Here is a 57671-nt window from a genome sequence, read left to right on the forward strand (position 1 = left end):
GAGAGATAGTACCGAACCAATTGAAGGATGATGTCTGACGGAAAGTGGCGGCCTGAAAAATTGATAGTCATTGTGCGAGAAGTAGTGAGTGGTGACGGAGAACATAACTTACTACTCCTGCTTGCGATAGAACCGAATAAAACACTCCAATTAGCCAAAGCTGAATGCGACACGTTTCATGGAGCCATTTAAGGCATAATCCGTGTGCTTCACACTACAAGTCAGTGTAGCAACTAATCACTTTACATCTAATCTTTTAAACATATACCACTATAAAAAAACCAAATGCAACTACTAAGAGTTATTTCTGGAATGAGATGAGTTTTTAAAGAGCAAGTATTTATCATGGGTTACATAATGTAGCCCTTATCGTCAACTATATTTGTGTGTGAGTAACACTAGAATCATCGCTATCTAGTTATTAAGTACTTGTGATGTATTAAAACGACTGAAGAACGACTAATTAAAGCATTAAATGATTGTCCATTAAGCAATTCTGAAATTGCCAGGCGTTGTAATGTTGCAGGTTCTACCGTTGGGAAGTGGTAAAGAAAATCAACTTCGTGATACTCAATTACGTGTAATTCGTTTAGTTCGATCTACTCCTTCAGAGCAAGATAATTTACTTATAGCTATTGAAAAGCTGTTATCTAGTTGAAAGATATAATTATTAATTAGGCGAAGCCATATATTATGGGTAAGTGAGTTAAGTACGTAGCTACTTATCCACATTCTTTTTATAAGATCTTTTTAAGGTTTTTAAGCCTGAAATTAAGTTGAGGAATCAGTGGCTTACAAACAACTCTCGATACTGTTTGAGCTTTAGCGTATAGGTACTTATTGACTCAAGCTACTGCTGAAGTTGAAAAGCTCGGAAATTGATAATTTTTAACGGACCTTTAAAAGGAATTTCAAAATCATTAATAGGAGCCGTGAAACTCCCTTTCCCCTTTAAGCTCTTGGTTTACCGGATAGGGCTTTTCCCTTGGGGAAAACCGTTCCCTTGAAAAAGCTTTAACCCTTTGGCGCAGCTTTCCTTTTGTGTCACGCGATCTGTATCTTAAAATGAAGTAATATCCTAGATGATAAGGTTAAGATGATATGCCGTTCCCACCACCGACACATGGCCATATCGAAAATTCAATAGGAACGTCGTTAGATGAGTACTTACAGCCCAACAACTCAATTCGAGTCATAATCGCCTGTAATGATGTAGCTGATAAAAACATAACCAAAGGTGACGTTGTTACTATTGATATGGGTAAAGGCGCTTTTAGTGGCTGTGTAGCGCTACTAGAGTATGAGGGGGATGTCTTTCTCGGACAATTATTTTGGCATAACAGAAAGTGGTTTGTTAAGAGTGGTGAGCGTCAAGGCGTTGCGCCAGAAGAAATGATTTGTATCGGTATCGCCAGGAACGTGATTAAAAATCAATTGATTGATGATAATTGAGGTACGCAGAATATATCGTGACTTGTGGTACAATGTTTGCGGGTGCTTGAGGGTCTTTACCTTGAGCATGTAAACCGTAAAAGGTAGAGAAACGAAAGCCCCGTTAATTTTTCAATCAACGAGGCCAACATCTTGATTAGACACCATGATAGTAGCCTCTTACTTAATAGATTGCCAGTACTATTCAAAGTCGTACTGGTGCGGAGGCAAGTGTATGCAGAAAAAATCATTAACTGTCACAGGACTACTGGTAGTGTGTATTACTATCGTTGTTCTTGTAGCGCTGGTTAGAGATACGCTATGTAGCGTGAACTACCAAGATGGTAAACAGGTACTTTTTGTCACACTCGCCTACGAATCGAAACAGTAAGAAGCTTGATGATGGAGGCTTTTATGCCTCCATCATTCTGATTGTTTAGTTAATTCCTCAATGCACCCACATTTTTCTTCGCAACCATGAGCAATACTCAGCAGTGAATAATCGCCAATACTATAAAATATTATCAACCTTGATTGAAAATGCCCTTCTTCACCTCTACGGGCAAATAGCACAAACTGAACGTTTTGTACCAGTGATCAAACGTAATGAAATCCTAGTGCGTTTTCTTAAGCTACGATCTAAGCAGCATCGATACCAGGCATTGAAAACTGAATTTAAACGCATGCTAATTGTAGGTCGCAATAAAAACGGAAACTTAGAGGTTAAGTTATTAGACTTAAATCAATTAGCGAAAAAATTTAGTCCTGATACGAATGATACTCAACGCCTGTTTGATTTATTAAAATTATTGCAAGATGAACATGGGTTTGATTCCAAGCTATACGATGAAAAATCCATATCAGAGCCTGAAATTATTTATGTGCTTAACGATCACATTGAGCATTGTTTTGATGAGCATGGAAATCAAACTGCCCCAGTGTCTCTATTATTAGATTCAAAAAAAGCCCCCTCTCTTATCAATATCATTGTTGATACAGGGTTATTTAACGCTGAAATGAAAGAGTTTAATACTGGTACTTTTCAAGGACATATTATTATCCACCCTGTTGCAGATATTATTAAACAATGACTCAATCTATTATTTTTTCATCAAAAAAATCACCTAATGAATTTAACACTGAACTAGAAATGAACCCTAAAACCATCGCAGAGCAGGTTAAGGCTTCCCTCAAAAATTATTTAAGTCGTATTAATGGCCCTGATGTTGAAGGTATGCATGCTTTTCTATGGAATGACATTGAACATGAATTACTGGATCTCGTTCTACAACATACCCGTGGTAATCAATCAAAGGCTGCACGACTATTGGGTATAAACCGTGGGACATTACGGACCAAGTTAGAAATGCATAATCTTGCTTAAGGTTAGTTCTGATTCAAAGCAATGTCATCGATGCCGGTTATATTGTAAATCCTCATCATTTAAAGTGGACTCTGATTGGTGTTATTCCTGTGAAACAACACCTATTGGTGCAATACCAACAGGTAAAATATGGTCGAATGAAGATATTCATCAATATTTATTGAAGCAAGCAAGAAATACTATTTTTGCGTAAAACGCTTAAGCGATAAATTACCATTAACCATTATGTTGCTATATTAAACGTTATTCGAATGCTATTAGTAAACCTACTCTTTTCATATAGTAGGTAACGATGAGGGTGAAATGGATAATTTATCTTTGCAAAGCCTTTCGGGTAAAAATACACAAATTCCGTTTTATGTACACTACCCTTGGTATCCGAAACAGTTCAATCGCAAACTGATTTTGGGCAACAGAGTACTTAACTTCCCAAGTTGAATATGAACAAACTTAAACAACAGTTCTTAGAGGTTTCAGATGCTTTAGGGCTCGGAAACCCTGCCATTATTGGAAATGATTTCTGGGTAGTTGCACTAATGGTTGAGCCTGCCAGTGATAAAACAGGTTTTTGATACATCTCCCCTACCGACTTACTTAAATTAGCCTTTGTAATACAATATTTTCTATCGCTGAGACCAACTAACTTACCTTCAATCCTGCTATAAAACCTGTAAAGATCATTCGGGCGCCACACAAAATGAATCAGAGCGATTATTTAATGAAAGCTCTAAAGCACAGGCCAGTTTTCCTTGACCACTACAATGCTCTTGTGAGGTCTCGCTCTATCTTGATATTAAAGTACAACTTAATCCTACCAAAACCCTATCAAACCACACCAAATCCGCTTAAAGGCAGATTTGGTGTGTTATTATAGATATCAAATTCTTCGATGTTGGAACGGATATGACTGACCGCTGGCTCTCAGTTGAACAAATTGCTGCCTATCTAGGGGTAAGTAAAGACACTATCTATGCATGGCGCGAGAAAAAATGCTTACCTGCACATAGGGTCGGACGATTTTGGAAGTTTAAAACTGATGAAGTTGATGACTGGGTAAGAAGTGGAAGTGCTGCGGAGGGGGATGCGCATGACTAATACTAACGAAAAACTGCCACTGACTCTAAGGCCTGCATTGATTCATGAAAGTAGAGTAGTCGCTGAGCAGTACATCCGTTTTAAGGACTGGAGTCTAGTTCGTGAAGAAGTTTTGGCGAACAACTTATTACAAGCGCGTACAGAAAGTACATCTAAAACAGTATATGGCGAAGTCTCAAAGCGTTTGAAAAATTTATCTGATGAAGAGCTGGCGCTCATGACTAAATCCGATTCAGATGTAAAACACCTAGTTTGGTTAGCAATTTGTCGGCAATATTTGTTCACGTATCAATTTGCTATTGAAGTACTCTCTGAACACTTCAGTAAGAGTCAATTTCAGCTATATCCAGAAGACTATGACGCATTTTTCAATGCTAAAGCAGAGTGGCACAGTAACCTAGATAAAATTACTCAGCAGTCCAGGTATAAAGCTCAGCAAATCATGTTTAAGATGTTAGTTGAGTGTGGGTTAGTAGATGAGAATAAGGTGATGATAAATCAACAGCTCTCAGCGACCCTTGCTGGGTTTATTCAGCAAGCTAACGTTGACTATCTACGAATCTACCCTGGAGACTATAGCTAAAATGTCAGGTAAGTTTAACAGTGTTTTAACTAAGGCAAACCTCGAAGATGCGTACACACATTTAACCGATGTGATTTCAAGTGAGCCTTTTCTCAATATGGAGGGTTTAAATGGCGATATTCCCTTTCATATATGCCCATTTGACCCATCACTTCAAAATAATATCAATGTGTTGATCAAACAAGTGAAAAACTACTTGCGGGATGCTCAAGTAAGCGTTCTTGAGATCAATTTATACGATCTCGTCATTGATGTTTTAAAAGAAGAAGGTGATTGGGACTGGCTATTAAAGAATGAAGCCACAATGTCAAAAGACGAGTTAAAAGAAGAGCTTCAAGGTATTATAGACACCAAAACGATACTTATCCCAGCGATTGTTGAAAGAATGGTTGAGGCTGAATTTGATCTCTTAATGATTACAGGTATTAGTGAAGTTTTCCCATACATTAGATCCAGTAGCTTATTGGAAAATTTACAAATTAAGGCAAAAGACAAGCCAACACTGTTATTTTTCCCAGGCAAGTACAAGCATTCTGTTGAAAAAGGGTCGTCTTTAATCCTGTTTGGTACCTTAGAAGATGATAAATACTATCGTGCATTCAATATCCTAGATAGGGCAAGCTGAAGGAAGTATTAAAAAATGAATATGAAGTTAGAACAACTGTTCAATAAAAAAGTAGACCGCCCTATTGAAGGTGTTATTAAGGCCGACGATGATGTCGCTTTGTACGTTGAGCTAGATGAATACGTTATTACCGATGAAGTAGCTAAACGCCTTGATATCTTCCTGGATGCCTATCTGAATTATCAAGGTGCCAACGGTGTTTGGGTCTCTGGATTTTTTGGTTCGGGTAAATCTCACCTTTTAAAGATGCTTGCCCTTCTATTAGAAAATAACCCTATCGAGGACATTACTCCTTTAGAGATCTTTCTAGAGAAGCGTCCCCTCAATGAGGGAGGCATTTTTGCCAATGATCTTAAACGTGCAGTATCCATTCCATCAGATAGTATTCTGTTCAATATTGACCAAAAAGCTGACGTTATTAGTAAAACTGAGCTAGATGCTTTGATAGCTGTGTTTGTAAAAGTATTCGATGAGCATTGTGGTTTTTATGGTAAACAGGCTTACATTGCTCAGTTCGAACGAGAACTAAAAGATGACCACTTGTTAGATGAGTTCAAAAGCAAATTCAAATATATCAGTGGAATGGAATGGGAAAAAGGCCGAGCGCGTGCTAAGCGCATGGCTGATGCCGTAGATAAAGCGTACAACGAAGTCTCGGGGCAAAATGTTTCAGGTATCTTAGATAAATACCGAGCAGACTATCGTCTTTCAATTGAAGATTTTGCTGAACAAGTGCAAAGCTATATTGTAGAACAAGAAGAAGGTTTCAGACTGAACTTCTTTGTTGATGAGGTTGGTCAGTATGTAGCTGGCAATATCAAGCTGATGACAAACTTGCAAACAGTTGCTGAAAGCCTTGCGACAAAATGTAAAGGTCAAGCCTGGGTCATTGTGACAGCACAAGAAGACATGTCGTCTGTTCTTGGTGAAGTTAACCAGCAGAGTGAAAATGACTTTACAAAAATTCAGGCTCGCTTCAAAAATAGAATGAAACTCACCAGTCAAGATGTAGCTGAAGTGATTCAACGACGCTTGCTTGAAAAGAAAGACGAATTTATTCCAGTCCTGTCAGATTTGTACCACGAGCAAGAAAACAGCTTTAAGACGTTGTTTAATTTTGCTGACGGCTCTCAATCTTACAAAAACTTTAAAGACAGAGAACATTTCTTACAAAGCTACCCGTTTATCCCGTATCAATTTGGCTTGTTCCAATCTGCGATTCAAAATCTTTCGACATATGGCGCCTTTGAAGGTAAGCATAGTTCGGTTGGTGAGCGATCTATGTTGGGTGTGTTTCAACAAGTTGCAGTCGCAATAAAAGATCATAAGCTAGGTGAACTGGCAACATTTGATCTTATGTTTGAAGGTATTCGAACGGCATTGAAGACTGCGAATCAACAAGCAATATTGAGAGCAGAACTGAATTTAGACAATAAGTTTGCCGTTCGGTTATTGAAGGCATTGTTCTTGGTTAAGTATGTCAAAGAGTTTAAGCCAACGATCAGAAACTTGTGTGTGTTAATGCATGATAGCTTCTCGCGCAATCTACCTTCGCTTAAGTTAGAAGTTGAAGAGGCTCTAAACCTTCTTGAAAAGGAAACCTACATCCAGCGTAATGGTGACCTATTTGAGTACCTGACTGATGAAGAACAAGATGTTGAAAAAGCAATTAAAGATACAGAAATTGATTCTGATGTTATAGCAGCACAGCTTGATAAGCTTATCTACGACGGTGTACTAAAAAACCGCAAGATCCGTTGGGAAGAAAATAGTCAAGACTATCCTTTTAGCCGAAAGCTTGATGATAAGTTGTCAGGACGAGAAAATGAGTTGGCAATTAACGTTATTACCTCTTTTCATGATTATCGTGATGCATATGAAAAACACAAATCAGATACACTGTTTAACCACGAGTTAAGGCTCGTATTGCCGGAAAGTGCAAGGCTTGTGGGTGATTTAGTGCTTTATAAACAAACTGAAAAGTATGTTGCTCATGAAACTAAGGCCACTCAACAAGACAACATCAAGCGTATTCTAACTGAGAAAGGGCTTCAGAACGTTGAGCGTTATAATCAACTTAAAGCTCTAACATCTAAGCTGGTTGGTTCCGCGACTTATTTTGTTGCAGGCAAAGAGGTTGAGCTCTCTGGTGAAGACGGTCAAAGCAAGATGGTACGCGCGTTTGGTGAACTAATAAAATACACCTATCCAAACCTCAAGATGTTGCGTGATATTACATATCGCGAAAATGATATCGCAGACATTATCAAAAAAGCAGGTCAAGGGCTGTTGGGAGAAGATGCTCAATTGCCAGAACCTCAGCAGGAAATGTTCTCACATATTCAGAGCAACAGTCGAGGTGGTATCAGAACGACTGTTAAATCCTTATTAGAAAAGTTTGAAAGTAAACCTTATGGTTGGTCATTTGCTGCAATATTGTGTAACTTAGCGCACCTTTGTGCCAACGGTAAGGTTGAGGTACGTGAAGCGACTAACTTGTTAGACGATGCGAACCTATCTCGAACACTACGTAATATTAGCGTTCACAGCAATCTAATTCTTGACCCACAGGTAGAATTTACACCATCTCAAATTCGTGCTGTAAAAAACTTTTATAACGATTATTTTGAGATGGTTGCACATGCATCTGAACCAAAAGCGATAGCGAAAGAGTTGCAAGAGTCTTTTTCGACTCAGGCTACGGAGCTTGATAAACTGCAATCACAAGCAGATCAGTATCCATTTTTAAGGGTATTGTCAGATATTGTTATAAAGCTCAATGATTTCAAAACTAGACCTTATACGTGGTTTATGACAGAGCTGGCTAAACAAGAGGACACCTGGTTTGATTATAAAGACCAAACTATAGACCCTGTTGTTAAATTTATGAAAGGGGCGAAAAAAGCAATTTATGATGATGCCAAACAGGTCATTACTGAGCAGAAAGCCAACATTGAGTATGTAGAAGGTGATGAATATAAAAGTATTCAAGATGCATTAGTGAATGCAACCATCTATAAAGGCACTGTGATCCAACAGCTCAAAACTGACACTGAGATGTTAGTACGTAAAATTAATGCGCAAGTTAAAACTGAACAGAAGAGCGCGATTGAAAGCATTGAAATTTTACAAGATAAGCTAGTTAATTTTGAAGATTTTAAGTTACTGGACCTAGCGAGGCAAGAACAGCTTACATCTGAGTTTAGTCGTGTAATGACGAAGCTAAAACAACAATCATTGATTGCGATGTTACGTGATGAAGCAAGGCGCTTTGAGGAGCAAGCATATACTCAGTTAGTTCAAAAATTGATGGACTGGTCACAACCAAGCCCAGAACCTAAAGATAACAGCAAGCCAGATGCAGAACCTCAGAAGGGTTCAACTAGTGGGAAAACCAAAATCATTTCAGGTGTTCAAGAGTCAGTTAAATCGCAAGTAAAGAGTGTTTCTGCTAGACAGATCAAGGTTGAATACGCTAAGCCTTGGCTTTCAACAGCAAGTGATGTTGAAGAGTATGTTGAAGAGTACAAAAAAGCGCTACTACAAACCATTAATGATGGGAAGAATATTCAGTTATGATTACTGCATTATCACTAGAGAACTTTGCTGCATTTAAGAAGCTGGATTTGGAGTTTTCATCGGGTATTAACATTATTATTGGTGAAAACTCTGTTCGCCGAATCAGTGAAGGTACTGAATAAATGGATACATCCAGATTAAAAAAATTCGCCCAATTCGCGCGCAGAAGCTTGATTGAGCAAATCCAAAGCAAGTTAAGACTCGTGCTAGCAGAAGAAAGCTTAGCTCGTCGTGAGTCACCTAAAGCGATCAAAGAGTTAGAACAGAAAAAGCAAGGTCTTGGTGAAGATCAGCTTATTGAGCGAGTTGCTTATACTTGGTTTAATCGATTTTGTGCCCTTAGATTTATGGATGTCAACCAGTACAATCGTATTATGGTAATTTCACCAATCTCAGGGCAGTTTCAACCAGAAATTTTAGCAGAAGCTAAAGCGGGCCACCTAGATGATACAGTTTTCAATGATAAGGCTCGTGAGACGATACAAGGCTTATTGAGTGGCTCTACTCCTAGCCGAGATGGTCAGTCAGAAGCATATCGAATGATGATTGTAGCGGTTTGTAACGATTATCATCGTTTAATGCCTTACTTATTTGAGCGCATTGAAGATTACACAGAACTGTTGATGCCTGATGATTTACTCTCAGACAATTCTATATTGGCTTATACCCGTGAAGCGATGACACCTGAAAATTGTGAATCGGTTGAGTCAATTGGTTGGCTATATCAGTTCTATATTTCTGAGAAAAAAGATCAGGTTTTTGAAGGTTTAAAGAAAAACAAAAAGATCACACCTGAAAATATACCAGCAGCGACTCAGTTGTTTACACCACACTGGATAGTTAAGTACCTTGTCGAAAACTCACTCGGCCGCTTATGGATGCTTAATAACCCAAGCTCTAAAGTAATTGAGCAGATGGATTATTACATTAAGCCTGTCGAAGAAGAGAAAGACTTTTTGAAAATCTCTAGCCCAGAGGAAATCAAAGTCTGTGATCCTGCATGTGGCTCTGGACATATGCTAACCTATGCATATGACTTGCTTTATACCATCTATTTAGATGCAGGCTATGACTCTACAGAGATCCCTGAAAAAATCTTAATCAATAACCTGTTTGGTATTGAAATTGATCAGCGTGCTGCTGAATTGGCTGCTTTCGCCCTAAGTATGAAAGCTATAAAGGGTAATCCTCAGGATGATAGTAATAATCGACGTCGTTTTTTCCGTAATCCAATAAAACCTAATATATGTCGTTTGGAAAGAGTAATAATTGATGATGATGCGCTAGAAGAATACGTAGACTTTGTTGGGCATGATCTATTCACGCCGGAATTAAGAAAGACATTAACTGAATTTGAAGAAGCCGATAACTTCGGTTCATTAATTCAGCCAACGCTAAAAAATGCAGAAGAAGTACTTGCGGCCATTGAAGCTAAGGATACCCAAGTAGACATTTTCTTGGCTGATACGCACAAATCTATATTAAGAGTGTTAGAACAAGTAAAGTACTTAAACCCTATTTATCATGCGGTTATAGCCAATCCTCCTTATTTAGGGAGTAAAGGAATGAACTTAAGAATGAGTAAATGGGCAAAAGAACATTATCCGAACAGTAAATCAGATTTATTTGCTATGTTTATGGAGAGAAACTTAAAGTTTCTATTACGCTCAGGCTTTTCAAGCATGATTAATATGCAAAGCTGGATGTTCTTATCATCTTATGAAAAGTTAAGAGACAGCATCCTCAAAAAAGTTGACATTACCTCTATGCTTCACCTAGGTAGTAGAGCATTTGACAGTATAGGTGGGGAAGTAGTTTCAACGACAGCATTTACTCTAGTCAACAATAAGGTAGATGATTATAAAGCGAAGTATATCCGTTTGTTAGATGGAAATTCTGAAGCTGAAAAGAAATCAGAGCTTTCTAAGGCGGTTAATGGTACTGACAGTAGTTTAGTTTTTACACGTGCATTAAAAGATTTTAGAAAAATTCCGGGTTTTCCTATAGCTTATTGGGTTAGTGAAAATGCTATTAGAGCATTTTCAAGCAAAATGCTTAAGTCTATTGTTGAAGTCAAGGGAGGTATGTCGACCTCTAACAACAATAGGTTTTTAAGGTATTGGCATGAGGTTGATAAAGATAATATAGGACTAGGCTTAACTTCTGAATCAGCAAATAATAGTTGCTTTAAATGGTTTCCATACAATAAAGGTGGTGATTTCCGTAAATGGTATGGTAATTTTGAGTATATTGTGAATTGGGAAAATGATGGTGCTGAAATAAAACATGCTGTAGTTAATAATCCATCAGATCCCAATACAACTCATTGGTCTAGACGTATATTTAATACTGAATATTTTTTTAGTTCGGGTATTACGTGGGGAGATATAAATACCACTACGTTATCAGCTAGGGCGCTACCACAAGGGAGTATTTCTGATTCTGTCGGAATAAGCGCTTACAATATTAAATCTGATGAAGAACGAAAGTTTGTTTTAAGCCTTCTGAATTCTAAGGTTTTAAAGGTTTTCACTGATTTTCTATGCCCTACTATTCACTTCAATTCTGGTCCAATGGGAAAGCTACCTATTTTGTCAGAGGGAGTATTCCCTTTTGATATCGACAAATTAGTTGATGTGTCGAAAGATGACTGGGATGAGCATGAAGAATCTTGGGACTTTAAAGGAAGTATATTAATCAAAAACTTTAATTATGGAGAAACTCTTAAAGATACCTTTGATAAAACTCAACGTATATGGAACGAAAGAGTTGAATTTGTTCAGTCATTTGAGTATCAAATTAATGATTATTTGATTGATATTTATGGATTGAAAGAACAGTTGTCTCCAGACATAGAAGTTAAACAAATAACATTATTGTGTAATAGTCACTATCTTTTTAATAACCTAAGTGACAAAGTTGAAAGAGATAAGGCATTACTGAAAAATACTATATTAGAGTTTATTTCTTATTTTGTTGGCTGTATTTTTTCTCGTTACTCCATCGACAAAAAAGGATTGATAATGGTTAACAAAAATGATTTGTTAGCAGATTATTTAGCCAGCGTTCCTAAACCGACTATCGAGCCAGATGAAGATAATGTTATCCCAATTATCAACTTTGATGGGGATTGGTTTGAAGATGATATTACTGAACGATTTAAATCCTTCTTGAAAGTAACATTCGGTGAAGAGCACTTCGCTGAAAATTTGGTATTCATTGAGAAGGCTATTGGTAAGGATCTTAAGAAGTACTTTGTTAAAGATTTCTACACCGATCATATTAAGCAATACAAAAAACGCCCTATCTATTGGATGTTCTCTAGCCCTAAAGGGTCATTCAATGCATTGATCTATATGCATCGCTACCATAATGATACGGTGAGTGTGGTACTGAATAACTACTTGCGCGAGTTCCGTACTAAACTACAGGCTCGAAAAGAAAGTTATGAGCAAGTTGAAATCAGTGCATCAGCTAGCCAGAAAGATAAAACGCAAGCGATAAAAGCTATCGCGAAGATAAATAAGGTACTAGATGAAATCAATGATTATGAGCATGATGTGCTTTACCCATTGGCGGGTGAAAAAGTCGAGATAGACTTAGATGATGGTGTGAAGCATAACTACCCGCTATTTGGCAAAGCACTTAAAAAAGTACCTGGTTTATCGTAAGGCATTTCATGACAACGAGAATTACAGTAGCGCTTAAACGTTTATTCGAAAAAAACAGAATCGTTTTTTGGTATGACGACAAGCAAGAGCTACGTGAAGACTTTGAAAGCTTACAGCTAGAAAATGTCGACAAAATAGAAATTCGCAATAACGAATTTTCTATCAAACATAGGCTTTTGCGTGAACAGCCTAAAACGCAGTTTCTGCTGTACAAAGAAGACAAGCAACCAGAACCGCTCAAGAACTGGTTATACGATATAGAGCTTGCGAATACTGTATTCAAAACAGATCAAGCTGCTATATGGCTTAGTGAGTTGGAGCTGCCTGGTGAGTTTTCCGAGTTGGTTGAGAAGCACGCTAAGTTCTTTGAGCCTCAAGGCAACGTAGAAGATGCCCGCTCTCTAGCAGAGTTAAGAAAGCAAACTCTAAAGAGTTTGCTTGATTCTGATGACACGATTAGCCAAGTTAGGTTAAAAATGTTGGCTATAGCCGCTGGGGTAAAGCAAAAAGGCGATGCTCGTTTAGATGTGCTTTTAGAGCTATTGATGGCTGAACAAGCCGCTGGTAATACATACTCATTTATCGAGCGCTGTAATCTTAATGAGTTTTTGTGGCAACAGGTGGCTATTCAATATGGCTACCGAAGTGACAGTCCATCAGTTATGGACTTCGTTTTTGAATTGTTTAAGTTTAGCTATCTTGCAGAGCTTACAACAGGCTTGCAAGGAATTAGTTTAGACTCTGATGCTTCACAGAAACAAAATATGACAAACAGCTCCCTGGTGTTTTTTAAACGCTGGAAGGACAGTCGTACGCATCAGGGCACTTTTGAGGTCCTTTCCAAAAAGTGCACTTCAGATTTGAATATCGAAAGTGATTTACAACTACGCACGTTAAATGAAATTTTGGATCTAGATTATTTCGAGCTGATAGATGTAAAAGTCATTCATGATCTTGTTAATGGTGTTGCTCAACGCACATATTCTCAAGGAGAAGTTGCGCTTTGGTGCCGTCAAAGAAGACAAGGACATTGGTATAAGAAATATGAGCTTCTCTACGAGGCCGTAGATGTAGCCAGCCAGTTTTTTGCATTGTTAGATGCGACTCAATTCGAAATGTCCGACGCATCACAAGCTGTTCAGCGGTATACAAGCCAGTGGTTTAAACTTGATCAACTCTATCGTCAGTATATTTATGCGCTTAAAGTATCTTCGCAACATTCTTTGCTAGGTTCGTTAACCACGCAAATTGAAAATTTGTACGTCAATAATTATGTACAGCCACTTACAAACGCATGGCAGCAGCATGTTGATGCTATGAATACATGGCAGGTTCCAGATATTGAACCACAGAAACATTTTTTCAAAAAGTATGTAGACGGCCAGTATTTAGCTAAAAAGAAAAAGGTTTGCGTCATTATTTCAGATGCATTCCGTTATGAAGCTGGTGAGGAAATGGTTAGCCGTATCAGGCAAGAAGATCGCTTTGAAGCGACGATTAACCATGCCTTATCCTCTATGCCAAGCTATACCCAACTTGGGATGGCTTCTCTACTGCCACAATCCAAAGAGTATCCATTACAGTTAGCTGACAACAAAACTGGCACTGTTTTGATGGGGGAACTTTCCACACAAGGTACAGGTAACCGAGATAAAATATTAAAAACTATTCTTGGTGGGCGAGCTAGTGCGGTTAAAGCTAAAGATCTAATTGAGAATACTCAAGCTAATAATCGAGAGATAATTAAGGCTAATGACGTTCTGTACATTTATCACAACCGTATTGATCATACGGGTGACAAAATGCAGTCAGAAGGTGAGGCATTTGAAGCCACAGAGAAGACTTTTGATGATCTCATTAAGCTTGTAAAGAAGCTCACTAATGCCAATGCAAGCAATGTTCTGATTACAGCGGATCATGGATTTATATATCAAAACAGTGTGTTAGATGAAAGTGACTACCTCATAAAAGATGTTGAGGGTGAGATTCTTTATAACGATAGACGTTTTGTTTTAGGTAAAGGTTTAACTTGTGGTAAGTCACTAAAATCTTTCAGTGGAGGTGAGCTTGGTGTAGTTGGTGATGTGCATGCTGTTGTGCCGAAAGGCATTCAGCGTTTACGTTTAAGTGGCTCCGGTAGCCGCTTCGTGCATGGTGGAGCCTCTCTTCAAGAAGTGATTGTCCCAATTATTAGTATCAATAAGAAACGTTCCAGTGATATCCGAATGGTTGATGTTGATGTGCTTAGAAGTGGATCAACTGTTATCACTAGTGGGCAAATCTCAGTTACCTTGTATCAGGTAGACGCTGTAACTGAAAAAACACAATATAGAGCACTACGGCTGGGTATTTATACTGAATCGGGCACTCTTATTTCAGATAGTCACACGGTTGATTTGGATCTGACTTCAGACAATTCTAGAGAACGTGAAATGAAGCTGCGTTTCTTGCTAAATCAAGAGGCTGATTCGGCTAATAACCAAGAAGTTATCTTAAAACTAGAAGAGACGGTAGCTGGCACAAATCAATTCAAATCCTATAAAGAGCTACGATATACAATTCGTCGTTCTTTTACGTCAGACTTTGATTTTTAGGTCGATTAATACACATATTCAAGCTGACATGGACGTTGGTAAACAAAGCACTAGGGCGAGTATATGAGTGAACTTAACCAGAAAATTTGTGACGAATTTGCGGGATTAGTTGTAAGAAAAGATCTAGTCAAGACCGTAAAAGGCAATGCCATCGTCCCGTCTTACGTGTTGGAATACTTACTGGGGCAATACTGCGCCACGAACGATGAAGCGAGTATAGAATCGGGTATCCAAACGGTTAAAGAAATTTTAGCTAAACACTATGTTCACCGAAATGAAGCTGGATTAGTTCGCTCTACTATTCGAGAAAAAGGCCGTTATAAGATCATTGATAAGGTCAGTGTTTCTTTAAATGACAAAAAAGATGTGTATGAGGCAGAGTTTTCAAACCTTGGTATTAAAAAGGTTTTGATCGATTCAGGGACAGTGAAGAAACATCCTAAGCTATTGGTGGGTGGCGTCTGGGTAATCGCTGACATTGAGTACGATCATACTGATGATAAAGATACCAGTCCCTGGTTGTTGAGTACCATCAAGCCAATACAGATGTCGCACTTCGATTATGACGGTTACATTGATTCTCGCAGTAAGTTTAATCTTGATGAGTGGATTGATGTATTAGTACAAAGCATAGGCTTTAATCCGGAGTTTTTTGGTCGTAGAAGCAAGCTGATGCAACTAGTGCGTTTGATTCCGTTCTGTGAGCGAAATTATAATTTAATCGAGCTAGGCCCTAAGGGAACTGGTAAATCGCATATCTACTCCGAGTTTTCACCTCACGGTATCTTGATTTCTGGTGGCGAAGTAACGGTACCTAAATTATTTGTGAATAATTCCAGTGGCAAGTTAGGGTTAGTTGGCTATTGGGATACAGTAGCGTTTGACGAATTTGCAGGTAAGCAGAAGCGAGTCGATAAAGCCCTTGTAGATATTATGAAAAACTACATGGCTAACAAATCATTTTCTCGGGGTGTTGAAACGCTCGGGGCTGATGCATCGATGGCTTTTGTTGGTAATACCGAACACAGTTTACCTTACATGTTAAAGCATTCGGATTTGTTTGATGCGTTACCAGAGAAGTTTTATGATTCAGCATTTTTAGATCGACTCCACTTTTATATTCCGGGTTGGGAAGTGGATATTATTCGTGGCGAAATGTTCTCTGATGGCTACGGTTTCGTAGTTGACTATCTCGCTGAGGTGCTACGCCACCTAAGGAATCAAGATTATTCGGATCAATACCAAGAGTATTTCCAATTATCTTCTCAAATATCTACCCGTGATAGGGATGCGGTTCATAAGACGTTTAGTGGATTAATGAAGATCTTGTTTCCTCAAGGTGGGGCAACTGAAACTGAAATAGAAGAGATCTTGAAGTTTGCAATGGAAGGTCGAAAACGGGTTAAAGACCAGCTGTTTAGAATTGATAGTACCTATGCGGATGTTAACTTTGCCTATAGCAACAACGCGGGTAAAGAAGCTCCAGTTCAAACTCTCGAGGAATTACAATATCCTAACTATTTTAACAAAACAGTTGGAGAAGTAACTGATATTGGAATGCCTGATCTTGATATTGACTTGGTGCATTCATCTTCAGAGAGCGAGAAGTCAAAGTCAGATAATGTTGGTGAGTATAGAGATGAAGAGCTTAAAGAGCAGCACCTTACGGTCGCAGAAAACCAACAAGGAGTGAGTTATGACAGCTTATTTGGTCCATACTTCAAAGGTGCAAAGCACATAACTATTATAGATCCATATATCCGGTTGTTCTATCAAGCAAAGAATTTGATGGAGCTATTAGAAACCATTATCAAACAAAAATCAGAGGAAGAAGAAGTTGTTGTTAGTTTGATAACGGTTGAAGATGACTTCAAAGGCGAGCAGCAACGTGAATACTTTGAAAAAATCCAGGCTTCTATGTTTGCTGTTGGTATTAAGTTTTCCTACTCATTTGAGATTTCTGATAGTCAACATGCCAGATATGTCGTGATAGATACAGGGTGGAAAGTATCCTTGGACCGTGGGTTGGATATTTTTCAGCAGTATGATGTCAATGATGCTTTTAGCCTGACCAATCGTTTACAGAAACATCGAGCATGTAAGGCATTTGAAGTTACATTTATTAAAACTGATACGTAGGTTATTGGGGTTTGAAGTCCAACGGTACAATTTCGTACGTTAAGTTTTTTCGTCCAATAATTCAATCTATTAGAGAGTGAGCGGTGTTCTACACGTTGAGGCTAACGTTCCAAGGTAAAAGAGGCTCAATATCATCGGGATTTGCACACAAATGCTCTAAACCGTGGACGATATAATCATAAGGAACCAAGCCGTTAGCCTTCGCGGTTTCTATGTGGCTGTAAAGCACCGCACTTGATGGTAAGAAATTTGAATATTTTTTACCAATTAACGTCGGCTGGCGCAAACTGACTCTTTTTCACCACTCACTCACATTCAATTAACTCGAAAACAGGTTTACTCAATCTGAGCCAGTGCCTGTTTAATTAACGTTGAATGCTCAATTAAAACGGATAATTGCTTGTCGAGAGTCATATGATTATTTCGTATTAGAATGATATCAAGCGCTAGCCTTAATACGTCATGCTCTGTAGGTGCAAACTTAAAGGTATTATTTATGTGGTGTATTTCTTTGGCTGCTAGTTCCGTTGCCATACAGTGGCTAAGCATTGCATTAATGGCAATGATATCGTGGTTCATTAACATAATGATAATCCAATGATTAATAAGAAATAATGGTTGTTAAAACCAGATGGTTGAATGAGTTATTTATCTTTTTTACCTTGTATATTTTGGTTACCATAAGTGGCTCTGTTTAGACATTTTGGAAGGGGTATCTCAACAAGGCAAATACAGATTCCTGCGATGATATTCAATATTCTCAACGTCTCACCCTTCGACAAAATCCCTATGGCGCCGATTTTAATATTAAATGATGCTCATATCAATTTTTTTATGAATCGTAGGGGGGAGGGTCACAAGCTGAACGGTAGAATTAATCAATGTTTAGGATGGAAATCTGACGAACGTGTCGAGACTACGTTTGTTTATGTTGGACAGTGGTCGATGATTACTACCCCCCCCCTGCTCCTTATCCCTGGTAGCCTAATTGCATTTGATGAGTAGTCACCGTGTAGCTAAACTCTGCGAGAAAATAAATTTATTTTATGTGCCGCTTCCATGCGGCTTTATTTTTCCTGTTTCTACACGTCATGTAGATGATTTTCTATGAGTACTTAGTACATCGCACTATCACGCTCGGTGATAACCATCGGCGATGTTGAACTTATTAACTAAAATATCAGAAAAGATTACGGCTCTTAAATATCAGAGCCGCAGGTGTAAAAATTTACAATTGGCTAGGTTGTTGATATACATTAACTTATATTATGCATCTATGTAAGTTAACAAACGTTAACAAAAAAATGTAAAAAGGACTTATAACAGAAATGAACAAACAGAGAAGAGAAAACTTACTGTTGCTAGGTAATGTTGCTGATATGTACGACTTAGTCATATATGTTGCCTTAGCAAAATACATAAGTGAGTTGTTTTTTGCAGAATATAGTACAGATAATTCACTCATAATAGCGACATCAATATTTTTTATTTCTTATATTGCTCGTGTTTTAGGGGGAGTGTTATTTGGTTATATTAGTGATCGTCATGGAAGAAAAAAATCGTTATATCTAAGCGCCTTGTTGATAGGTAGTTCTACGATAGCGATTGCAGTGTTACCTACGTATCAAACAATAGGAATTCTGGCGCCAATTGTATTTATCCTACTAAGAATATTCCAAGGATTAGCGTTTGGTGGTGAAATTCCTGTCATGATCACGTATATCTTAGAAAACAGTACTAGAAAGTTTATTTCTAGTGCCAAAATAACAGCATCATCTACGGCTGGTGCAGTGTTAGCAACCATTACAAATATTTGGTTGAGTAATACATTTACGCATACTGAAATTTTAGAATTCTATTGGCGAGTGCCTTTTTTATTTTCATTTTTATCAATAGCAATAGCGCTAATTATTAGAATTAAAGCTCATGAATCTGAAGAGTATTTAAAGAAAAAAGAAAATACAGATGTTAAAGAAAAAACATTTTCTTTAGGGACTATTGTAAAGATTGCTTTTTCCATTGCAGCGGGTGCTTGTACCTTTTATGTTATAAACACCTCTATATCATTCATAAGTGATGCTCATAATGTTGACCTCAATACCATCCAACTTATATGTTCGTTCTTTCTATTAATGATGATCTTGATCGCAGGGGTCGTATCTCAACGTCTTGAAAACAGTAGAATATCAGTATTTAAAGTTGGTTTAATTGGATTAGTATTCTTATCAGTACCGTTATTCTTTTTGATCAGTCAGAATGAAATTATTACTTCGATACTGGCAATAATCACGTTCATCGTTATTACCTCTATGATACAGGCTAATGTTCCTTTGTTGGCTTTAGAGCTTACGAAGTTTACGGGGCGAACCTTAAACCTATCGATTGGTTATAATCTAGGTATTGTTAGTTTTGGTGGTTCTGCTCCGTATATTATTCATAAACTATCTACCGTGAGTTTTACTTCAATTGGACTTTATGTATCTGTTGTCTCGTTATTAAGTCTTGTAACTCTTTTACTTGTCTTGCCAAAATTCGGTTACACCAGAAATTCCGTACGCACCGAATTGTTGCGCAACTGATAAATCATGAATACTTTGACCGCCGAGCGCGAACGTAGGCATGTTTGCTAGGGCGGATAATTCAGAAAATCTTTGCCATCCAATAGGCTTAGCCTCTGGGTGGCAACTTGCTATATTAACAGGAGATATTGTAATAAAATCACACCCTACTCTGTTTGCAATAGAAATTTCTTCTTCATTGTGACAAGACGCAGCAATATACTTTGCGCCACGCTTTCTCAAGTCTTTAATTAATTCCATATCTTTAGCATCTTGTGAGGTGAGATGGATCCCTTGAAATGGATGTAGAACCGTTCCGTCATAAGACGATGAATTAAGTAAAACGATCCCACCTATCTTAGAACCTAATACCTCTTTTAAAGTCGTTAAGGTATGCGTTTTTGCGCGAACTTGGCTCAATGCTCCTGCTCTTTTGCTTGAAACCATCTTAGCTATTACGTCTAAGTTTTCTTCGTTGCCTGTTATGGCATACTTTCGTGGTAAAATCATGAAATTATATTCCTCGTGTAATAACTGATAAGTTCGCTTTTAGTTTTTAATGCAAGTTTATTTTTTATGCGGTGTACATAAACTTTTGCAGAGTCTGCTGATAGACCAACAGTATTATTTTTATATAAATACCCCTTTGCAATATCAGCGAGTAAGCCAAACTCACAAGGCGTGAGTGCCTCTTTGTGAGTGATGTCAAATTTAGAAGGTTGTGGTTTAGGATTGATAATATATACATTTCCTTCTTCTATATCACTTTGCATATCGCATTCAACCATAGAGCTTAAGTTGATTAAATCACATTGATTCGATAAATAAAAGTTTACTGCTGAGGGCATTTTATTACTTACGTAAAATAAGTGATAATCGGTGTAGTGGCTTTGTTTATTAACAATATTTAATGGTCTGCTATAACCAAAATTATCTTGAAGGTGGTGTAATTGTTGTTCATATTTCACCCGATATTTTTGTGGAAGAGAACTTAGATGTGAAGGAATGTAGAACGATTTTTTATTAAAGTCACCAATATACAAATCAGGCGTATATATATCTGAAAGATAACGTTTTTCTAACATTGATTCTTCAAGTGCTTTTTCATTCGACCAAATTTCTAGACGTTTTCCTGTTCTGTACACTCGACTAAACGAATAAGCGCAAATTGACAAATCAGAGAGAGTTGATAATATTTTTTTTCTCATTGGGTTATACCTGTGACAATTTCTGGCGGATAACCTTCATTCAATGTGAGTTTTGTTGTTAATTCATTGATTATGTTATGAAGGTGGAAATGGTCCTGAAAATGTACTTTCATGGTGTGAGGATTTCCATAATGACCGACATAGTGTGTCCTCGGTATTGTAAATAACGTATTTGCTTCGCCTTCTCTTTTGGATCTTTGGGAATATCGTCCCCGAATTTTTTAGTTTTTAATTCTGAAGCTAACTCAAACCAATCGACATCGAGCTCTTCTAATGCTTGCTCAATCGCAAGTGGATCCAAGCTTTTGTGTCTAAGTTCTTGCTTAATGCGACTTATACCATGATGTTTGGCCAGGTTCTTGCGGATTTCTTTCTCAACCAACCGGCTATCATCTAAGTAATGGTGCGATAGCAAGCGATCCATCGCTTCCTCGACAATATCAGCATCAGAGCAATGCTGCTTTAAGAGACGACGAATTTCACCGGACGCGTAATCACGTTTGGCTAATAATGCAACTGCTTGATCATACAATTCTTGTTCTGTCATTAGACGTTTTCAACCTGTTTCATACAGTGAATAATAACGAATACTACGCCAACTGAAAGTAAGCGTGCGGGGAACTACACGTTGAGTTTCACATTCCAGGGTAAAATAGGCTCAATATCATCGGGATTTCTACATAAATGATCTAAACAATGCGCAATGTAATCATAAGGAACTAAGCCGTTAGCCTTCGCGGTTTCTATGATGCTATAAAGCATCGCACTTGATCGTGCACCTGACGTTGACGCCGAAAATAACCAATTCTTTCGACCTATAACAAAGGGTTTTACCGCGCGCTCTGCTCGATTATTATCTATAGATAATAATCCATCGTCGATATAACGAATCAATTTTTCCCACTGATTCAACGTGTAGCTGATAGCTTCACCCAACTTTGTTTTGGGCGAAACGCGAGTCGCTGCATTATCCAGCCATTCTCGAAATTCTTTAAGCAAAGGTCGAGCATCTTCCTGCCTGACAGCATACTTTTTCTGAGCGGACTCACCAGTGAGCAACGCTTCAATGCGATAAAGCTTTTGAATGTGACTGACCGCTAAGTCTGCCCTTCCTTTTTTACCTTTGACCTGAATACGCTGTGCATCAATAAACCGCCGTCGGGCATGAGCCCAGCACCCAACGAGAACAGTATGGGTTTGCTCATACCCTTTATACCCATCCGTATGTAAGTAGCCTGAATAACCTTGTAAAAAGTTGACAGGGTGATAGCCATGCCGACTTGGCTGATAATCATACAGCACGATACCCGGAAGGGTATCTGTGCCTGGTGTATCACTACCTGAACAATAGACCCACATATAACACGTCGATTTTTCAACATCCAACACCTTCACCGTGGTTTCATCGCAATGTAAAGCGGGTTGCTCCAACATTATGCGGCGTAACTCGTCATACAGCGGTGAAAAGAGAGCCGCACACTTTATTAACCAATCTGCCATCGTGCGTCGGCCGATGGCTATACCCCATTGTTGAAATAAGGTTTCCTGACGATAAAGAGGAAGACTGTATTGAAATTTGGCAGTAATGATTTGTGCTAATAGGCTTGAGGTCGCAATCCCTTTAGGGATTGGCGACGCTGGCACAGGGGCTTGCTTTATGGAAACGGAGGTTCCTTGAGTGTCGCAGTGACGACAGGAATATTTAGGGCGGACATGTTGGGTGACTTCGACTTTCGCAGGAATAAATTCTAGCTTCTCACTGATATCTCTGCCCATTTCATGTAACTCATGACCACAGCAATCACAGGTTTTATCTTCAATATCGTGAATAATGATAGTGCGAGGTAAATCATCGGGTAAGCGCTGGCGGATTGGCTTTTTACGTGTATAGCTGATGGTTTGCTCATCTTCTTCCGCACTTTCTGTCACCATTTCCTCTTCAATCTCATTAAAAAGGTCAAGCTGAGCGGGTTGTGATTCACTACTTTTACCAAAACGATTATGTTGGGCCAGCCGAAACTGCTCAAGTAACTGATGGTATCTGTTTTTATCGTCCTGATGACGGGCTTCAAGCTGAAGCACAAGTGCTTTCAGCTCATCGATAGTGTTTGGGAGGCGTATCGTATCATCATTCATGGCCATGATTATAAGGTCGGAATATGAACAAGCGATTGTTTTTATTCTGCTTTGCGTAGAATATCACTCGTCTTTATAACGTTGTTTGATAATGTACAGATTTATGCCCCATGACATCAAAACCTTGCAGTAGCAACGTCAGTTGCTGCTCTGATAATGGTAACGTGTCACGATTAATATGCCGTGGCCATTTAAACCTGTCTTCATCGAGTCGTTTATACCAAAGAGCAAACCCCGTTCTATCCCAGTATAATATTTTCAGTTTGTCGCGGGATTTATTACAGAAAATGAACAGTGCATCATCAAATGGTGATAATTGCATTTCCTGCTCGACAATAACAACAAGACCATTAATGGCCTTGCGAAAATCAACAAAATCACGATGGAGGTAAACTGATTTGATATCAGAAAAAGCATTCATGACTGATAGCCCTTTAATAGCAACCCAAGCCAATGGGGCTCAGTATTAGCAGGCAGTGTTAACTGTAATTGCCCAATAGAAAGTTGGATAGGTGATAGCGCTGATTCAGTGCTTGGTCGTTGTCGCGGTGTTTGTGCTTCTACTTTCACGAAAGTAGAAGCCTTATTTTCTTTATTCCAGGGTGCTTTATGCGCACTGAATGTTTTTGGGTGAATATCATTGCGCCGACAAAACTCAGCGGCACTAAGACCGCTAGACTGATGTTCTTCAAATAAAGCCAGCCATTGCTCTGGTGTTCTTTTTTTACCTTTTGGCATCATTACGTTCTCGTTGAATGAAAGAGCGCAATATTACGAGTAATGAATTCTATTTGTTAGGTGTGGTTCACCGGACGCTTACAACTGAAACGTATTCACTACAGCCTTGTTAAAAGTCAGAATAAAAAAGGACAACGTGCAATGAGCACGTTGTCCCTTTTATATCATCAGTGTTATCGACTCGTATGCTCACCATCATAGATTCGTTTAACCAAGTCTATAAAACTTGGGGTGTCAGGGAGCTGAATCTCTACTGCTTTATCATTAATTTGCGCTTTAATATAAGCCCAGAATTGCAATGCAATATATTCAGGAAATGCATATAGCACGGTGATATCGTCAGGGCGGCTATTCTCCTTATAACGAACTTCATCATAGTAATACCAGGCCGTTGATAAACGAAATAACGCATAAACAAGCGTATCTTCACCATAACCGAATACATCGCCAATGCCATCTTCATCATCAGGGATATTTTCTAATACAGCTTGAGTTAAATAAAAGTGATACTGAGCAATTTCAGTGGCCACCATTTGCTTTGATTGTATCTCACATTGATTTTTCATTATTTATTCCTCATAAAAAGGAATAGCCCCACCAGGGAGGCTATTCCCTTGGGTGGAGGTTAATGATGTTTAAGCGGCCAATAGGGTTTTGGCTAATGCCACTTCCACACTGTCGCCATCTGAGTTTAGTGCGTCTAAGCCGTTATCCGGCATATCACCACTGGTTGACTGTGTGACCGCTATCTTCTTGGCCATCAGCTCTAGACAAGCCATTTGGGCGGTATTGTTGTAACCTAAAAAGGTCACGTCTACATCGTCTTGTTGACCAATACGCCAGCTACGGCGTGATGCCTGCATTAATGTATACACGTTGTAACCGGTTTGCATGAAGATAATGGACGGGAATTCGAGTAAATCGAGTCCTGTCTTAACCAGTTCAGGGTTACAGACAATGGTGTCCACTCCCCTATCCACTTGCTCCAGTATCCAGTCTTCACGATCTTCCGTTTTTACTGACGAACGCATGACGGCAACCTTGATACCATGTTGCTGCATCAGGTTTTTCAACCTGGAGGCCGTATCACGCTTGCCCGTGTAAGCGGTGTAGACCAGTGTTCTACGCCCTTTCGCTTTGTTTGCCTTCACCATCGCTACCAATTTGGTCTCTTTGGGTGTCAGCGTATCTTCATCAAATAATGAGGGCACAAAAGCTAAGGTTTCCCGCGATCGTGGGTGTACAACATTTTCAGGTCGAAAACAGCAATCAGGCCATGCCAGCAGTACGTTCATGACAACACCCAATAAGGTGGTATCACCACAGACTAACGCTTTGCGTAAACGCTCAACGAGTGCGACTTCCATTGATGCATAGTGCTCACTCATCGCTTCGGTCATGTCGACGCCTTCAAAATATTCATCGTAAGCGGGTAAAATACCGTCCCCGATATCGTTGAGTTTGAGGAAGACGGTATAAGGTAAAACATACCGTGCGACACCTAACGGACCAAAGCCTGGGGCTCGGGTTTGGCTAACACGTATGTTTTTACCTTTCGCTGTTTTGTGATTCTCCTCATCAGACACTTTCATTATCTCTTTGATAATTCCGTGTTCTTGTGAAAAGGCCATCGCCGCACTGCCTAGTCGTCCATTGTGATAGGTGTAACCATCCGCCATCATAATGTTGGGCATACAGCGCCAAAGCAGATAAAACAAATCTTCGGCATAGCCACCCATCAAGGTGCCAGTGAGTAATAAGGTCTGTTTGCAGCAGGACGCCAGCACTTGCATCGCTTGTCCCTGGGCAGAGCCGCCGTTTTTATACTCATGGGCTTCATCAATGACCATCAAGTCAAAGAAACCGTTTGGTAAGTAACGTTTAATAAACTCACTGGCCTGATAATCCCCCTGCCCGAAAGCAAACTGTGTTTTTGCCAGCTTGCGTTCAATACGTTCAGATTGTCGGTCGTTAAAGACAAATTCACCGTCCTTATCGAGTAAGTTGACCAACTCATAAATGTTATCGGTGAGGGCTTGCACCATGTCAGCTTCACCAAAGGTGGTCACTAAGCGTTCAGCCGTCACTTTACCAATTGTGGGTAAACTCATCAGAGCACGTTTTACCGTTCCGCTTAACGAACCATCGTGACGTTTACGGTACAGTGTCCATAGTGGTGTGTGGCAAGAACCACACTTAACTTGTGTCTCTTTAGGAAAGTTAGCCGGTGTATAGGGGTAGCCTTCCTCATCGTTAATATCACTATAACAATCAGGGCAAACTACCTGACGGGTCAGACCATAAATGGGGACCTGCTCATCGCCATTGATAATTGACCGTACTCGCTTCACCTTAAAAGCGGGTTTCCAGTGATAACCCATTCGCATTCTGACTCGTCCTAAAATGAAATATTCAGGCCCCTCATGCGGTACGGCCATTTCACGGATTTTTAATAATGACATTAATGTATCAGGGCCATTCAAAACCCAGACGCGGGCATTATCAACGGTATCCATGATTTCACGCCGCCACTTATAGACCAGGTGCGGGGGCGACAGTACCAATATGCGATTAGCCTTGCGTTCTGCATACATAACCGCCGTTGCGGCGATGGCCATCATCGTTTTGCCAGTCCCCATTTCTGCATTAATAATAGCAGCAGGGGCATTGTCATCGATGAGCAACGCTGAAACAGCCTGTACCGCTTCGGCTTGCGCGTCAAACGGAGGGCGCTTCAAACTGTGCATTACCATGTCACGTTCAAAGTCAGGTGTTTGGTATCGTGCTGGATGCGCTTGCTCGACACGTGCCAGCAAACTGTCACCAAAGTCATTAACGAAATCACTCAAGGCAATCATATTCTTGTCTGACACTGCATCAGTATCATCTTGAAGTGCTTCAGTATTTAACATTACTGCATCAGTCATGCTTTTCTCCAGGTAAAAAAAAGCCCGTCATGCTGTGTAAACAGCATGCTCTGGGCGGGTAGTGAAAGGCTTGCAAATTACAGCAAGTCAGAAAGTGATAAGGTGTGGTGCTTTACTGCATCAGAAATTAAGGATTCAATATCTTCAGGCTCATAACTCAGCCTGTAGGCATGAATGCCCCACGCATTCAGTGATGTGATAAAGGGTGCTTTTCCTAGCATGAATGCTAAGGGTGACTTCCAAGTATCGAGTAACGGTAAATGACAAAGGTGCTTAACGACGGGCCACAAATCATCCCAATGAAGGGGTTGCTGACTCAGTAACCAAGCGTCTTGACTGCCATACTGCGTTTTCATCAGTGCCGGTAAGGTCAACCAGGTCTGAACCCATTCACCGACTTGCGTGTACTTGGGTAGGCGTGTCGTCAATTTTTTTAAGTCTTTGATGCGGTTAAAGCTTAATAGCTGCGTCGTACCATTCGGTAACGTAACGGCTTTTTCACGAAAACCGCCTTGGGTGATAGGCAAGGTTAATGCGGCAAAAAAATGCTGCATGTCGCCATCCCTACCCCATAAAGACAAGAAAATCACCTCGTCATGGTCATCAACAACAAATGCATCGATATAAAGTCCATCACTTAATGTGATGAGTGGGGTTGAATTCATAAGAACCTCTTAAGCGTAAAAGAAGCCCCATGACGCGGGGCACTGTGAGCCCCTAATGGGTAATGTTATTGGATCGCGATAATGTCGCCAAAATGTGGTCCAGCGGTAATGTCTATTGCGCGAATAGTCGGTACAAATTGGTCAATCTTCGTCGTCACCGTGCCAGTCTCATTCACTGTGGTCGTGGAACGTTGTACTTTTTTCGTCCCGCCTTTCACGAGCAAATGGCGCTGACCGTCGTTACTGGTGACCAAGCCTGATATTTGTCCCGCCGCCAGGGCCAATGACAAATGCCAGGGAGAGAGCTTTCTCAACGGTCTAGGAAAATCACGGTGACTTGCCTGAGTAAACAGACTATCAAAGCGATGCCATAAACCGTTATGTTGAGCAAACACCTCAGACAATAACGCCTTATCGGGTTGAACAACCTCAAACCGAAAAGGTGAACGAGGGACAACCGGTAAGGTATAGGGATCTTCAACCGCCAACGTGGGTAATGGATAAGGTTTATAATCACCCGCTCCTACTGCCGTTAACAGAGCCCGGTTCTTTTCTCGGTGCAACCGATTTAATTCACCGCTCATATCGCGACGAACACCCATGATAACCACTTGCTTGAAACGGTCAGTTGCTGCCTTATAGACTTGAATACAGCCTACGTTTCTAACAAGCCAGCCACTGAACGCCTTGGTTAAACTGGGCGCCGGTATGACCAGAGCCAATATGCCTTCACGTCTGAGCATCCCCAGACAGCGACGAGTAAATTGCACTTCTAGTCGGTTCATCCCCTTTTCCGCTTTACCTAATACATCAGTGACAACATCACCGTAAGGCGGATTAAGAAAAAGTAAACTCTGACTGTTTAAACCTACTCGGCAATCAAATGTATTAACATTCAATACTTGATCAAGCTGCTGTTTTGCCGCTTGTGCACGGTCGACATCAAGTTCAATACCGTAGCGTATGATTGCTGGTGAGATATGCTTGCAAAGTAATTGCAGTGCATCTCCGCTTCCACAGCAGGGGTCAAGTGCTCGCATGTGCCCATTACGGGCGTGAATAAGGTAAGTGATCCCGATTAAGGTCTCATTGTCAGTCGGGTAATAACCATCTTTGAGATAGTTATGGGCGACTCGGGGGTGCATAACGGCCATATTTGCCACCTTTATAAATGAATAAGGGGCCGCCCATAAGGTTGGTCCCTATGGGTAAGTCAATGAATACAGCATATACGCACTTTTTAGGCGTGTTGTATCGCTGCTTTTAGTGACAATTGCAGAACGGTCATGTGTTATTCCTGACCCAGATTTTATCCTGGGGTTTGAATGTCCATTCTTTATGTCCGTTTACCTTGCGTTTGAGGTATTCAACCTGAGCACGCATGGTTTCCCGACCCATTTCAGGGTTCAATTTGACGATATTGCCTAATGGCCATAACTCGCCAAACAATGCAGCCAGTGAATCATCATTATTCGTGCTGAGTGGGGGCTCTTCTTCCTGCCCGTTAGCCGTTGTATCAATGGTATTGTTTAGCGGTGCTTGATTGGCCAGCTTTTGCTGTGCTTCTCGTTCTTCGGCTAGCGGATCAATATCAAGGGGTTCTTCTGCTTCAACCGGCCTTTCATCAACACCGTCGAGCCAGAGATTTTGCAGCTCGGCGCGCGTTTCTATGATGAAACGATTCCCGGTATTATAACTGCCCGCATAAATGCGCTTAATGGCAAAAATACCTTGATAAACCCCTTCGGAATACTCTTCTAATAGCGCATCCTTAACGGCAAATGTACCTATCTCTAGGTTAAGATGGCCCACATTGAATGCACCAAACCGACCTGACACTGTTTTAATGGTTAAATGTCCAGGAACCTGAATCATAGTGACCTCTAGAAAATGTAATGAAGGCCCTCCTACCGGAAGCACCTTCCGGTAATGAATATTAAATCCAACCACGCTCAGCAAAAGAGACGATTTCACCATGGCCAATAACAAAATGATCGAGCACCCGTACATCAATCAATGCTAACGCATCGGTTAATCGGCGAGTGATCTGTCGGTCTGCTTGGCTAGGCTCTGCAATCCCTGATGGGTGGTTATGTGTAAATATCACAGCGGTCGCGTTATACGACAAAGCGCGCTTTACGACTTCGCGTGGGTAAACACTGGCGCTATTAACAGTGCCAGTAAATAGGATTTCAAACTTGCGGATCTGATGTTGATTGTCTAAAAATACACAACCAAAGACTTCGCGTTCTATATCCTGAAGTAAAGCTGCCAATGCTTCTCTTGTCGCTTGAGGTGATTCGAGTGTCACACCAGGTTTCAACTTATCCGCCGCAATGAGCCTTGCCATCTCCAAAATTTCATCGGGGGTGACAGGTTCAATGAGTTGATAGTATTCACCAGGGGCTTCTGCTACCTCATGAAGTTTACGGTATTGCGGTTGGTAGATAGGGGGCATAACAACTCCTTAATACAACGTATAAGGAGCTCCACAAGGGAAACTCCCTTGTGGGTAGGTTAATGGTTTTTCACTTTTCAGCACTAAACGCATTAATGATTTCGGCTCTCATATCGTTGTCTGTCATTGAATGACGTAACAGAACACGTCACCATCATGGCAAGAACCTGAGAAAGTCATGGTTATAACTCCTCTTCTAGCATGATGGTCAGTGCCCCTTTACCATCACCCCCTGCATTGATCACTGCATATAGCGTGATAGTACGATGGATATAACGGTACGGGTCATCTGCCGTTGGCAATCTACATATTTGAAACGAAACACAGGTTTTATGTGGGTCTTTACGCGCCGCTCGAACCGCAGACGATAATATATGTCCAGTTAGTTGGTCTCGACGAAGAGAAACAACGGCATTCGATACATCAATGGCCTGTTTCCACACAGTGCGAGTAATGGCGGTTGAGCCACAAAGAAAGCCAATTTTTCTAGCTTGTTCAGTCACATCAATTAACTGGTTATCAGAGATATCCAACGGACGTGTCAACGCACTAAAAGAAAGTGATGAGGTGGTTTTTTTCATGGATTGCTCCCAATAGGAAAAGGGAACAATCCTCCCAATGTAGGAAAATTAATTCCCTACGGGGTGGATAGTTAATACCTAACTCTGATGAGTCAGATGGGGTATAGACGTTCTTGAAGAACGGGGGGTATAAGACACTCCAATCAGCCTAAACTGAACGCGACACGTTTCATGGAGCCATTTAAGGCATAAACGCCGTGTGCTTCACACTGTAAGTCAGTGAGTAACTATAAAGAGCCTTTAGGTTAACGCTAAATAAAGAATACATCAATAAGTATTCTTTATTTTAGCTCACAGTGTGAGTTTCTTTAAAATCAATAGGTTAGATGTTTTGTGTTTTTAGTTTTAGAACTTCATCAAAAAAACATTGCAAACCACTATGCAATGGTTGAGACTATTTGCAATATAAATACAAAACATAGTGTAATTTTCATTGCAACGGGGTGCCACATGAATTCTGAAGAAACCTTAGCGGTATTTGAAAGACTTGCTGAAGATTCTCAAAAATCTTTAAAAGTAGATAGGAATAAAATTACAGTTGGCGACGCACCTAATGGTAAGTATTTTCGAACATACAACCAGCGGGAAGCATGTGATGCAACAGAACTTAATCATAGGCAAATGATTAAAACAATTGATGATCTTTCTATCGACTCTACTGATGGTCGTAAATTTTGCATTGATATCAATGATGTGGAAAAAATTAGAGAGCATTTGTTTGTTGATGAGAGATTGGTTCGCACCACTTTTAATAAAGCAATTATTGTTGCTATTAGTAATTTAAAAGGGGGGACAGGTAAAACAACCGTCACTACAACATTTAGTACCGGATTATGTACTGAAACACAAAAAAGATACCGAGTGTTGGTTATTGATTTAGATCCTCAAGGGACAGCTTCCATGTACCTTAAGCCCAATATTTCAGATGATGATTTTACTGTAGGTGATCTTCTTATTGGGAACTATGCGTTAGATGAAGGTGAAACGTTTGAGGAACTTGCGAAAGCAACATGTTATCCAACTAATACTCCTGACTTACATGTCATGCCAATCAGACCAAGTGATCGAAATTACGAAGTTGTTTCAAAGAAAAAGCAGAATAATGAAGAAGAAAAAGGAAGAGAATTCATTGTTTATGAAGACTTAAAGAAGATTATTGATGCAGTATCAGATGATTTTGACGTCATCATGTTAGATACACCTCCTAATTTTGGCGCATTAACAATTTCTGCACACTATGTGGCTAATAGTCTCATTGTTCCAGTTCTTCCATCTCAAAATGATCGTGACTCTACAAGTAAATATTTTGATTTTTTAACAGAGGCATACAAAGTAATACAGTTATTGGGTCATAAAGGATATGACTCTGTCAATGTATTACCTACTGCTGTCGATATCCATTCAAACGCACAGACGAGTATTGCCAGCAAGGTACGTATTGCTAGCTCAAACAATTGTTTTAGCGTTGATTTTCTTGAATCAGAAGCAATAAAAAATTGTGCTGAAAAGCAAAATACAATCTTTGATCAAAGTGCATCAGAATATGATGCAACCAGGTCATCTCTTAAAAGTATCCAGAATTCAACCAGAACTTTAATTTTTGCATTAGAAGCACAAATTCAGCAGATTTGGAGAGAGGAGTTAAAATAATGGCTAAACGACCAGATCGCTCATTAAAGACAATTGTTGAAGGTGTATCTACATCAAAAATTGACGAAGCTAACCGTTTACATAACATTCGTCAAAAAAAACTCGAAAGTAAATCACCATTTATTGAATTACCACTTGGAACAAGAACTGTTTCATACGAGCTTGTTACCATTCCTTATAATGATATAGAAAAATCAACTCTTATCTTAGAAAGTAATGCCCGCGAACAGGCATTTTTAAATAAAGAAACTTTATCTGATATATTGGAAACAATGCAAACTGATGGTCAGCAGTTTCCAGCCATTGGTCAGCGCGTTAACAATAACGTTATTGTTATTGATGGCTCAAGACGAAGAGCATCCTGCTTAATTGCAAAGAAAGATTTTCTGATTTATGTCACAGATGATGATATTTCAGATGAAGAAGCTAATTTTCAAAGCACTGTTGGTAATGCCCATAAGCAAATTTCAATTTATGAACATGGTATGCAATGGATAAAGATGTTAGATGCGGGGGTTTGTAAAGATCCTAAAGAATTAGCAATCTATTTAAGAAAAAGTGATTCAATTGTTTATGATGCTATCAATGCACTTGATATTTCGAAAGAACTTCTACTTAGTTTTCCGGCGGCATCCGAGTTAGGACGACCGGCATTTAATAAATTAAGAAAAGCACTGAACGAGAATCAAAATATCGACCTAGATGACATCATCATTCATGCTAACGAACATCATGAGGTTCTGCATGAAAATGTAGCCATCACTTTAAGAGATAAAAATAAAAAACATTTAGACTATGTGATTAAACTGATTAATAGTTATAAAGAGATAAAAAAGTCACCTAAAGCAAAAATAATTAAAGGTATCAATCAATCAAGTGCAAGAGTAATAATAACACCCAAAGGTTATAATATAATTTTAGAGAAACTGTCTGAACAACAGAAAAAAGAACTTGATAATATGCTAAAAACGTTTTTAAATACGTAACAGCTCACAGTGTGAGTTTGTTGTTTTTCAACACCTTATGTGAATTTACTATTGTTTCCACACTTTGTCTCAATGAGAGAGTAATCTCATTTTACTCTCTAAATTTATCATAGAATGACTATAATGGTTAAAGGAGTAAATTATGATTACATTTCTAAAAAAATGGCATACGGCCTTTACTGAAGATAAAATGCAAAAAAACAAACTAGAGAACATGAAAAAAGGCGAACCAGATCATATTAGAAATTTTGCAGTTAGTGTCTTAAATGGTCAAAAAAAAGCTGCTGAGATGCATGAAGATATACATCAAAGCAGTCATCGTTATGGTCATTTTGATTAAGTTACTTAATTTTAGTCATTATATTATTAGTGCTTTTTTCTACCGAAGTTTTAAGTGTATTTAACCCTTCATTAAAGCTACTCGACAGGCTGGTCAACTGGTAACCCGCAAATCCGAGCATTGCTAACCAAATACCAGGCACTAAAATATACATAATGACCAGCACTACGCGGATGATTTCAGAATCCAACAGATTCATGGCTCCAGTGATCGGGTTGATATTGTCATGACCACTATACATCGCAGTCAGCAGCTTACTTTCAAGCGAACGACACCATTCCCACCAAAAGGTAAAATACACAAGCCCGAAATAGGCGACACTCATCGTGCCCAATACGCGCCATTGGTACATCCCTAATAATAAGATAATCGGATTGGCCATGATCATCATGCTCAGCATCAATGCCTGAAACATTGGCAATGCTTCTCGCAATATGAAAAAGGCAGGCTCCATGAATGCACGACCGATTTCAAGCCCCACACCGCCTACGGCACTGCCCCAGATTTCAGCCATAAAACGATCCCCTGTTTTATCAAGGACTGCCCCATAGCCCCGAGTAATACGACCGCTGGCTTGTATATTGCCAATACTGAGTGCCCGCTGAATCAGCATATTTTCACGCTCTTCGGCTGTTTTCTTTCCACCCCATAAATTATCAAACCACCCTTGCGGCTGCATGACATCGTGATAAATACCCGGGGAGTTTTTTTTGATTTCTGTTGCTAAGCGTCCTCTTAGGCCGTAACGGGATTGACTCCACCATTCATCACACATCGGATAAGCATTGGTATCAACCTGTTTATCTCGCCAACGGTCGGCTAATGCTTCATTCACCCCCTTATCCCGGCTGGCCTTGTAAGGGACGGTAGGAACCGGATCGCTCACCTGAATACCGCTATAGACCGTATTGGTTGCATTCGGGTTTGAGGATAAAAAGTAGGTATCACCTAACCACTGAGCATGATTGAAATCGGCATCACGGACGGCAGATGTTTGATAAGTGTTATACACCATGGCACTTCGCGCCTGAGCAAAGCACTGGTGATAGAACTGCTGGGTTTCCTGCTGCAAAGCAGGGGATTGAATACTGACTTCACTCATTTTTAAATTGGAGCGCGTAATGTCATACGAACACGGTATCGCACTGACGGACGCATTTGTAATGCCAACTGAAAGGCTGTGTATCAGCTTCCACCAAGCAGGCACCAATGCCTTTTCACCACCAAGGGATTCAAAAGCGCTATCCCAACTGCTGTCTGTATCATTCCCTGGTTTGGTGACTAATACTCCACATTGCTGGCTTCGCACATCGTTATACGTCAACGTTTTTAAATTCAAAAACTGGTTCGGCGCCATGGCAAATAAATAAACAGAAAAGGAGAGTAACAAGCCAACCCCGCTGCGATTCAATGACAATAACCCTTTGTTGCCTTCATCTTCACCTTCTTCCATTGCCCCAAACATCGATTGCACAATGATGAGTATCATGGGAACGACCAAAATATTGGCCGACGATAACAAGTAATAAATTTTGTTGGATATCACCCAGGCTTGTAGCGTGAGAAACAACGTAAAATAATCGTTAACTACCATAATAATCCCTCCACAGCCTGACGGTGTAACCAATACACATGAATCTCACTGAGTAATGCAATGCACAGTACCCAAAGACGGTGTTTAGGCTGTGTTTGACAATAAACATAACCGACAACCACTAGGCGTAACCCGACCATATACCAGGTGTACGGAAGCGGGGTCATGGCCTCATTGGGGACGAAATACGCGATCATGCCGACAGAGGCGATAAGCATTATCCCAAGACCAACAGTAAGGGTGATTTTCCCTACTTTGATTAATAACGGTTTAACAACCATCATGGTGCTCCTTATTCAAATTTACCGGCTTCATAGGATGAAGGGATCGGAGGTGTATCCGGCTTCGGTTGCGCGTTTCTGTATTGCTGTCTGAGTAAGATTTCTTCGGATGCATTACCGGCAATGGATTGACGTGTTTCTGCCTCAAAGCGCAGTAACGAAATTTCATTTTCCAATTCCTTCACACTTTTCTTGATATCTTCCTGAGCCAATGCGTTTTGAGAGATATAGGTTTCATTTTTACCTGTTAATAAAACGCGTCGTGCTTGCAAGGCTTTATCGACAGTTTGGGCAAGCGCCACCTCGGACACTAACCGTTGGGTTAATCCACGTCGTAAAGGGTCACTTTTCAAGGCATTGATGAGTGAAGGGGGAAAGGTGGATGATACATTGTCGCCTGATAAGGCATTATCAACGTCGAGCTGTAACAGGGCGGCGGTTTTAGAGACCTCTGCATTGAGCCCGATACCAGGCTGGGCACCTGATTGAGATTTATCGGTGCCGGTCTGATTGATCTTGTCACCCATCACTCCCGTTAACCAATCTGCCATGGCATCCTCATCTTTCCAGTATCGATACAATCCTTCGTTATCAGCCTGAGAAACGCCCTCCGTTAACATGCCAAACCCTGCTTTCGCGGTATCATGGGTCACACGGATAGGGGGCTGATTTTTTCCACCCGCATAATGACCGTTTGTCCACACAATGCCGTTGTTGCCCATGGATTTTTCAGCGGTGATTTGTGCCTGGACGGCATCACCCCGTTTAACGGCTTGCGTCCAAGTTTGTCCTTGGCTCAGTTGTGTCCATGCATTGGTCGGTGACATGTCCCCCAATGTTTTTGTCATGGCCTCACACGATGTTTTTGCATCATCAAAATCAAACTTTCCCTGCAGTACACCATTGGTCAATAAATCATATAACCCCGGATCTTCTTTTTGCAGGTAATAACCCGGTAACGACATTACGGCAGAGGTGGCACTGGTTAATACATTGCCCATCATGTCCTGAAATCCGTCCGTTACCCCGTTAAGTTGGTTTTGTACGGTCAGTTGCGGGTCAAGTTGACCGCATTGCAAATCAAGATCCCAATTCACCCCCAATGTTTTGCGGTTAATATGCTCTGTTCGTGCTGGTGCTGAAATAACAGGCCCTCCGCCAATGGTGTAATACAACACATCATTAGCCGCCCAAGCGGGCAGGCTCAAGATATTGATCAGCAGCAGGCTACGCATTTTTATTTTCATCACGTTATTCTCCAAAATCCGCAATAAGCATGGCGCCTTCACGTTGGCACCCTCTATAGGTCCGCCAGACCGCCCATACATACTCGCCGTTATCGCTTATTCGTTTGGCATAAGGATCATAAGGGAGAACGCTATCATCGATATCCGGCCAAACGCTTGCCGTGGTCTGGGCTATCGGAAAGAGCATTTGCCATGCTGTATCATCATTGTTCAGACTGAGTGAGGCGGGCGGCCAGTAACCCGGTTTGGATTGCGCGACTAATGGCTGATAAACACGACTTTCACCTTGACGAGTGACAATGTGTACGGCTTTGAACGCACTCAGTGCGGCGGACTTATAGGGGTGTGGCTGCACTGAAAATCCGCCTCTGGGGTAAATATCGCCAAAGGTGCCCAGGCGATTGCCTAATGGATCCCAACTGTTGATATTGACGACATCGGGCAGGTTGTAACGCCACCCGAGAGGGTCAAGACTGGATAGGTAATAGGGCATCATGGGCTCACTCGGTCCTTCCAAGACATAACCGAAGCCCGATAACAGCTTGAAAAATGTCCCTTCGGCGGGATGGCCTATGATATCGACGTTTTGAAATGTCACGGAAGTATGATCAAGGAGCTGAGGACTACGGTCATGACTCCTCCCTCCGCCTTTGGAATAGCGGTTTGTCGGTGACATCCATTGCGTTGCCTGCCAAGGGGCTTCCCCTGTTTTCAGATAGCTCATTGCGACTAAATCAGGCAATCGATGTTTGACTTTTATTGAGGTGTTCGTCTCACAACCGGCAGGCGTACACGTCATCCAAAGACAACTGCCAATCACTTTATAATCGATACATTCCGGGCATAAGCTACGGCTTATCACCTCTCCCGTGGTGATCTTGGCACTGACTGACAATGAGCAGAAGATCAATAAGGCTGGGGCGAGACGGGCTACCATACCTCCCCCTGATAACGTTCACGCGCTTGTTCAATTTGATTGGCTTTCAGTAAGGCGGCATCGAGCTCACTGCACCCGTGCTCTGCCATGAAATCTGCCCGTTTCTTCTTGGCTTTACCGTCTGTTTCACCCAGTGCCAAATAGAGGGCAGGGGGAACGACACAAAAACGAGAGAGCAGGGTATCGTTCATCCCCATCACGACCCCTTCTTTGAACTTGCCGTCTTCTGCTGTCATTGACCGAATGAGATCTTCTTCTTCGGGATTGAGTTTTTTAAACGTTTTAAGGGTGTTGAGTTCATCCTCACTCATGTTCAACATGATCCACCACTCGCTGTTATTCAGCATCTTTCGAGAGGAGAGGGGGTAATCGGCTAAATCTTGTGTGGCCACCCAATTCCATGCTTCCAATTTTCGCCACATTTTGGTGATTTTATTGCCATAGGGAGCCAGTAGTGCATTGGCTGAGAACAGGTGGCCTTCATCCGTCAGGGCAACAATGGGGATCCCGTCGTATTGGTCGCGCTCTGCAATGTAGTTAATTTTATTGATCAAGGAGATATACGCGGTGGCTAATTGCGCGTCATACCCTTCTTTGGCATACAGACCTAAATCAATGATCGTGACATCCACTTCTGGCCAGGGCGCACCGTCGCGGTCAAAAATTTTTCCTTCCAGTCCTTCACAGAAGAACGCCATGCTATCGGCCATGGTTCGGGCGCGTTGTTGACGCTCTTGGGGGTAATTGTTGTCTTGGGAAAATGCCAGTAGGGCATTTTTAACGTGTGTAGGACGCACCATGACATCTTCGCGATGGCATTGCTCTGCGGCCTGCTTGAGTGCCTGACGTACCATGGATGAATCAGCACGACGGTAATCATCAAGCTCTCGTTTTTCTCCACCGGTTATCATCAGGCGAGCCATAATCTCCAGCTCCCCGAGGATGTCACGCTCTTCATCATCCGGTGAATCATCGTTATTGAGATTTTCTGGTTTTAAGGCCTCATCATTGCTTATTTGGGGGAGATCTTTTCCCACCAAATGGCGGGCATCAGCAAAAGGCGCCATCGCCCCTGGGGAGGAGGCTTTCACTTCAATTCTGTTGACACTTAAACCGTAACGTTCACAGAAATCACCTAACAAGCCAAAACTGTTACCCGCTTCAATAATGAACAGTCGAGGTCGGTGTATCGCTAACAAACGCAGACACATACCGACTAAGGTGGCCGATTTACCACTGCCCGATGGACCAAATAGGACAAGGTGCGCATTGGATAAGTAATCCTCCAAGGGATCGAATCCCAATAATTCGCCCCCTCGATTGAAAAAAGAGAACGTATTCGATCCTGTACCGGTACTCCGGCCAAACAAGGGGGACAATCGCATCATGTCTTCCAGCCATACCCACCCGCAATACCAATAATGAGGGTCATTGGCCGGGTTGTAGTTCATCGGTAACCACCGCAGAAAACTGTCTAACGGGGCAACCTGATCACTGTTAGAGACAAACCGCAAGTGCAAGCCCTGTCGGTTAAAGGCTGAGCGCAACATATCGGTACTGCTCTCAATCTCATTGACACTTTCCCCCTGAATATAGAACGCGATTTGTCCACGCCACAATATGTTGCGATTAATCAGCGCATCGATACTGGCACACTGGGCTTTGCATTCTTGAATGTCAGGCTCATCCCCCACGGCGGCTTTTTGAATGACCTTCAAACGCTCACGCCCTTTCTCTTTACTTTGCGGAACCAGCGTCATGGCCATCATTGTGCCTGGCGGTAATTCATCAAAAACAACACAGCCTGGCGCCGTATCGTCATCATCTGATACCTCACCAAAAATGCATCCGGCCAGAAACGCATCACTGTCCCAGGTATCAAGTTCAACCACACGATTGGCAATGTTTTTTTCACCTTTAAACCACCACAATCCATTATCGACATCTGCCGTAACACGACTGCGCAGTAAGCGCTCTGCATAATCCCGATCGATAGGCGAAAACTGCTGACGATAAAAATGAGACTCACCACGTATTGGTGACGGGTTGAGAAACGGGGCGAGCCACTGAAACACTGCGTCACCCTTCGCTTTAGCAATGGATACGCCATAATCTTTAAAACTCGATGGCAATAACACCCGTTTTTGCAGGGCTTTTAACTGAGCAAGGTTTTTCTGAACGTGTGCATCATTGGCGTCTTTCGGTAGCCAGCGATAAACGGCAACAATGACTTGTCGATCCCGTCCTCGCCATGGGCGGTTATCGACACTGAAAATGCCTTGTTCACGGCCTATAAAAGAAAAATGCTTCGCATCTTGTGCCAATACCGCTTCCGTAAACGCGTCGTTAACTCGCGCCTTGGCCTTCAGTTGATCAACAACATCCCCAAAATTATCCACATCACGGGCAAAGAGCTGAATGATCCAAGGAATGTCTTCCTCTCCCTGACTCAGACTGCCAAACGTATTGGTGAGGTTCTTGACAATTTTATTCAGGTTTTTTTGTTTTTTATCTTCCGTCGAAACGGGCTTGATTGTGAAAAAGGCCCCAATAGAACGACCATCTTCAAGCTCAACAATGCCATCATCATCAATATCAACCCACGGTAAATGTGATGCAAAAGAGGGCGGCACCGTGTAGTCCAATGGCGGTACTTCAAAGGCTTTCCCGTGGGTAAATAAAGACGTCACACCGTCACGTAATCGTTGCAGCATCAGTAGGCTCCTCCTGTCGGTAATTGGGCTTTCATATCACCCGGTGTGGCATAGTGAACGCGCTCATACAGCGGGAATACCGTGCTATATCCCGGAACAGGCAGACTTCCCGCTCGGTGCGGAAACACAAAAAACACAATGTCAGGGTTGGGAAGGCGTGGAAATTGATTGTTAATTTCACGGTAACTGTCTCGGGTATAATCAGAAACGCGCATGGCTAAAGCCTCCGGGGAGAGCTGACGTCGAAGCGTAGATCGCGTATCGATAAGCGACTGACCATTCGCCCCGCCAGTTTTACTGAGCCAAACCTCTTTCACATTCGTATCAGGATGAGGCAGTGTGTTGTCTTGGCTCGATGAGCAAGCACTTAACCCACTGACAAATACAACGAGCCATAAACCATTAATCCAGCGCATAATTGCCTCCTTGTGACAGTGTGTCGTAACGGACTTGCCGGGCATTCGCCGGTTCATCGACCTTGAGGGTTTTTCGAAGGTGCACAGCAACCGGTGTACCAGGCTGTGCATAGACCACATCAAAACTTGAGCCCATTCGCTCTTTTATCCATTGATTGGCGTTGCTGATACTGCCAGCCGCTGCATTCGCTAATATGTATTGTCCTTGATCGCCTGAGACGCCCCAGGATCCTCCCTCGCCATTGGCGGGGATAGAAGCGGTGGTTTGTGCAGCCGCAGCGGCATTGGCGGCGGCCGTTGCAGCATCAAGTAACCCCATCGTGGTCAGGTAAGACGTCGCATTGGTGATTTTTGTACCAGAAAGGCAGGGGTTGCCATTGGGATCGGCAATAAAACCTAAATCGTTTGTCTTAATATCACTGCCGTCAAAACTGCTGTCTGTGACATCATCTCCGTCAGGAATGGCTATCATGCTGCCATCGGCAAGAATAAAATCGAACGTTTCCACCACACCACGGACACACGATAAGTTCCAGTCTCCTGTCACCGTCCCGGTTGCAATGGCACCCACCACGTCGGGTAACATAAAACCGTTGGCCATTAAGTTCTCTTTGCCAATGATGAGGCTAAACGGATACGGCGACGTTACTTGCCCATTGACTGGAATACGCCCAATCAGTGCGGTCATGGCAACGGAATCACTCAGGACAGACCCTCGCCCCAAGGTATACACAGGGGTCGGTTTATCGTCATCCACCCTGAAATCATCCTGTTCTTCATTCAGCTGAGCAATTTTATTACGCCATGCAATCAACTGAGGGGTGATGACATCCCCGGTTTTATCGTCCGTGTTGGCATCTAACGGCATGACCCAAATCAGTTCGCTACTGTCAATCTCAGGTTTGGCAGGGTTGGACACTGACCCATGACCAATGCCTAATCCGTCATAGTTATCATCTGGCGATAACGAGGAAGATGTCTCTGGGACAGGCCGTTCAATACCAATGTCCTCAGTACGGCTTTTGAGTTGTGCCATCTGATCATCAAAGCGTGTTTGCACTTGCGCCAACCCCGTCGTGAATTGTTGTTGCAACGTGTCAACCGAGGTTTGGTATTGGTTATTTTGTTGTGCCATCGCTTTTTTTAGCTGTGTATTCTCCTCTTTTTGATTATTGATGGTGACCGCCAATGTCCGTAAGGTATCTGCTGGTGTATCAGCGGTGATGCCTAACGTTTCTTGAATGATTTTTGCCTGTGAAACGGATAATTCAAGTGGCGTTGAGGGTTTGGCTTCCTCCTTTGGTGCTTGGTTATCATCGGGACTGAGCCCAAACACAGCAAACACAAAGAACAGCGCCCCCAGTAATATCAACAGCAGTTTGTTTTTATTGGTCATCATTGGCCTCCTTGGCAATAGGTGGCAAAGACTGAAACAGCGGCCCTGACGTGACAATAAAAGCGGTATTAATGGCGCTGTCTGTATTAACCGGTCCCAAATCCGGGTAGGCAAAGCTCACGCCAAATGCGCGGGCACTGACTTGACGCGGGTCGAGGTTTAAAATCGCATTATATTGATGAGTGAGTTTAATGGCCGTCACCGTATAACCGGCCAGTGTCCAGGCGGCGAGCGGCTGGGCAATCACGGGCCATAATGGAAACGCTTGCGCCGCGATGTCTTTATCCAGGTGCATGGTTGAACGCGTTATGCCCGGTAATGGCTCAATGGCATGCGAGGGACTGTAAAGTGATTGCTGGGCAAAGCGCACCAGTAAAGCCGGTGCGGGCATCTGTAATTGGTTGATATGCTTACCCAGTGCGTCTTTATCTTGCTTTACCTGTGCTTGCTGTTTTTGCTCATCAGGCATGACAATATCAATACGTGAAGGGGTGTCGGCGTTTTGTTGTGCGCGAATGTCTAACACAATGCGTTCGCCATCCCGCAGACGTTCAATCTGAATGCGTTGTGATTCAAATGGTTTGCTCGCCGTTATAAAGATTTTACCTTTCAGGGAATCCAACGTGGCATGCCGATAAAAAGAAGACGGCACACCGACCCGTACATCCCCGTCCAGGGTCAATATCACTTCTTGCCCCACGGGGAGCGTGACGGTTAATGGCTCGCCTTCCCATGCCAACACACGATCGGAGGCAGCAACGTAACCAGAGAAGAGGAATAAGATAATCACCATCAGACTTTTCACTGTTCACCCCCTGATACCACATTAATTTCTCGTGCTGGCCCATCAAAACAATCGATAGCCAGCCCCCACGGGTTGTTATTCACATCCACGTCGTAGCGAACAATGCGCAGCGGCCACCGTGCGAGGGAGGTTTTTACTTCCGTGCCTTTGACGTACTCCTTGAGTTGTAAATCAGCAAGGACCGTCCAGCTGTCTTGGCTGAGTGTGGTGACCCGCCAGTCTTTATAGCCACGACCAGGGATCTCAAACAATGCCCGTTCGCGACCTGATAGCTCTCCCTTGCTGCGTTTCTGATCATAATCTTGCGCTAACACTTCCCGGCATTGCGGGGTGATGTACCATTTATAGGTGTGTAGGTTTTGTTTGTAGTCCGTCGTTCCGTTGGTTGGCCATCGGTTAATTTGCGCAAACATCCTGACCGCAAAGTCATACACATTGGGGGCCGGTACTTCCCACCAAGGGCGGGTTGATCCCGCTCGTAAATCAGGGGGGTTATGCACGGTGATATCTTGAGCAGCATTGTTCCACCCAAAGGCCATAAACAGGCAGACCGCCGTCAGCCCGCCGACCGCAAAGTTCAAGCTTCGAATATGCGCGTCACGCCCAGTGAGTGCATTACGAAAACGCCCACGTGCTCCAGTACTCATTCCGGTCTCCCGATGTATTCATAATGCGGAAAATTGGCTTGTTTAAAGATAGAAAACGCCACGTTGGCACCGAAGAATGCCTCCATCTCATCGGTGTCAATGTCCGTTAGCCCTTCAGCTTGAATGACATCGGCCATGTCAGCCCGGTAAGCATGAAAATGGCGATAACATACATACTGGCCGTTATCAGCCCGATAAAAACGGAAGGTACGTTTGCCCGCAACGGCATTCACCGTTGTTTCTGCCAACAAGGTGCCCGTGAAAATGACATCCCGTCCTCGCCTATCGGCTTGCTTAATGTGATGGTGTTCCATTATTCGTCTCCGCCAATGTGCACCACATACGCCATATCGATTTGGGCTAATAGCGCCCGAGCATGGGTGCGGTATAAGTTAAAAAACGCGGGGATCTCGTCTTTGTTTTGTGTTTTCAATAGTCGGCATTGAACACGGTTATCGAGTGCTACATTCCGCTCTCGACGCACTTCAAATACGAGCCACCATCCGTCATTGCTTTCAAATATCTCTTGGGTGATGTGGGTGCTGTCTTTGGGGGATGGCCCCAAATCGTAGTCTGCAAAACTGCGCAGCCAACCAAACAACTTAATAATGGGTTGACCATCGCCAGGAATGATTTCATGCATCGTTGGCATTTGTTCACCGGCGGCATTGGTCGGTAAGATGCGAGAAAGGGTTGAAGTCGTCATCGTTTGTCCTTTTTATTTTGATGCAATCCGGTGTGATGTATGGTGCGCTCTCGATGAAACCAGACATCTATTTTCTGGTAGAGCCAGCCTGTGGGTTTGTTTTTACGCAGCGCAATCAATGGGGTTGCCAATGATTTCGGCATCAGAAAAATGGCAGAGGCCCCTAACGCCACGCCGAGCAATGCTGGCATGGCGCTGTGTGTCACAAAGACACTGACCCCCCCCCCGGTAACGAGACCGATGAAGAGGGTAAAGCCTGACAGTATCCCGATTTCCACGATACTGAGCCCTTTGAGGAAAGGGGGGCGTTCATTGAGTGCAGTGGCTTTTTTCATTACACTTTTTCCATCAGGTTTAGGCCATAGTTCACGCCCCAGATACTGAGTAAGATAAGTGATGCCCCGATGATGCCATCGGTAATGAAGTCATTTTTTGTCTTACGCTCGGCGCGGATTTCCTGAAAAATCCCCCACATATGAATAATGTAATAGATGACCGCACCCGCAATACCAATCGGCCCCCCGTAAAGCAGGGCGTCATAGGCATAGGCAAAAAACGTTTTGAGAATATTGTCTTTGTCGCCGCCCGTTGTCGGATCTTGGTTGCCAGGGATATACGCCCAGGCAGGGTGCACACTGAACAAACACAGCCAGATAAATAGTCGAGCCTTCATTGCGGGATCCTTATGTATTCACCGTGAATACACCAGTAAACAAGATGAAATTGATGATGAGCCAAATGATCATGGCGCGGAGCATGGCAGTGTTGAGTTTGACCTTGTCGGTCTTGAGATTTTTTAACCCACGAAAGACACTCCAACCGACCCAGAGTACCCAGGCGGTAATGAGGATCATGCCGATAATGGCCACCATTTGAGCAAATTCCACCACGCTGAATCCGGCGCCTTGTTCAAACGCGTCATAGACAGGGTTCATGGGGTAGGTATTCTCATAATGTAATCACCACCCAAAGGCTGAACAGACGCGGGCTCTGGGCGTGTTGGATTGAGATAGGCATCGATGCCCGATTGAACATCGCGGATATCACTGCGCAATGAGTGATAATCAAATTGACGGGATTGGCGATAATCCGCATTGCGCTCAGCGCGTTGAACGAGATATTCCAGCTTACCGAATTGATCGTTAATCGCGGCAAGCTCACGTTTTTCATCGTCAATGGAGGCAGCTTGTGCTAGCCCACAAGACATTAGGATCAGCAGCCATAAACCAGACCGAACGGGATACATAATAAAAATTCCTCAGTAGGGGGTACTGAGAAACACACTAAACAAAAAAAACAGAAAAATACTGATTAGAACTTTTTTTCAAAAAAAGTTCTGATTGTAGAAATAATATTTTTTTATTGATATCATAAAAGGTTACAAAAATTTCTTATAGCTAGATACCGCGATACGCATCATCATGCCACTGACTATCGCCGACGGTAATAACAGCCAAACAGGGTGCAAGGGGAATAGTCCGGGGATAATTAACCACAGGCTACCGGCCCAAACGAACGTATGCGGTAAAATCCGACGACTGTAATAATTCACTGTGACGGTTTCTCGCTCAACATGCGCAATACGGCGCTGTCGAACAACCAATCCATCAAATAATCCAACAAAGAGTGCCAGTAAAAAAACAGGGTAGAAGCCCATCAAGATCACCACTCTAGCAACCAGTGCCAATGACACATAAACAGCCCCTTGCCAATACGGGGTCAAGCCCGAAAACCATCCGGTGAACTCAAAGTCAATCAGTGCTTGGCATTGCTCAAAGATACGCAGTATGTAATACGTCACCTGCTGTGCCAGTCCCGGGTAATCCCCATCCAATAAAGCCACTTGTATCAGTAAGGTGTCTTCAGCATGCTTACCTACCGTCCATCCCCACAGGGGGCCGAACCATTCAGCCATGATAAGCACGAGCCAAATAATAAATAGCCATTCAATGCCTTTAAAGGGGAGCCAGTACCAGGGCGTTTTTTTTACCTCTTTATTAGCGTCCTGATTTTTTTGCTTTGATTGAACAGGCATAAAGTTTCTCGCTTAGACACATCAAACGTGATCACTGGTCCACGAACCAGGTGCGGAGGAAGGGGGTAAGGGAAGTTGCCAGGTTGCGGACTCAGACTGTCCGCGAATGTCATCGGTCTCTTTTTCATCATTATTCTCGTCGGTAAAGAAGAGGGAAGCGGCTTTTTCCAATGTGTGATTAAAGGTATCAACGTCGGTTAACCAGGTATCGTCCTTCTGGTGAGCAAGGGTAATGTCTTCCATATTCTGAATAAGTTCAAGCACATCGTCGGGGATCATTTCATCACCTACGCTGCTTGGCTGCGGAAAACGTAACTTCCATATTTTACTGCCTTCAAGCTCAGCATACGCTTGACCAATAGGTAGGTTGAACAAGTCGTTATCATTGACCAGCAACACGTCATTATTCGTTTTAGTGTCTTTATTGGTGGATGAATACCCCGCTTCTGTGCCCGGAGAATCGGTGACACCGGTATCCGGGGTGATGCTATACACATTCACATGCGCCATACGGTCCGTCAGAATTTTTGCCGTTTTAAGCTCTTTCACCCGCATACAAATTAAGGTGTTAAAGTTTCCTTTAGTCTGTGCTGCTTTTGCGGTCGAACCCAGACGTGCTTCGATATCTGATTCGGTCTGCGTATAGGCCGAGACCACAAATTTTGCTCCACGGGCTTTGTTTAAAATAGGAATGAATTCATCGCCGATCAGTTCATTAAATTCATCAGCATGGATCATAATATTTCGCGGTTTAACCTTACCGAACCCAGGAGCATTACCAAACTTGTAAATTTCACCGGCTAGCGAGCATAAGTCTGCAAACATACTATTACCGAACGCTGCCGCCACCGTGGGATCAGACAGAGCATCTAGCCCCACATATACCACGCCGCCTTGCATGATAACCTCACGCCAATCAATGACGGGGCGATCATCCGCTGGCTGGTGATCGGGACTGATGATTTCAGATGTTTTACCCGTACCGAGCTTTTCCAGTAAGGGTAATAGTGACGCGACGATTTTATCAAAATAGGTTTTGTCATACTGAATAGCACTTCGCAGCCCTAGTAATACATCATCAGCCAGCGTGTGATCATTAAAATAGGTTTCGAGGGCCACGACTCTCGGCTTGCGTCCCTGTAGATGGCGAGGGGTATTCTTTTCATTCACGTTATTTTCTAACAGGGTAATGATTTCCAGCGCTTTAGGATCGTATTCAGGTAACTTTTTCATGCAGTAATCGACATAAAGCTCATCAATCGCCGTCACATAATGTTGGATGGACTTCATATCAGGACGTCGATTTAAGGCATCGAGGGCTCTTGCAATGATATTCACGAAACGCCAGGCAAACTGTTTGAAAGCCGCACTGTTACCGCCTCCTTCTAATTGCCCTGACACCCGTGTCGCCACTTCAGTAATGCGACCAAAGCGAGCGACCGGACTATAGCGACCACTTTGATCAGGCCAGCCTAAATGAATAATATAAAATTGATCCAGACGACCACTGCGAGCACATTCGGCATACATGCGCTTGAGCATATCAGCGTCCCCTTTTGGGTCGAACATAAAGACCACATCGCCACGCCGGATATCTTGTGTCACCAATATTTCAGCCAGGCGTGTTTTGCCGACACCGGTTGTCCCCAACACCAAAGTATGACCGGCCCGTGCTGACATCGGCAGTAAACAATCGGTTTCTTCTGCTATTCCCACCCCGTGCATTCGGGTATCACCCCCTAAAGGCGGAAGTGGGGGGGCCGGATTCATCACTCTCATCACGGTATTGAAAATAGCCAGCGGATTATCTTTAGGGTAAGGCACTTTACCGGCTAACCACCGTCCCAAAGCATTGCCTTCGTGATAGGCTTCTACTCGACGGGCAAGTTGATACAGTGCTGATGGTGTCACGTATTTTTCAGCCCAAGGCTGGCGAGAATCATATAATCGTTGTGCATGACGAGGCTGAACGAGGAAACCTTTACCCAAAAAGAGTTTATCGTTGTAAACGGGAATTTCTTTACTCGATTGTACCCAAATAGGTAACTTCAATAGCCCTCGTCGGTAAGCCAGCACATTCAGCCCTTGCCAGGTACGGATAAAGGCAGGAATGAGCAGTGACAACACCATATAAAGGCGTAGATCTGCGGGGATCAAAAAGATATCAGGCCTCAGCGTCACCAATAGCGCACACAAGATGAACATGATACTGCTGGTCAACTCTTCGGCAGGGCGTAATAAACCTTCAACGTTTTTCATCAATACCCTCTAACAATGTCAACAAACGGGCACCACTGATGATGCGTACATTTGCCGTGGTGTGTTGATAAGATTGCTTGCCGGTTTTACCCGTATGAATAAATAGACCTTTCGTGTTTTTTTGACGACACAAGGCGGCAAACTCAGCCACATGACGAGGGTTGATATAACGTCGATAGCGCTTGGCTTGAATAAGTGTCAGTTGGCCATCAATGATCACTTTGCCATCAATACCAAAATCACCGGTATAGCGTTTATTACGTTCAATACGGTGGCCTTTGTGTTCAAAAGCCGTGAGCAGTAGCTCTTCAAAGACAAAGGGATCAACTTTCCTCAAATATGCAAACTTTGCCCCGTTATGCTCGATGGATTGCATCTTCTTCAAGACTTTCTCAGCCCGTTTCACATTAAAGACATGGCGATTAAATGCAGGACGAAGGTAAAAGTTACACAGCGCCAGCCCAACAATAATGAGTAAGGCATCAAATGCAGTCATGCCGCAAGTTCCTTATTAATGGTCTTAATAATATGGTTAGAGGCGGTATGTAAGACTTTACTGGCTACATCATTACAGGCAGATCTTAACTGGTCGTAACAGCAACGTTGGGATACAGCATCCATATCAAGCCCCAATGTTGCCCGTTCAATTTCTTTTCCTTGTTGTACTAAACGCAATGAAAACACACGATAACGTTTATTTTGGCAATCGAAGCGATAACTAAAGACACAATGTTCGAGTTCATTCCCTTCTCGCTGCAACGCTTCTGCACTGCATAACTCGTTAACGATGAGGTTTGCGTTTTTTATGTTAAGGGGGAGGGTATCCATCCAGGCCGGTGACCACACACAATCCTGAATATCTTGCGTTTCTTGCTCTCGTAATCGTTGTACCCACTCATCGGCAAGGTGCATAAAAGAAGGCCAGCGTTGGTTTTTATGGATTTGAATTGGATTGTCATGTGCATGATTGCGGTCATACCAATCAAACACATGAGAGAGCTGGTTCAACGCGCGTTGCCACTGCGATTTTTGTTTTAATGCTTTTACTCGACCGACCATACTTCGATGGTAGGTCGCCCATTCACCAATAAATATTGCCCTTATTTTTGGGGTGTGTTGAATACCCATTTCAACGAGTTCACCGCGTACCCAAACAGGGGCGCCAATTAACGCATTAATGCGAAGAAAACGTTGAATAAAGATTGTCATATCATGTCGAGGGTTATCACGATGCAACGGTTGCACGCCACAGTATGTTTTAACAATTTCTTTTATCAATGATACGGGTAAGCGTTGTAATAACCTAAGATCTCCTTTTGTGACATTGACATCTTGTTCATGCAGTAACGGTAATAGTACTTTATAACAGAACAAATCATGATTTGCGTAATGGTGAGAAGGGATTAAATTCATTAAGGGCAACAGGGGTTTATTGTCCAGCCACAAGGCTGTATCGATGTGTTGTTGCTTTAATTTGTCCAGATGTTTGGCTTCGAGATCAAAAAAAGACAGTCCATCATGCTTAATCTGAAAGGCGCTCAAATACACGGATACCATGGCTTTATCAACAAATGACCATGTATGTTTCGTCAATGATTTCGCCGCATGAGTAAAATCATGCAAAGGAATGAAGCATAATCTATTCGTGATCTTCTTCGCTATCTCATGGCACTTATATTGTTTGAAATTATAGTCATGAGGTTGCTTTTTATAATACTCATATCCATCCATACCGTCAGGACCAATTGGTTCATAGTAGCGGACCTCCGTAACACCAGAAAATCCGTTAATGCCACATTTTTTGAGATCATTAAGAATGAATGTGACGGCGATGTCTGCAATGCTTGTAAACAGATGGCGGTAGTCTTTCCCATTGCAATAAAATAATGGCATCGGAAATTGTTGAGTCGTTCGAACCCATGTTAACGGATTATCGTCCTTTTCAGGGCACAGCTTGAGCCGCTGGCGAGTGACCTTGCCTGTTTTTACATGCTTCGACACCCGTAGCATGCCGCACAAAATTAAATGATGATGCGTGGCTGTTTGCTCCGTTTTAACGAATCGCCCCATGCCTATGTCGATACACAGTTTAAAAAGATCATCGAGTTTTGGGTTTTGAGCTTGTAACACTCCCTTCTCCTTATCTTCAAAGTACATCGCTTAACGACAAGCCTGCATCACGTAGATCATGCAATAACTCAATACGTCGCCGTGCATCGCTCTGGCGCCGATCATCGTCAGACACCGGTTTTTGTGTCGGTTTGGCTTTAGGAAACCGTTGTATCGAAAAATTAAAACCCTCAAATTGTGACATGATGCATAACCTCCTGAGAACCTTCTTGCTCAGCAGCGTAAACGGTCAGCTTATCAACATCTTTACAGGCAATGTCGCGTTGGTATTTCACACCATTGTCATTAACGAATGTCACGCTGCATTTCTCATCATTAATGAAACGTGGCAATAAAAAGCTAATTAAAAGTACAACAGCACTTAATGTCACCGGATCAACAACATACAGTTTCATTATTCACTCCTTAAAAACTAAAAATGGCATTCACTGCGTCACTTTTTTGTTATTAATCAATACGGGGTAATGTTTCAAATCAAAGGCTTTCGCAAAATCATTGCCTCTGACGGGATAGACGGGGAGTTGATATTGTCGAAGTCGATTTAGGCCCGCAATATCATGCACATTCACCACAATGCCCATTGCATTCAATGCTTTGAGTTTTTTGTGTCTGGCTTTAAGCCAGCGATAAGACAATGGATCGTCACCCACAATGAAAATAGGACGAGATAGGCTCGCTCTATCGATGGTCTTGGGTGTCACTTTGCCTGGCGTTAATACCGGTGTGACAACGGGTAGCATGCGTGTATAAGGATCGTTATTAGCAACCACGGGAGAGCTTGATATCGCCAGTAACACACTCAAAATAAACGTAATATGTCTCATTTCAATACCTTTTGTAGTTCGTCACGTAGTTATTCATATACCGCTCTGCAGGGGCACCGCCAGCAGGGCGATGGAACCATCCTGCTGCCTTTACCCAGGAACCACGAAGTCGCTTACCCTGTTTAAGTAAACGCGCCGCATGAGTCAGGTTAGCCAGCGGCTCAAATACATCACATGGCTTATCAAAATGATCACCTTGATAGCGCCAGTTAAGTTGGGTCAATCCAATATCAACTAAGGCGGTTTGTGTTAAGAATGACGTTAATGATTGGCAAGCCTCCTGCCGAGTTTGGTAGTAATAAGATTGCCCTTTTACATTCAATGTCCATGGCCATGGACGAACAACCCCATTCGTTAACATCACTTTGCTTTCAGTAATGGCTAGAATGTAAAGCTCCTTTGCAGGTAAGTCCTCTGTGACTGCGACAGTGACATACAGAGAAGGAATAAAAGCACTGACAGGGCTAGAAAACAGGGTCAATAGCCATACAAAAACCACTATGGCGTGACGAATGTCCATTGCCCTTCCTTATTTTTCGCCATTGATACAGGTATCGACCGACCTTTCGCTAACAGCACCCAATCGCCTTTGTCATGGTTCAAGGTAATATCACCGTCATCCACATCCGCTTTACGAATACCGGCTTTCATTGCCCATTGACGTAATGCCTTATCATCACCACGACTGCCAACCATATAAATATCCACCGTTGCTCCTTTGCTCCGCCAATCCCTGATAGTTTGATCACATGACGTACAGGTCTTTGAAACAAACAGCATGACCCGCTGTGGGAAGGAAGGTTTAATGATGGGCAAGTTAGGGTAAAGGCGCTTCCAAGCAACCCGACGCGCTTGCGTGAACGTGAGCAGCCCATCTGCGACTTTTTTTTCATAATGGACGAGCATTTCTGCATATTTCTGACGTTCCTGTGAGGTTCTTGCAGAGCGCCCAAGGACTGATAACGGGTTGCTGTTTTTCATTTCCCAACCGGCAGGACTGGCTTTGATGAATTCAAAACGATCCCACTCCTGAACAGTCAGGCCCCAAGCTTGTGCTTGCGCTTCTTTTGATACTTGAATGACCGACTCTTTACTACGGCCGGAATCGATAAGCCCTGTTTCTGTGATGTCCGTTGACGTTGAAGGAACACTCGCGAATGCCATTGTTGATGTTAGAAAGAATAAACACGCAACCCCTTGTTTTTTCATGGTGTCACCTTAATTGATACGTGTTGATTGCCTTTTTGAACCACAATATTAGCGCGAGTGACATCAAGGATTGTCCACCCTGAAAACTGCTCACCGCGACGTTTTAACGCCACCTGAGCGAGACTGGTTGCATGATGAGGCGCCACGGCGGCCAATAAGGTTGAGCCGCGTTTTTGTACATCAAAAAGTTGAAAAGGAGAGGGAATAGGCCGTTGAGCCTTCGATTGTGTATCTGTCGATAGAGCAGGTGCCTTATGAGGAGATACTGTCGTTTTGGTCGTGACGGGCTTTGACTCGCGATAGGCTCGCTGAATTAAACGTTTAAGCGCTTTCTCTTGGCCCTCAAACAAGGATTGAACCGTATTCAAGCGTTCATTATGGGTATCACTGAATGATTGAAGTGTAGAGAGTTGTTTTTTATGTCGTGATTGCACTGACTGAATCGTCAGAATATCGGATTGGTGTCGATGAACAGTACTGCCTTGCTCATTTAATTGTGCACGTAAGCTATCCATCGTAGCATTCAATGCTATTAAGCGTTCATTATTCCCTTCGATAGATTGAGTCAATACAGTCAATTGGCTTTGATTGACAGGATTTTCCCAATGAAAGACGGCTACGCACACAGCCAGAGCAACGCCCGCTATCCAGCAGGTCAGTATTACGCCTTTTAGTGTCTGTTTAATCGTTTTTTTAATGTCCACATCTACCCCCAATATCGTTGGGAGAAACCCTAAACAAAAAAAACAGAAAAATACTGATTAAAACTTTTTTTCGAAAAAAGTTCTAATCAGTATTTTCAAATTAAAACCTGATATAGTTAAGGGTTAACTTTAGATTTAATTCATTCATATCTTTAGTGGCCACAAACCGTTCGTGGATAACGACGTTGCGCCATTTTGAAAACAAATGATAACTTGTTGTCGAGATAGTTATATCATTTGATCTTCACAATTTTCACTAAAACAGGATAGATACCGACTAATGAAATACGAATTAAAAGATCAAATTCATGAGCTTGAATATAATGCGATATGCGCAAGAGGTGATGCTGAAGCGGTTGAAATGGTATTGTGTGAACTGCTTTCCATTCTTAAAGAAAATAGCCCACAACAATTTGAAACATTGAAAAAGAACTGCAATGAAATTAAAGAATCAAAGGTCGAGGCATTAGGCGAAATTGGAGAATACGATCTTGAAGTTTATGCCTCTTCATTTGCTGAAAAATGTGACAATATATTTTATGACGAAAGTGAGCATTTTTCAGAAGAAGAGCTACTAATGATGAGTGACCCATCCTTGATTGGTAGCCAATAAATAGCGGTAATGGTTAATAGCCAAGCAATGAAGCTCATTGTTATGTTGTCCTTTTGTTTTATGGCAGGCATCAAAAAAGCCTGTTGAATGCAGATTCAATCAGGCTTTTGTAGGTTGTCTCTAATGTGGAGGTTATTAAGCTTTACGGCGCCAGGCTAAACCAAGCAGTCCCATTAAACTAAGAAAGCCGAATGAGCCGCCACCACTTCCACCATTGTCAGGTTTTGGATCGGGCTTCGTAGGTTCAGGTGCACGATTAACGGTGATTGATTCTGTCGGTGTTAGATATAACTTCCCTTCACCACCATTGCTATTGATAACATATGTACATATACCGAATTCAGGAATTGATGCGTCATCACATGTACTGGCAATAAGATCAAGACTAACATCACCATCTGAATATGATGTATCAATAACATCTCCTCGATGTAAAGATTGCACCGAAATGGTTGCCGTACCATTTATCGTTTTAACCGATGTTGGGTAGTGCCAAGCGTTGATAGTATCAAGGATGAAATCTTTTGAATGCGTGATGCGAGATCCTGTTGCTCCACGTCCGAATCCATTGTCATCAACTCCAGTGGAACCACTATGAATAGCAACAATTGTCTCATTACTATTCATATACGGCATACCACTATCTCCCCCTGCATTTGTTCCCTGCCCTATATTTTCCATATTAATGACTTGAGGAATTGATGGATCTATCGCTTGAGCTTTTTGGGACCCAGAATTAAGTAGACCAGTACTGTATCCATAAATGGTTATTAAATCATTTGCAGTAATCGTATCGAGTGAAAGAAATGAAATTTTATTGATACTTGGAGGGGATTGTAATTTCCATAATGCGATATCGAACCCATTAATTATATTATCAGGATTAATTTTAATCCTTTTAGATATTATTTGTTGGTTATCCCATGTGGTTATTGAACCTTGCACTGATTCAGTACTTGAGCAATGCGCTGCAGTTATTACCCAACTACCTCCTACAATCGTACTTGTACATGATCCTCTATCCGCTACCGCACGAACAAGCTGAGGGTAAGATTCTTCGTATTCTGATAACCCATTTTCAACCGCTGATGCATTGGCGGTTAATAAACACATAGCTATCAAACCAATAATCCTTTTCATTCATTAACTCCTTATTTTTGTGGATTATATCGTTTTTTAACAAATAATTTTAATATGACATATCAAAATTAGACATCAATTACATACCGCCAATTATTGTACGTACAACAATACAATGTGTAATAATCATTGTCAACGATTATTGTACGTACTATTATTAAGCAATGAAAAATGAAAAACGCCTTGTAGGCAGACCTAAATTAGATATTCCAGCAGATAAGCGAGTGGAAATCCGAGTTCAATCAAAACAACATGAAAAATGGGCTAATGCTGCTTTAAAGAATGGGTATACGAAAGGAGGAAAGCCCAATATCTCTGCATGGTTGAAAGCCTTAGCTGATGAATATTCATAATTTATAAAAAAAAGCTTTACGCAACTTTTACTAAAAATAAGCAGCATAAAGCCTTTTATAAAAATAACTTATTTAGTATTCCAGCAAGTTGCCGAACCCCAGTTATCAGACCCGCCTGAATCATGCTTAGCTTTTAGATACCAATAACCACCACTTTGATAAACATTTACCTCAATACCTTTCAACCCCCGACGATAATATCCCCCTGCTTTTCCAACAGTACAAATATAACCATTTGTAGGTTTTAACCTTGTAGTACCATTTCGAGCACTATACGTTGAGGTTGTTACTTTTAATATTGGAGAGCTTTCAGTAACAACTCTAACATTGTTATTCCACATTTGAATAATTTCTGCATTGGTAGTGTTAGGCTGGCTATCTCTGTATGCTTTGTCATCTTTTAAAGCGCATTTCAGTGTCATTTTCTGTCCCTGAGGGCAGTGTGATACTGCCGCTATAGACTGGCTAGACATCAAAAATAAGCTAAGGGGAATAACGATTACTCTTAATTTCATATAACATTCCTTTTCTATCGACAAAATGTGAAATAATTTACTACTCCGCTATGAATGGTGTATTTTCGCTTATCACTTTTTTTTGTAGCTACGTAATCAAGACCAATTTGCCAACGCGTTGTATCTTGATTAAGTACATAGGTTTTAGCTGGACCAAAATCATTAAAGTCATTAGAAATCGTATTTGGAATGTTACCGGCAAAAGAAAATGACTGAGTAGGGCGGAGGCTTAGTGGGCAACTTGGCATATTCACCCATTCACCATGTTTAGCTACTCCTTGGCTACGAATAAGGCCCGCGGCAACACTGGTTTGAGAACCATCAGCATTGACCATCGTGATATCTTTTACATTAACGAAACCGTTTTTACCTCCAACATCCCAATCGCCCGTTAATTCTGTCGACCCATCTCTTTGTAAAAATTCTTTATAGACCGTCGCCATTTGCGTACGACCTACCCGCAATTCAGCGTCACCATTAAGCAGTAATTTTACGTTGGGTATTTTTTGAATCGGTGACAACCATAAGCGGTATGACTTTGTGTCCACACCCAGCTCAGAGAGCGGGATGGTAATCACGAAAAAACTGGTGTCGGCACTAGGGACTGTTTTGTGATACTCCAACTTATTCGTTGACCACGGCGCATAATCAGGACGAGAACACAGCCCTGAGCTTTGTTCACTATCAGTACATTCCAACCAAAAACTGCCTCGATAATCCGTCATTAACCCCTCCCATGAGGCAGGCCAACTCGACATTAGCCACGGATCGTCACCTTCCTTTGTGACTTTATAGTATTGATAGTTCTGTAACTGCTCAGCGACTTGCACCAAATGATCAGCGTATCGCTCTGCCTGTTTTTGGCGAATTGAATCCGTATATATCCCAACGCCATACGCGACTAAACCTGCTAGAACAGCCAGTGTTAATAGCAAACCGTATAACATGAAACCTTTTTGGGGTTCTCTCATAATATGTCTCCAATAATATCTTTTTCAACCAACACGTTACTTACTCCATGCACCCTGTTTGAGGGTTGTAATAAAGGTGTTCCCACGTCTTTTGAATTACCCTGACAGGGCGCTTTATCGTCAGTTGTTTTCCGGTCACATCTAATTCAAAGACCTCGCCATCGCCTTTCATATCAGCCAATAACGAAGAGGCTTGCGTGGCATTAGGCAGGGTGAGCGTCACTGCGAGATAGCGCATTACCTTCGGCGCACCTGTCGATGTGGCATACTCAATATCAATTGGCCACTGACTCTTTTCCACCTTCTCTTTAATGACATACCCTTTATTTATTAAGGCCGATAACGTCTTATCATTCGGGGCAACACGGCATTGAGAACGAGTCCAATGGTCTGTCATGGCATATTCCATCCCCTTGAGCACTTCCTGTATCACCGACTCAGCCGCCATGTTTCGGGTGCTGGTTCGGTAATAGTCCAGAAAAGACGGCAGCAACGTGGCAAACATGACGCTTGCCACCCCAAATGCCAGCAAGAACTCCCAAAGAGACGCCCCCTGCTGACGATTCATTACATCGTGACCGTAATCGTGGAGCCTGCAGCGGTAATCGTTGAGCACCCCGTCGCCGCTTGGCAACGATCGACACTACTTCCTGCTAACTTATCGCTGACAGAATCAATAAAATTAGGATCGATACCGGTGTAACCCACATCCACCTGTGACACATTACTGCCCACAGTAATGGTGTAATCTCCGCCGTACGGATTCATATTCTTACCATCGCGGCCTGGGCCGCAAATGTTCTCACTTAAATCATTGCGGGTAACCT

The 57671-nt window shown here is 42.1% G+C and carries 61 protein-coding genes and 3 pseudogenes (1 of these 64 running past the window's edge); 19 read left to right on the forward strand and 45 right to left on the reverse strand.

The genetic code is table 11. The features are described 5' to 3' along the window. Positions 1-1101: 1101 nt before the first annotated feature. The 13 genes and pseudogenes from C9J12_RS20950 to brxL all read left to right on the forward strand — a co-directional run bounded on the left by C9J12_RS20950 (position 1102) and on the right by brxL (position 17101). A complete protein-coding gene (locus C9J12_RS20950) occupies positions 1102-1452 on the forward strand; it encodes a hypothetical protein (RefSeq protein WP_107244473.1) in 351 nt (116 codons plus the stop codon). 214 nt (positions 1453-1666) lie between these two features. Continuing rightward, the gene (locus C9J12_RS20955) at positions 1667-1822 is read left to right on the forward strand and encodes a Hok/Gef family protein (protein WP_107244474.1); all 156 of its coding nucleotides are present in this window, start codon (positions 1667-1669) and stop codon (positions 1820-1822) included. A 103-nt stretch (positions 1823-1925) separates the two neighbouring features. After that, positions 1926-2522 carry a DUF2913 family protein gene (locus tag C9J12_RS20960; RefSeq protein WP_107244475.1) on the forward strand — a complete coding sequence of 199 codons (597 nt, stop codon included), beginning with the start codon at positions 1926-1928 and terminating at the stop codon, positions 2520-2522. After that, the gene (locus tag C9J12_RS20965) at positions 2519-2815 is read left to right on the forward strand and encodes a helix-turn-helix domain-containing protein (protein ID WP_107244476.1); all 297 of its coding nucleotides are present in this window, start codon (positions 2519-2521) and stop codon (positions 2813-2815) included. Before C9J12_RS20960 ends, C9J12_RS20965 begins: the two co-directional genes overlap by 4 nt. Positions 2816-3255: 440 nt before the next feature. Beyond that, positions 3256-3366, forward strand: a pseudogene (locus tag C9J12_RS20975) (nucleotidyl transferase AbiEii/AbiGii toxin family protein); the annotation flags it as partial. Between the two features lie 352 nt (positions 3367-3718). After that, positions 3719-3910 carry a helix-turn-helix domain-containing protein gene (locus tag C9J12_RS20980; protein WP_107244477.1) on the forward strand — a complete coding sequence of 64 codons (192 nt, stop codon included), beginning with the start codon at positions 3719-3721 and terminating at the stop codon, positions 3908-3910. Further along, positions 3903-4493 (forward strand): DUF1819 family protein, encoded by a 591-nt coding sequence (locus C9J12_RS20985; protein WP_107244478.1) that lies wholly within the window; start codon positions 3903-3905, stop codon positions 4491-4493. Before C9J12_RS20980 ends, C9J12_RS20985 begins: the two co-directional genes overlap by 8 nt. 1 nt (position 4494) lies before the next feature. Then, complete coding sequence (locus C9J12_RS20990; RefSeq protein WP_107244479.1) at positions 4495-5118, forward strand: DUF1788 domain-containing protein; 624 nt, start codon at positions 4495-4497, stop codon at positions 5116-5118. 15 nt (positions 5119-5133) lie between these two features. Next, complete coding sequence (gene brxC / locus C9J12_RS20995) at positions 5134-8697, forward strand: BREX system P-loop protein BrxC (protein WP_227876424.1); 3564 nt, start codon at positions 5134-5136, stop codon at positions 8695-8697. Then, positions 8694-8819 carry an AAA family ATPase gene (locus C9J12_RS30480; RefSeq protein WP_193944694.1) on the forward strand — a complete coding sequence of 42 codons (126 nt, stop codon included), beginning with the start codon at positions 8694-8696 and terminating at the stop codon, positions 8817-8819. Before brxC ends, C9J12_RS30480 begins: the two co-directional genes overlap by 4 nt. Continuing rightward, positions 8820-12368, forward strand: coding sequence for a BREX-1 system adenine-specific DNA-methyltransferase PglX (gene pglX / locus C9J12_RS21000; protein WP_107244480.1), 3549 nt, complete (start codon positions 8820-8822; stop codon positions 12366-12368). Positions 12369-12376: 8 nt separating this feature from the next. Further along, positions 12377-14962, forward strand: coding sequence for a BREX-1 system phosphatase PglZ type A (pglZ, locus tag C9J12_RS21005; protein ID WP_107244481.1), 2586 nt, complete (start codon positions 12377-12379; stop codon positions 14960-14962). Positions 14963-15025: 63 nt separating this feature from the next. After that, on the forward strand, positions 15026-17101 hold the full coding sequence (brxL, locus tag C9J12_RS21010) for a BREX system Lon protease-like protein BrxL (RefSeq protein ID WP_107244482.1): 2076 nt from the start codon (positions 15026-15028) through the stop codon (positions 17099-17101). An 88-nt stretch (positions 17102-17189) separates the two neighbouring features. Here brxL and C9J12_RS21015 read toward each other — a convergent pair. Both C9J12_RS21015 and C9J12_RS21020 read right to left on the reverse strand, forming a co-directional pair. Beyond that, positions 17190-17339: pseudogene (locus C9J12_RS21015) on the reverse strand (transposase domain-containing protein); the annotation flags it as partial. Positions 17340-17437: 98 nt separating this feature from the next. Further along, complete coding sequence (locus C9J12_RS21020) at positions 17438-17686, reverse strand: hypothetical protein (protein ID WP_107244484.1); 249 nt, start codon at positions 17684-17686, stop codon at positions 17438-17440. Between the two features lie 743 nt (positions 17687-18429). Between C9J12_RS21020 and C9J12_RS21030 the strand changes: the two genes are divergently transcribed. Continuing rightward, complete coding sequence (locus C9J12_RS21030) at positions 18430-19680, forward strand: MFS transporter (RefSeq protein WP_107244486.1); 1251 nt, start codon at positions 18430-18432, stop codon at positions 19678-19680. On the opposite strand, the gene C9J12_RS21035 is transcribed toward C9J12_RS21030, so the two are convergent. The 13 genes and pseudogenes from C9J12_RS21035 to C9J12_RS21095 all read right to left on the reverse strand — a co-directional run bounded on the left by C9J12_RS21035 (position 19615) and on the right by C9J12_RS21095 (position 30372). Next, positions 19615-20169, reverse strand: a complete 555-nt coding sequence (locus tag C9J12_RS21035) for a thiamine phosphate synthase (protein WP_107244487.1) — start codon at positions 20167-20169, stop codon at positions 19615-19617. The two genes, C9J12_RS21030 and C9J12_RS21035, sit on opposite strands and share 66 nt — an antisense overlap. Beyond that, a complete protein-coding gene (locus C9J12_RS21040) occupies positions 20166-20867 on the reverse strand; it encodes a helix-turn-helix domain-containing protein (RefSeq protein ID WP_107244488.1) in 702 nt (233 codons plus the stop codon). The genes C9J12_RS21035 and C9J12_RS21040 overlap by 4 nt, the downstream gene beginning before the upstream one ends. A gap of 109 nt (positions 20868-20976) precedes the next feature. Next, positions 20977-21414, reverse strand: a complete 438-nt coding sequence (locus C9J12_RS21045) for a regulatory protein RecX (RefSeq protein WP_107244489.1) — start codon at positions 21412-21414, stop codon at positions 20977-20979. 74 nt (positions 21415-21488) lie between these two features. Continuing rightward, on the reverse strand, positions 21489-23003 hold the full coding sequence (tnpC, locus tag C9J12_RS21050; protein ID WP_107244490.1) for an IS66 family transposase: 1515 nt from the start codon (positions 23001-23003) through the stop codon (positions 21489-21491). Positions 23004-23076: 73 nt separating this feature from the next. Then, entirely contained in the window at positions 23077-23424 is a 348-nt protein-coding gene (gene tnpB / locus C9J12_RS21055) for an IS66 family insertion sequence element accessory protein TnpB (protein ID WP_107244491.1), read from the reverse strand. Further along, on the reverse strand, positions 23421-23744 hold the full coding sequence (tnpA, locus tag C9J12_RS21060; RefSeq protein WP_227876425.1) for an IS66 family insertion sequence element accessory protein TnpA: 324 nt from the start codon (positions 23742-23744) through the stop codon (positions 23421-23423). Before tnpA ends, tnpB begins: the two co-directional genes overlap by 4 nt. A gap of 170 nt (positions 23745-23914) precedes the next feature. Then, a complete protein-coding gene (locus C9J12_RS21065) occupies positions 23915-24307 on the reverse strand; it encodes a hypothetical protein (protein ID WP_107244492.1) in 393 nt (130 codons plus the stop codon). Between the two features lie 69 nt (positions 24308-24376). Next, positions 24377-26668: a DEAD/DEAH box helicase family protein gene (locus C9J12_RS21070; protein WP_107244493.1), complete on the reverse strand. Its 2292-nt coding sequence runs from the start codon at positions 26666-26668 to the stop codon at positions 24377-24379. A 77-nt stretch (positions 26669-26745) separates the two neighbouring features. Continuing rightward, positions 26746-27333: a hypothetical protein gene (locus C9J12_RS21075; RefSeq protein ID WP_107244494.1), complete on the reverse strand. Its 588-nt coding sequence runs from the start codon at positions 27331-27333 to the stop codon at positions 26746-26748. Between the two features lie 65 nt (positions 27334-27398). Further along, the gene (locus tag C9J12_RS21080) at positions 27399-28487 is read right to left on the reverse strand and encodes a DUF6094 domain-containing protein (protein ID WP_107244495.1); all 1089 of its coding nucleotides are present in this window, start codon (positions 28485-28487) and stop codon (positions 27399-27401) included. A 130-nt stretch (positions 28488-28617) separates the two neighbouring features. Further along, entirely contained in the window at positions 28618-29208 is a 591-nt protein-coding gene (locus C9J12_RS21085; RefSeq protein WP_107244496.1) for a DUF3275 family protein, read from the reverse strand. 61 nt (positions 29209-29269) lie between these two features. Next, a pseudogene (gene radC / locus C9J12_RS21090) lies at positions 29270-29692 on the reverse strand (RadC family protein); the annotation flags it as partial. A gap of 281 nt (positions 29693-29973) precedes the next feature. Next, positions 29974-30372 carry a DUF6573 family protein gene (locus C9J12_RS21095; protein WP_107244498.1) on the reverse strand — a complete coding sequence of 133 codons (399 nt, stop codon included), beginning with the start codon at positions 30370-30372 and terminating at the stop codon, positions 29974-29976. A gap of 450 nt (positions 30373-30822) precedes the next feature. Between C9J12_RS21095 and C9J12_RS21100 the strand changes: the two genes are divergently transcribed. The 3 genes from C9J12_RS21100 (at position 30823) to C9J12_RS21110 (ending at position 33348) form a co-directional block, all read left to right on the forward strand. Continuing rightward, positions 30823-32022 carry a ParA family protein gene (locus C9J12_RS21100; RefSeq protein ID WP_170111836.1) on the forward strand — a complete coding sequence of 400 codons (1200 nt, stop codon included), beginning with the start codon at positions 30823-30825 and terminating at the stop codon, positions 32020-32022. Beyond that, a complete protein-coding gene (locus tag C9J12_RS21105; protein WP_107244500.1) occupies positions 32022-33008 on the forward strand; it encodes a ParB/RepB/Spo0J family partition protein in 987 nt (328 codons plus the stop codon). Before C9J12_RS21100 ends, C9J12_RS21105 begins: the two co-directional genes overlap by 1 nt. Before the next feature lie 142 nt (positions 33009-33150). Then, positions 33151-33348, forward strand: a complete 198-nt coding sequence (locus C9J12_RS21110; RefSeq protein ID WP_107244501.1) for a hypothetical protein — start codon at positions 33151-33153, stop codon at positions 33346-33348. Between the two features lies 1 nt (position 33349). On the opposite strand, the gene C9J12_RS21115 is transcribed toward C9J12_RS21110, so the two are convergent. From C9J12_RS21115 to C9J12_RS21230, 25 genes are all read right to left on the reverse strand, one after another. After that, the gene (locus C9J12_RS21115; RefSeq protein WP_107244502.1) at positions 33350-34942 is read right to left on the reverse strand and encodes a conjugal transfer protein TraG N-terminal domain-containing protein; all 1593 of its coding nucleotides are present in this window, start codon (positions 34940-34942) and stop codon (positions 33350-33352) included. Further along, positions 34936-35226, reverse strand: a complete 291-nt coding sequence (locus C9J12_RS21120) for a hypothetical protein (protein ID WP_146150097.1) — start codon at positions 35224-35226, stop codon at positions 34936-34938. Before C9J12_RS21120 ends, C9J12_RS21115 begins: the two co-directional genes overlap by 7 nt. Positions 35227-35234: 8 nt before the next feature. Beyond that, positions 35235-36470 carry an integrating conjugative element protein gene (locus C9J12_RS21125; RefSeq protein ID WP_107244567.1) on the reverse strand — a complete coding sequence of 412 codons (1236 nt, stop codon included), beginning with the start codon at positions 36468-36470 and terminating at the stop codon, positions 35235-35237. 4 nt (positions 36471-36474) lie between these two features. Then, complete coding sequence (locus C9J12_RS21130) at positions 36475-37407, reverse strand: TIGR03756 family integrating conjugative element protein (protein WP_107244504.1); 933 nt, start codon at positions 37405-37407, stop codon at positions 36475-36477. After that, positions 37401-40121, reverse strand: coding sequence for a conjugative transfer ATPase (locus C9J12_RS21135; protein WP_107244505.1), 2721 nt, complete (start codon positions 40119-40121; stop codon positions 37401-37403). The genes C9J12_RS21130 and C9J12_RS21135 overlap by 7 nt, the downstream gene beginning before the upstream one ends. Then, a complete protein-coding gene (locus C9J12_RS21140; RefSeq protein WP_107244506.1) occupies positions 40121-40537 on the reverse strand; it encodes a TIGR03751 family conjugal transfer lipoprotein in 417 nt (138 codons plus the stop codon). Before C9J12_RS21140 ends, C9J12_RS21135 begins: the two co-directional genes overlap by 1 nt. Continuing rightward, the gene (locus tag C9J12_RS21145) at positions 40524-41882 is read right to left on the reverse strand and encodes a TIGR03752 family integrating conjugative element protein (protein WP_407675696.1); all 1359 of its coding nucleotides are present in this window, start codon (positions 41880-41882) and stop codon (positions 40524-40526) included. Before C9J12_RS21145 ends, C9J12_RS21140 begins: the two co-directional genes overlap by 14 nt. Positions 41883-41922: 40 nt before the next feature. Then, positions 41923-42738 carry a TIGR03749 family integrating conjugative element protein gene (locus tag C9J12_RS21150; RefSeq protein WP_107244508.1) on the reverse strand — a complete coding sequence of 272 codons (816 nt, stop codon included), beginning with the start codon at positions 42736-42738 and terminating at the stop codon, positions 41923-41925. Further along, positions 42735-43385, reverse strand: a complete 651-nt coding sequence (locus C9J12_RS21155; protein WP_107244509.1) for a PFL_4703 family integrating conjugative element protein — start codon at positions 43383-43385, stop codon at positions 42735-42737. Before C9J12_RS21155 ends, C9J12_RS21150 begins: the two co-directional genes overlap by 4 nt. Further along, a complete protein-coding gene (locus C9J12_RS21160; RefSeq protein ID WP_107244510.1) occupies positions 43382-43699 on the reverse strand; it encodes a hypothetical protein in 318 nt (105 codons plus the stop codon). Before C9J12_RS21160 ends, C9J12_RS21155 begins: the two co-directional genes overlap by 4 nt. Then, a complete protein-coding gene (locus C9J12_RS21165; RefSeq protein ID WP_107244511.1) occupies positions 43699-44091 on the reverse strand; it encodes a hypothetical protein in 393 nt (130 codons plus the stop codon). The genes C9J12_RS21160 and C9J12_RS21165 overlap by 1 nt, the downstream gene beginning before the upstream one ends. Further along, complete coding sequence (locus C9J12_RS21170) at positions 44088-44426, reverse strand: DUF3487 family protein (protein WP_107244512.1); 339 nt, start codon at positions 44424-44426, stop codon at positions 44088-44090. Before C9J12_RS21170 ends, C9J12_RS21165 begins: the two co-directional genes overlap by 4 nt. Next, complete coding sequence (locus C9J12_RS21175; RefSeq protein WP_107244513.1) at positions 44426-44764, reverse strand: DUF2976 domain-containing protein; 339 nt, start codon at positions 44762-44764, stop codon at positions 44426-44428. Before C9J12_RS21175 ends, C9J12_RS21170 begins: the two co-directional genes overlap by 1 nt. Positions 44765-44774: 10 nt before the next feature. Continuing rightward, entirely contained in the window at positions 44775-45026 is a 252-nt protein-coding gene (locus C9J12_RS21180) for a DUF3262 family protein (RefSeq protein ID WP_107244514.1), read from the reverse strand. Then, positions 45023-45337, reverse strand: a complete 315-nt coding sequence (locus C9J12_RS21185; protein WP_107244515.1) for an integrative conjugative element protein, RAQPRD family — start codon at positions 45335-45337, stop codon at positions 45023-45025. Before C9J12_RS21185 ends, C9J12_RS21180 begins: the two co-directional genes overlap by 4 nt. A 132-nt stretch (positions 45338-45469) precedes the next feature. Beyond that, on the reverse strand, positions 45470-46126 hold the full coding sequence (locus C9J12_RS21190) for a DUF4400 domain-containing protein (protein ID WP_107244516.1): 657 nt from the start codon (positions 46124-46126) through the stop codon (positions 45470-45472). Positions 46127-46147: 21 nt separating this feature from the next. Next, on the reverse strand, positions 46148-48385 hold the full coding sequence (traD, locus tag C9J12_RS21195) for a type IV conjugative transfer system coupling protein TraD (RefSeq protein ID WP_170111837.1): 2238 nt from the start codon (positions 48383-48385) through the stop codon (positions 46148-46150). Further along, positions 48372-48881, reverse strand: coding sequence for a restriction endonuclease (locus C9J12_RS21200; protein WP_107244517.1), 510 nt, complete (start codon positions 48879-48881; stop codon positions 48372-48374). The genes traD and C9J12_RS21200 overlap by 14 nt, the downstream gene beginning before the upstream one ends. Further along, positions 48878-50515 (reverse strand): PcfJ domain-containing protein, encoded by a 1638-nt coding sequence (locus tag C9J12_RS21205; protein WP_170111838.1) that lies wholly within the window; start codon positions 50513-50515, stop codon positions 48878-48880. Before C9J12_RS21205 ends, C9J12_RS21200 begins: the two co-directional genes overlap by 4 nt. A gap of 16 nt (positions 50516-50531) precedes the next feature. Next, complete coding sequence (locus tag C9J12_RS30775; protein ID WP_170111839.1) at positions 50532-50699, reverse strand: hypothetical protein; 168 nt, start codon at positions 50697-50699, stop codon at positions 50532-50534. Continuing rightward, a complete protein-coding gene (locus tag C9J12_RS21210) occupies positions 50686-50910 on the reverse strand; it encodes a hypothetical protein (RefSeq protein ID WP_107244519.1) in 225 nt (74 codons plus the stop codon). The genes C9J12_RS30775 and C9J12_RS21210 overlap by 14 nt, the downstream gene beginning before the upstream one ends. 30 nt (positions 50911-50940) lie before the next feature. Then, positions 50941-51339: an integrating conjugative element protein gene (locus tag C9J12_RS21215; RefSeq protein ID WP_107244520.1), complete on the reverse strand. Its 399-nt coding sequence runs from the start codon at positions 51337-51339 to the stop codon at positions 50941-50943. Position 51340: 1 nt separating this feature from the next. After that, complete coding sequence (locus tag C9J12_RS21220) at positions 51341-51859, reverse strand: lysozyme family protein (protein WP_170111840.1); 519 nt, start codon at positions 51857-51859, stop codon at positions 51341-51343. Beyond that, entirely contained in the window at positions 51838-52548 is a 711-nt protein-coding gene (locus C9J12_RS21225) for a TIGR03759 family integrating conjugative element protein (protein ID WP_107244521.1), read from the reverse strand. Before C9J12_RS21225 ends, C9J12_RS21220 begins: the two co-directional genes overlap by 22 nt. Then, on the reverse strand, positions 52545-53252 hold the full coding sequence (locus tag C9J12_RS21230; protein WP_107244522.1) for a hypothetical protein: 708 nt from the start codon (positions 53250-53252) through the stop codon (positions 52545-52547). The genes C9J12_RS21225 and C9J12_RS21230 overlap by 4 nt, the downstream gene beginning before the upstream one ends. A gap of 280 nt (positions 53253-53532) precedes the next feature. Here C9J12_RS21230 and C9J12_RS21235 point away from each other — a divergent pair, with 280 nt between their 5' ends. Then, positions 53533-53865 (forward strand): hypothetical protein, encoded by a 333-nt coding sequence (locus tag C9J12_RS21235; protein ID WP_107244523.1) that lies wholly within the window; start codon positions 53533-53535, stop codon positions 53863-53865. Between the two features lie 135 nt (positions 53866-54000). Here the strand turns inward: C9J12_RS21235 and C9J12_RS21240 are convergent, their stop codons facing one another. After that, on the reverse strand, positions 54001-55005 hold the full coding sequence (locus C9J12_RS21240) for a trypsin-like serine protease (protein WP_107244569.1): 1005 nt from the start codon (positions 55003-55005) through the stop codon (positions 54001-54003). Between the two features lie 164 nt (positions 55006-55169). Here C9J12_RS21240 and C9J12_RS21245 point away from each other — a divergent pair, with 164 nt between their 5' ends. After that, positions 55170-55358, forward strand: a complete 189-nt coding sequence (locus C9J12_RS21245; protein ID WP_107244524.1) for a hypothetical protein — start codon at positions 55170-55172, stop codon at positions 55356-55358. A 68-nt stretch (positions 55359-55426) separates the two neighbouring features. Here the strand turns inward: C9J12_RS21245 and C9J12_RS21250 are convergent, their stop codons facing one another. From C9J12_RS21250 to C9J12_RS21265, 4 genes are all read right to left on the reverse strand, one after another. Continuing rightward, positions 55427-55873, reverse strand: coding sequence for a hypothetical protein (locus tag C9J12_RS21250; protein WP_107244525.1), 447 nt, complete (start codon positions 55871-55873; stop codon positions 55427-55429). A 14-nt stretch (positions 55874-55887) separates the two neighbouring features. Then, entirely contained in the window at positions 55888-56844 is a 957-nt protein-coding gene (locus tag C9J12_RS21255; protein ID WP_107244526.1) for a pilus assembly FimT family protein, read from the reverse strand. Positions 56845-56884: 40 nt separating this feature from the next. Continuing rightward, positions 56885-57349, reverse strand: coding sequence for a hypothetical protein (locus C9J12_RS21260; RefSeq protein ID WP_146150098.1), 465 nt, complete (start codon positions 57347-57349; stop codon positions 56885-56887). A 62-nt stretch (positions 57350-57411) separates the two neighbouring features. Beyond that, positions 57412-57671, reverse strand: the 3' portion of a protein-coding gene (locus C9J12_RS21265) for a hypothetical protein (protein WP_107244528.1). The gene runs 253 nt beyond the window's last position; only the last 260 of its 513 coding nucleotides appear in the window; the start codon falls outside the window, past its right edge; the stop codon is at positions 57412-57414.

The sequence above is a fragment of the Photobacterium frigidiphilum genome (assembly GCF_003025615.1).
Classification (GTDB): Bacteria; Pseudomonadota; Gammaproteobacteria; order Enterobacterales; family Vibrionaceae; genus Photobacterium; species Photobacterium frigidiphilum.

Excerpts from the sequence above, each read along its gene's own strand:
- C9J12_RS20950 (WP_107244473.1), top strand. The coding sequence starts at position 1,102 with ATGCCGTTCCCACCACCGACACATGGCCATATCGAAAATTCAATAGGA.
- C9J12_RS20955 (WP_107244474.1), top strand. The coding sequence starts at position 1,667 with ATGCAGAAAAAATCATTAACTGTCACAGGACTACTGGTAGTGTGTATT.
- C9J12_RS20965 (WP_107244476.1), top strand. The coding sequence starts at position 2,519 with ATGACTCAATCTATTATTTTTTCATCAAAAAAATCACCTAATGAATTT.
- C9J12_RS20980 (WP_107244477.1), top strand. The coding sequence starts at position 3,719 with ATGACTGACCGCTGGCTCTCAGTTGAACAAATTGCTGCCTATCTAGGG.
- C9J12_RS20985 (WP_107244478.1), top strand. The coding sequence starts at position 3,903 with ATGACTAATACTAACGAAAAACTGCCACTGACTCTAAGGCCTGCATTG.
- C9J12_RS20990 (WP_107244479.1), top strand. The coding sequence starts at position 4,495 with ATGTCAGGTAAGTTTAACAGTGTTTTAACTAAGGCAAACCTCGAAGAT.
- brxC (WP_227876424.1), top strand. The coding sequence starts at position 5,134 with ATGAATATGAAGTTAGAACAACTGTTCAATAAAAAAGTAGACCGCCCT.
- C9J12_RS30480 (WP_193944694.1), top strand. The coding sequence starts at position 8,694 with ATGATTACTGCATTATCACTAGAGAACTTTGCTGCATTTAAGAAGCTG.
- pglX (WP_107244480.1), top strand. The coding sequence starts at position 8,820 with ATGGATACATCCAGATTAAAAAAATTCGCCCAATTCGCGCGCAGAAGC.
- pglZ (WP_107244481.1), top strand. The coding sequence starts at position 12,377 with ATGACAACGAGAATTACAGTAGCGCTTAAACGTTTATTCGAAAAAAAC.
- brxL (WP_107244482.1), top strand. The coding sequence starts at position 15,026 with ATGAGTGAACTTAACCAGAAAATTTGTGACGAATTTGCGGGATTAGTT.
- C9J12_RS21020 (WP_107244484.1), bottom strand. The coding sequence starts at position 17,686 with ATGTTAATGAACCACGATATCATTGCCATTAATGCAATGCTTAGCCAC.
- C9J12_RS21030 (WP_107244486.1), top strand. The coding sequence starts at position 18,430 with ATGAACAAACAGAGAAGAGAAAACTTACTGTTGCTAGGTAATGTTGCT.
- C9J12_RS21035 (WP_107244487.1), bottom strand. The coding sequence starts at position 20,169 with ATGATTTTACCACGAAAGTATGCCATAACAGGCAACGAAGAAAACTTA.
- C9J12_RS21040 (WP_107244488.1), bottom strand. The coding sequence starts at position 20,867 with ATGAGAAAAAAAATATTATCAACTCTCTCTGATTTGTCAATTTGCGCT.
- C9J12_RS21045 (WP_107244489.1), bottom strand. The coding sequence starts at position 21,414 with ATGACAGAACAAGAATTGTATGATCAAGCAGTTGCATTATTAGCCAAA.
- tnpC (WP_107244490.1), bottom strand. The coding sequence starts at position 23,003 with ATGAATGATGATACGATACGCCTCCCAAACACTATCGATGAGCTGAAA.
- tnpB (WP_107244491.1), bottom strand. The coding sequence starts at position 23,424 with ATGAATGCTTTTTCTGATATCAAATCAGTTTACCTCCATCGTGATTTT.
- tnpA (WP_227876425.1), bottom strand. The coding sequence starts at position 23,744 with ATGATGCCAAAAGGTAAAAAAAGAACACCAGAGCAATGGCTGGCTTTA.
- C9J12_RS21065 (WP_107244492.1), bottom strand. The coding sequence starts at position 24,307 with ATGAAAAATCAATGTGAGATACAATCAAAGCAAATGGTGGCCACTGAA.
- C9J12_RS21070 (WP_107244493.1), bottom strand. The coding sequence starts at position 26,668 with ATGACTGATGCAGTAATGTTAAATACTGAAGCACTTCAAGATGATACT.
- C9J12_RS21075 (WP_107244494.1), bottom strand. The coding sequence starts at position 27,333 with ATGAATTCAACCCCACTCATCACATTAAGTGATGGACTTTATATCGAT.
- C9J12_RS21080 (WP_107244495.1), bottom strand. The coding sequence starts at position 28,487 with ATGGCCGTTATGCACCCCCGAGTCGCCCATAACTATCTCAAAGATGGT.
- C9J12_RS21085 (WP_107244496.1), bottom strand. The coding sequence starts at position 29,208 with ATGATTCAGGTTCCTGGACATTTAACCATTAAAACAGTGTCAGGTCGG.
- C9J12_RS21095 (WP_107244498.1), bottom strand. The coding sequence starts at position 30,372 with ATGAAAAAAACCACCTCATCACTTTCTTTTAGTGCGTTGACACGTCCG.
- C9J12_RS21100 (WP_170111836.1), top strand. The coding sequence starts at position 30,823 with ATGAATTCTGAAGAAACCTTAGCGGTATTTGAAAGACTTGCTGAAGAT.
- C9J12_RS21105 (WP_107244500.1), top strand. The coding sequence starts at position 32,022 with ATGGCTAAACGACCAGATCGCTCATTAAAGACAATTGTTGAAGGTGTA.
- C9J12_RS21110 (WP_107244501.1), top strand. The coding sequence starts at position 33,151 with ATGATTACATTTCTAAAAAAATGGCATACGGCCTTTACTGAAGATAAA.
- C9J12_RS21115 (WP_107244502.1), bottom strand. The coding sequence starts at position 34,942 with ATGGTAGTTAACGATTATTTTACGTTGTTTCTCACGCTACAAGCCTGG.
- C9J12_RS21120 (WP_146150097.1), bottom strand. The coding sequence starts at position 35,226 with ATGATGGTTGTTAAACCGTTATTAATCAAAGTAGGGAAAATCACCCTT.
- C9J12_RS21125 (WP_107244567.1), bottom strand. The coding sequence starts at position 36,470 with ATGAAAATAAAAATGCGTAGCCTGCTGCTGATCAATATCTTGAGCCTG.
- C9J12_RS21130 (WP_107244504.1), bottom strand. The coding sequence starts at position 37,407 with ATGGTAGCCCGTCTCGCCCCAGCCTTATTGATCTTCTGCTCATTGTCA.
- C9J12_RS21135 (WP_107244505.1), bottom strand. The coding sequence starts at position 40,121 with ATGCTGCAACGATTACGTGACGGTGTGACGTCTTTATTTACCCACGGG.
- C9J12_RS21140 (WP_107244506.1), bottom strand. The coding sequence starts at position 40,537 with ATGCGCTGGATTAATGGTTTATGGCTCGTTGTATTTGTCAGTGGGTTA.
- C9J12_RS21155 (WP_107244509.1), bottom strand. The coding sequence starts at position 43,385 with ATGAGTACTGGAGCACGTGGGCGTTTTCGTAATGCACTCACTGGGCGT.
- C9J12_RS21160 (WP_107244510.1), bottom strand. The coding sequence starts at position 43,699 with ATGGAACACCATCACATTAAGCAAGCCGATAGGCGAGGACGGGATGTC.
- C9J12_RS21165 (WP_107244511.1), bottom strand. The coding sequence starts at position 44,091 with ATGACGACTTCAACCCTTTCTCGCATCTTACCGACCAATGCCGCCGGT.
- C9J12_RS21170 (WP_107244512.1), bottom strand. The coding sequence starts at position 44,426 with ATGAAAAAAGCCACTGCACTCAATGAACGCCCCCCTTTCCTCAAAGGG.
- C9J12_RS21175 (WP_107244513.1), bottom strand. The coding sequence starts at position 44,764 with ATGAAGGCTCGACTATTTATCTGGCTGTGTTTGTTCAGTGTGCACCCT.
- C9J12_RS21180 (WP_107244514.1), bottom strand. The coding sequence starts at position 45,026 with ATGAACCCTGTCTATGACGCGTTTGAACAAGGCGCCGGATTCAGCGTG.
- C9J12_RS21185 (WP_107244515.1), bottom strand. The coding sequence starts at position 45,337 with ATGTATCCCGTTCGGTCTGGTTTATGGCTGCTGATCCTAATGTCTTGT.
- C9J12_RS21190 (WP_107244516.1), bottom strand. The coding sequence starts at position 46,126 with ATGCCTGTTCAATCAAAGCAAAAAAATCAGGACGCTAATAAAGAGGTA.
- traD (WP_170111837.1), bottom strand. The coding sequence starts at position 48,385 with ATGAAAAACGTTGAAGGTTTATTACGCCCTGCCGAAGAGTTGACCAGC.
- C9J12_RS21200 (WP_107244517.1), bottom strand. The coding sequence starts at position 48,881 with ATGACTGCATTTGATGCCTTACTCATTATTGTTGGGCTGGCGCTGTGT.
- C9J12_RS30775 (WP_170111839.1), bottom strand. The coding sequence starts at position 50,699 with ATGTCACAATTTGAGGGTTTTAATTTTTCGATACAACGGTTTCCTAAA.
- C9J12_RS21210 (WP_107244519.1), bottom strand. The coding sequence starts at position 50,910 with ATGAAACTGTATGTTGTTGATCCGGTGACATTAAGTGCTGTTGTACTT.
- C9J12_RS21215 (WP_107244520.1), bottom strand. The coding sequence starts at position 51,339 with ATGAGACATATTACGTTTATTTTGAGTGTGTTACTGGCGATATCAAGC.
- C9J12_RS21220 (WP_170111840.1), bottom strand. The coding sequence starts at position 51,859 with ATGGACATTCGTCACGCCATAGTGGTTTTTGTATGGCTATTGACCCTG.
- C9J12_RS21225 (WP_107244521.1), bottom strand. The coding sequence starts at position 52,548 with ATGAAAAAACAAGGGGTTGCGTGTTTATTCTTTCTAACATCAACAATG.
- C9J12_RS21235 (WP_107244523.1), top strand. The coding sequence starts at position 53,533 with ATGAAATACGAATTAAAAGATCAAATTCATGAGCTTGAATATAATGCG.
- C9J12_RS21240 (WP_107244569.1), bottom strand. The coding sequence starts at position 55,005 with ATGAAAAGGATTATTGGTTTGATAGCTATGTGTTTATTAACCGCCAAT.
- C9J12_RS21245 (WP_107244524.1), top strand. The coding sequence starts at position 55,170 with ATGAAAAATGAAAAACGCCTTGTAGGCAGACCTAAATTAGATATTCCA.
- C9J12_RS21250 (WP_107244525.1), bottom strand. The coding sequence starts at position 55,873 with ATGAAATTAAGAGTAATCGTTATTCCCCTTAGCTTATTTTTGATGTCT.
- C9J12_RS21255 (WP_107244526.1), bottom strand. The coding sequence starts at position 56,844 with ATGAGAGAACCCCAAAAAGGTTTCATGTTATACGGTTTGCTATTAACA.
- C9J12_RS21260 (WP_146150098.1), bottom strand. The coding sequence starts at position 57,349 with ATGTTTGCCACGTTGCTGCCGTCTTTTCTGGACTATTACCGAACCAGC.